The following is a 57,671-nucleotide window of genomic DNA, read 5'->3' on the forward strand; positions in this document are numbered from 1 at the left end:
GTTCATATTCAAAACAATGCAAGATAATTTTTACTCCACAATTGTGTAATACCATTAACTTGTAATAGACATCAATTACCCCTCCGTAGTTTGCCGGCCAGGGAATGTTGAATGCAATTATGTTGAGGTATTTATCCATTGTTTTTAGCAAAGGTATTGAACAATTGAATGAACTGTTTTGCCTGTTCTTTACGGGAATATTTATTTATTACGTTTTTTCTGACTGAAACGGAAGTGAACCCTTGTTCTTTCCATTGAGAATATGTTTCTAATAAGAAATCATAAACGTCTTGTTCTGTCCGGGCAGCTACCCCTGCCTGTGTTTCCTTTATTGTTGCCTCAAGACAGTCTTCGTCACTTTGTACACAGAGGATAGGCTTTTCTACCCCCAGCGATTCAAAAAACTTCGTACCCATAATGCCTTTCATCCTTGTTCCGCTTGATTTATTGCACATAATTAATAAAACAGAACTTTGGTGTAAAATATCCGGTATCTCATTTGCCGGCAGGAAGCGATGATAGTTTTGAAAATCATTGACGGAAATGAATTTAGCTGCTTCCTGACGAATTATTTTTTCTGTACTTTCATCTGTATACCAATCAACTCTACATTCTTTGGGAGTGAATATCTTGTCATCAGCCAACTTTTGTATGGCACTGAAGAGCATTCCCGGATTCCCCATAGCAAGACTCACTAACCTGCCGGTAAAAGTGATACGAAATTGTTGGGAGGGAATATGTTTAGGATAAAAAAGTTCGGGAGCAAACCCATTATATATTAGTTGGACATTAGGGTTGTATCGTTTTAGGCACTCAACATGCCAGGGGGAAACGGTAGTTATACAATTGGCAACCCGAAGTACTTTATTTCTGTTCTTTAATAATTTCCAGCGGAAGAATGATGCGAATACTTTTTCTAGTCCGAACAAATGTGGTAGTTGATGGCCGATAAATTCTTCTTTGGGATATTGTTCGATAATATCACGATTATCAACAATCAAGGGAAGATGGTATTTCTGTGATAATTTTAATGCGGCAGGCAATGGGTAAGTACGATAAGTACTGCACAAGATTAATTCAAAAGAATTTTCTTTAATGAATTTTTCGGCAGTCTTTATCATGACACGATTTTTATAATCGAATAAAAGATCGGCGATAAAAGTCTTCATCCAATTCAGCTTACTGCTCCATGTACCGTTCGTTTGATAAAAAGTAATAAAGGTCGCTTTACACTCTCCTGTCAAAAAAGCAAACATATTACCAGGCACGGTTTCGGTTACAACTATTGGTTCCCATTCACTATCCTGCAGGTATTTACATAAATACCCCATTCGTGGCGCAAATGCAGGCGGAAAAATATCACATAGAATGAGTATCTTTTTCTTATGTACGTTTGTAGCAGAACCTTTCATTTGTTCAGTTGTTAATTGTTAAGGTTTTTATTTCACGGACTATTTGAGCATATAATTCTCTGTGCCAGTTCGCTGATACGGGGCTTTTCCCGGAAAGGGAAACTGTTGAATTATGCCAGAGAAGGACCAACTCGCCATTCACTAACCTTACTTGCTCTGCAATTTGCAGACAGTAAACCAATGCTTCTTCGTATCCCATTCCCATATATTGAGGTTCACTCAGGCTGCAATCCATAATATTTAACGGATGAAGGGTGAGTGATGAAATACGTTTGTTTATCGGATTGATCCATAGAACAGGGCGGCAAGTGCCTAAACGGAAGCCGGATACATCAGCGTATCCCATAGTGAAATCATCTGTTATACCCGCTTTTTCTAACCAGTCCATATCTTCCGGCTCATGAGAACACAGATAATGATGTCTGTTATAGAGAATAGGCTGTCCTGTTACTTTCCTTAATATATCTTTTTCCTGCCGGATAAGGGAGGGAGTTATGCCTGCTTCGTAACTGCTATGCAAGCCAATTAAACAGTGTCCTGTTTTGCATAGATGCAATAACGCCTTCATATCTTTGGAGTGCAGGTTATATTTCGGTTTATCGTATTTCGTTGTTCCTCCTGCCTTGAAGAAAAACAGAGATTCGCAATGCTCTTTCCCTATAGCGTTTTTTACAGAATTGTCTTGTTCTATTAACCATGGAAATGTATAGAAAGGGTCGGAAGTCAGAGGGGCGTTATAATATTCCCATGCTTTAACCAAGCCTTCTCCTTTTACCGCTTCACGTATGAAACTTCGGAAAGTACGGCAGTAAAAAGGTGCATCCACATCGTGGGTAAGCCATATTTTGCTAATATTAGCTTCCGGTTCAGGGATCGGTATGCGGGTTTGCCGTAACCAGCGACGAAGCAATTTTCCGTATTCGTCAACGATAGGACGGTGAATAAAACCGGCTTTGTATGGTAATGATTCTTTACCGGGAAAGCGTCCGTGAATATCCCGTACATCCCGTCTGCGTATTTCTTCATAACGGGTAAGTAGAAAATAAGCACTGGCAATAATGTCCGCATGAACAACCCACGTATCTCCATACCACTCCATTTTAGGGGAACCGAAAAGTAAAGGAACGCCCTCTATTTCCCGTAAAGGTAAAGCCGGTATGGATGCGGGTGTTCCATATACATTGTCCTTAAAAAAAGGGGAGGGGATGATAACTACTTTATATCTGGAAAATTTGTTCTGATCTGAGGTATAACCAACTAAGCTACCAAACGTTTCCGCTTTGTCGCCACCTATAAGAAAGCTGATTATATATAAAACCTCAGGACTCATGCCTATATTTGTTTCATTATCATTCGTCTTGCTTTTAGCCAAGCTCTGTATAATAAACTCAATTTTCCTTTGGTTATTGTAAAGAATGGTGTTTGTATTGCTCCGAATTCCCTGAAGAACTGTTCTACACCTGGAATCATTGAACCTTCAAAATCAAACTGGCAACAAATATCTTTTAAGTATTGTATGACTTCCCATAGTACTAATGTGTGTGCTCCGGAGTTCCTTAGGGTTGGATCACCACCGGCCGCAATGCACCACGCGGAGCTTTTCTGCCATACAACAAATACTGCCGCATGTAACCTCCCTTCTTCGTCATATCCGCCCCATAAATCGCCTTGCCCCCGTTCGCGACATATGGAAATAAGGGCTTTTAATGTCTCAACCTGAGGAGGCAAAGATATTTTCTGCCTTTTAAAAGTTAAGGCATAAACCTTTAGAAAATCTTCCGTTGAAATTCCCTTACGTACAGTTATCTTACGCTTTTCCTGGGCTTTCCGTATATTCCCGCGTGCATTGGAACTCATGTTCTCCCATAGCAGGGCGGTGTTGCTTATATCTTTTAATATATAAGTGTACCGGGTTGTTTGTTTGTAACCGGCCCAATAGAAGGGAAGCCAATCGGTTACTTCATAGTTGAAATTCTGTAGGAAATGCGGGTAGGCCTGTAATGCTTTCGTAAATATCTTACATAAACTTTGGCGTCTTCCCAGTTCGGTAGTATATTTCGTATTTCCCGATACCGGAGCAAACCACGGCCCCATCGTTTGTGTATAAGGCGGCATGGATATAATGCCGCGATATGGAATATAAAAGGGCAGTGCTGCCTGCATCCGCCCCTTTTGTTCTATTAATAAGACATCCCAGTTTGCTTCACCGCAGACCGTATCCAGCCACCAATCTCTAGAGAAAATGGGAATACTTTCTTCTGTATTGCAAAGCAAACGGTATTTGTCTTTATTATTCACGTGCTGTTATTTTGTTATCCTTTCAAAGCTTCGAATATCAAGCCGGACAGTTCTTCTGCCAATTCCGGGTTGTCGGCAATACATTGCTTGGCCGCGTCGCGACCTTGTCCCAGCTTGGTATCATTGTAACTGTACCATGAGCCGCTTTTCTTGATAATATTCAGTTCTGCTCCCAAATCGATAATCTCGCCGGCTTTAGAGATTCCTTCACCAAACATAATATCGAATTCTGCTTTCCTGAATGGAGGAGCAACCTTATTTTTAACGATCTTTACACGAACCTGGTTTCCTTTGATTTCATCTCCGTCTTTCAGTTTGCCGATACCACGTATGTCCAGACGTACGGAAGCATAAAACTTCAGTGCATTACCTCCTGTTGTAGTTTCCGGATTGCCAAACATTACACCAATCTTATCACGTAATTGGTTGATGAAAATACAAGTCGTATTTGTTTTGCTGATAGCACCGGTCAGTTTACGCAATGCCTGAGACATCAAACGAGCCTGTAATCCCATTTTGCTGTCGCCCATATCTCCCTCTATTTCAGCTTTAGGGGTAAGAGCGGCAACAGAGTCGATAACGATAATATCTACGGCGGAAGACCGGATTAACTGCTCTGCTATTTCCAAAGCCTGCTCTCCGTTGTCCGGTTGAGAAATCCATAAGTTCTCAACATCTACACCTAGTTTTTCAGCATAGAAGCGGTCGAAAGCATGTTCTGCATCAATAAAGGCAGCAATGCCACCGGCCTTCTGTGCCTCTGCAATTGCATGGATCGCAAGTGTCGTTTTACCGGAAGATTCCGGACCGTATATTTCAATTACACGACCTCTGGGGTAACCGCCAACGCCCAATGCCGCATTCAAAGCAATGGAACCTGTTGGAATTACTTCTACATTTTCTATACTTTCTTCGCCCAGCTTCATGATAGAACCTTTACCAAAGTTCTTCTCTATCTTGTCCATTGCTGCGCGAAGAGCCTTTAATTTGTCTGCATTCGGTGTTGGTTTGCCTGAGGCATTAGCACCTTTCTCAAACTCAATCTGAGTTTCTTTCTCTTTTTCTTGTTCTTCTTTTGCCATTCCTTATTTACAGATTAAGGATTTGATTTGCATGGTCTTTTGTTTTAACCTCCTTTGGACCGATAATATTGGTTACCACTCCGTTTTCATTAATGATGAAGGTAGTACGTAGCGTCCCCATGTATGTACGCCCATACATTTTCTTTTCTGCCCACACTCCGAATTGTTCCTGAAGTGAAGCATCCGTATCGGCTATCAGGTGGAAAGGCAGGTTTTGTTTGGCAATGAATCCCTGATGAGACTTTGCACTGTCTTTACTTACGCCAATTACTTCGTAACCGGCATCCTGCAATTCTTTGTAGCCGTCCCGCAAGCTGCAAGCTTCTGCCGTGCAACCAGACGTGTTATCTTTGGGATAGAAGTAAAGAGCCAGTTTCTTTCCTTTAAAATCACTTAGCTTTATTTCTTTTCCACCTTGATCTGTTCCTAATATTTCGGGAGCTTTGTCGCCTATTTGTATTGCCATATCTCTATTTATTTTATAGTTAATATAGTAACATCCTGAAAGTCTAAGGGAGCTGTTTCTGTTCCCGACCAACCACCGTGGTGAATAGCCTCTGTTTTCAGTCCGTGTTTGTCCAACATTGCAGACAGATATGATTCGTCGAATGCAATGTTTGCTTCCTTTACTTTTTCATCCATCAGGCTATATCCTTCATATCGGTGACAGAAATTAAACTTAGCTTTACCTTCGCTCATCTGTCTTTCGATGTCGGGATTCAGTAAGAAGAAAGTTGCAAGACATTTACCTGCAGGTTTCATTACGCGTGCTATCTGTCCTAAATAATTGTCTACATCTTCCGGCATCATATGAGTGAATACGGAAGTCAGGACGATACAATCGAACTGCTTGTCTTCGTAAGGAAAAACAAAATGTTTTGCTTCCGCGTCCGTCTTCAAATTATATAAATCATTCTTCAAGTCGATATGTAAGAACTTGAAATTCGGATAATGTGATGATATATGTTTATTGCACCAATCAATACCCTTCTTTACTATATCGAAACCTTCGTATGACCCTTTTTCATTCAGATAGCCGGTCAGAGGTACGGCTAGCCGTCCTATACCGCAACCAATATCGAGTACTCGTCCTTCCGGGGATAGTCCGGCATGTTTAATCAACAGGTCCATTAAATGAAGGCCTTGCTTTTTAAAATCACCCGAACCGATAAACACCATGCCTTTAGGCGGTATCATATTTTCCCTTTTATGCAGAATCGTATCATACAAGTCTACCGGAAAATAATAGATACGTCTGGCCATCAGACGCATGGATGGTGTGAACGAATAGTATAATGTCCTAAGAATACTCATCCTTACAGTTCCAAATCAATATTAAACAGCTCATGCCAAGGCAAGCCCTGTTCGTTTAATTCCTTCATAAATGGGTCCGGATCGAACTCTTCAACGTTCCATACGCCCGGTTTCTTCCATACACCTTGCATGAATAGTTTTGCGCCAATCATGGCCGGTACGCCGGTTGTATAACTTACGCCCTGTGCTCCGGTTTCTTTATAGGCAGCTTCGTGGCTACAGTTATTATATACGTAATAAGTAATATCCTTTCCATCCTTTCCTATACCACGAATACGGCATCCGATGGAAGTTTGTCCCGTATAATTCTCTCCCAGGTCTCCCGGGTTGGGTAACACAGCCTTCAAGAATTGGATTGGTACAATTTCTACGCCATTATACACAATAGGTTTGATACTTGCCATACCTATATTCTGTATTACACGTAGATGAGTCAGATATTCTTGTCCGAAAGTCATCCAGAAGCGAGCGCGCTTAATAGTCGGGAAATTCTTTGTCAGGCTTTCCAGCTCTTCATGGTACATCAGATAAGATTCACGAGGACCTACCTCCGGATAGTTCAGCGGTTTATGTACAGACAACGGATCTGTTTCTTTCCATTCTCCGTCCTCATAGTATTTACCACGCTGGGTGATCTCGCGAATATTGATTTCCGGATTGAAGTTGGTTGCGAATGCTTTATGATGGTCGCCAGCATTGCAGTCTACAATATCCAGATATTGCATCTCCTTAAAATGATGCTTGGCAGCATAAGCGGTATATACACCGGTAACTCCCGGGTCAAAACCGCATCCAAGTATAGCAGTCAAACCGGCTTCTTCAAACCGTTTCTTGTAGGCCCATTGCCAGCTATATTCGTATTTAGCTTCGTCTAGTGGCTCGTAGTTTGCTGTATCCAGGTAACTTACACCATAGGCAAGGCATGCGTCCATAATGGAGAGGTCCTGGTATGGTAAAGCAAGGTTTACTACCAAATCCGGTTTGAAGGAGTTAAACAGAGCAACCAGTTCTTCTACATTATCTGCATTGACCTGTGCTGTTTGGACTTTGACGTTTTTTATGTCGGCGGCTATTTGGTCACACTTGCTTTTAGTACGGCTCGCTACCATAATATCGGTAAATACATCCGCATTCATCGCTATCTTTTTAACAGCAACAGTACTTACGCCTCCGGCACCAATAACTAATACTCTTCCCATTTACTTAAATAGAATTAATCTGATTGTTAATATATACGGTTTCAACAGTAGTAAACCGAATGACAAATATACAATATAATATTTAATATTCGGAGCTTTCCGCGCGAAAGTAAAGAGAATCTTTGTCGTCTTCTTTTTGCGGTATTTATAAAGTGTGCGTCCTTATAATAAAATGTGTTGTTTTGACCTTGAAGCAGACGAATTACCGGTCGATATCTGCAATTATACGCAGGATTGTTTTTTGAAGAACGGGAATATCTTGTTTAATACTTTCGAAAATAACTTCTGCATCAATTTCAAAATAATGGTGAGATATAATGTCTCTCATTCTCATAATGCTTCTCCAATTTACTTCGGGATATTGCACTAATAATTTTTGTCCGGTTATTTTGTCAAGATTCTTAATCATTTCGCCAATAACTTGAAGACGCATACAAACGCTGTCTAATAAATCTATACCGGAAGGTGTTTCGAGGAAATTGTTAACAGAGCTAAGGGATGATGTACGCCTTAGAATATGATTGATGGATGTGTCAATGTCTTTTAATGTGTCAAGAACCCATTCTTTATTATTGTATTGCAATTCCATCATTTTGTATTTCCTTTAGCAGTAATTTATTCATCTTTTCTCTGATCCGTACAAGATCAACAGGGCGTTCTAATAACCTTTCCAGATCGTTTTGGATTTGACCTACAGTAGATAAAGGAGGTATAATACTGGCCTCGTAGAAAATGTCCACATCACTTTCTTCCTTTTGCTCTCCGCGTGCAACAGAACCGAATATTCCCATACGTGAGATACCGTATTTATCGGCATTCTGCTGCATGTAATCTTTTAGGATGGATATGTATTCGGATGTTGTTTTCATGTTCGGAGTTATCTAATATATAGATACAAATATCCAAAATATTTTTGGATTTACCAAACAGTTCAGGCTCTTTTATATGGCCTGTACCAACGTTTCGCCGGCTTTGTATAACGGATGTCGCGGATGGGCTATGTTCTTGATTTTTCCAGCTGTGCGCAACTCCTTTAAACGTCGGTTGGCTGTGGCGGAGGTGAAGCCGCAGAGACGCTGGAATTGAATGCGGTCTAGTGTCTCATGATCGTGGAAATGCAGCAATAACAGTTTGTCTATCTCATTACCTGTCCGTTCGTTGGAGTGGGATTTGTGGCTAATGCGTTCAAACGGAGTGAAACGCAGCTTCTTTTTTAATTCAACTTCCGGACGGAAAGCTACGGATTTGAAACGGACAGATTCCGCTCTGATCTCTTTGGGTGATTCTATATCGGGGCATTCCACTGTCATTTGCAAGTATCCCAGTCCTTCTATATTGACGCGTCTACCTTCCTGTAATTCTTCTACAATTACTTCGGACAGAGAGGTGAGTACGGCACGTATATCTCCCGGAGTCAGCGTACAACGGCTGTGGATGTTGCGGATAAGGTTTTGTGTGGATACTGTTCCGTTGGTAACAATACGGGCATGATAACGTATCCCTTTCTTATTGTTTTTCGGATTTGGATTCTTGTAAAAATCATAATAAGCTGTCATATTAAGTTAGATTTAGTGATAAATTGGTCGTTTTGTCCTGAAAAACTAGTTGGATCACATCTGTGATCTATATAGATCACCTTTGTGATTTGATTGGATCACGGATGTGATCTGTATAAATCACTCTTGTGATCCAATTAGTTTCTCCCTACAAAAATACTACTTTATTTACCCGAAGTCAAATAAATAGCCTTATAAAGCAATAAAAAGATTACTTTTGTAATTGCTACGGTAGAAACAACAATTGGAATGGCATGGAATAAGATAAAAATACGGATAGAAAGCGGAGAGACGGTGGATGCAATAGCGCCTGTTATCGTTTCTGCCAGTCGGGCAACGGACATTCCGGCTTTTTATGCCGATTGGTTTTTCAACCGTTTGCAAAAGGGATATTCAGCCTGGACAAATCCTTTCAATGGCGTTCGTTCGTATGTATCTTATCAAAATGTAAGAATGATTGTATTTTGGTCGAAGAATCCGGCTCCGCTGTTGCCTTATCTGGAGGTACTCAAGCAAAGGGATATCCATTGCTATATCCAGTTTACACTGAATAATTATGAGGATGACGGGCTGGAACCGCATGTGCCGCCTTTGGATGAACGTATAGACACATTTTGCAGGTTGGTGGATGTATTGGGAAAGGGTAAGGTGATCTGGCGTTTTGACCCGCTGATATTATCCGATAAAACAGGAGTGGACGAACTGTTGGAAAAGGTACGTACCATTGGCGACCGGCTGTATGGTTATACGGAAAAACTGGTGTTTAGTTATGCGGATATTTCGGTGTATAAGAAAGTAACGGCAAATCTGGAACGTGAAGGCTTCCGCTTCCGTGAATTTACGCAGGAAGATATGCTTTGTTTTGCTAAGGGAATAAACCGTTTGAATCAAAATTGGGGTTATGAAATAACGACCTGCGCGGAAGAGATCTCTTTGGAAGATGACTATAATATTTATCCTAATAAATGTATAGATGATGATTTGATGATCCGTTACTTTTCATCCGATAAAGCATTGATGGATTATCTGGGTGTACAATATATTCCGGGAGATATGTTTCATCCCGAAGGTAAATATCAAAAAACAAAAAACAATAAAGATAAAGGACAACGCCTGTATTGCGGCTGCATTACCAGTAAAGATATCGGGGAATATAATACTTGCCCGCATCTGTGTGCTTATTGTTATGCTAACAGCTCAAAAGAAAAGGCATTGGCAAACTGGCGTTGCCATCAGAAGAATCCTGTTTCGGAAACGATTACGGGACGGTAAACGAGTAACAAGCAAAGATATGGAAGCTCAGTTGATGATAGAAGAAAATACGGCTTATGCGTATATACTGCGTGCTGTTGGCGAACCGACTTTTGAGAATGTGCGCCAGTTGTCTGTCGACTTTGTGTCCCGGCTAAAGGAAGAAGATAAAGCAGAGATCTATAAACATCTGGATAACGGACGGAGTGTGTTGGATTCGGAAGCGCTTTTGCTTTATTACCTCTATTCGTATGGTAAAATGCACTTGGCCAAATTGCGTTATATATATAGCAGCCTGCCTTCGTCTTTCTGGAATGATAAAGTGGATTTGATAGCTTGGGGATGCGGACAAGGGTTGGAGATAATGGCTTATGGCGATTATTTACGGTCGGAAGGTCTTCATTCCAATTTGTCATCCATAACATTGATTGAGCCTTCGGAACTGGCTTTGCGCCGGGCGGCGTTGCATGCCCGTCTCTTTTTTCCCGATACGGAGATTCGAACGGTCTGTAAATATGCCGGAGATTTGACAGTGGAAGATTTCCCCGAGAAGCGTGTCTCGTTCCATATCTTCTCAAATTTTCTGGATATTGAAGGGCTGGATTTGCCACGGTTAGTGGGTTTGGTTAAATCAATCCAAAGAGGAGGCGATTATTATGCGTGCGTTAGTCCCATCTATGATAGTTGCGGAGGTGGCCATGTTTGTAAGCACACATGCCGCTTGTCTCATTTCACGAAGGAACTTGGAGCCGAAATACTTAATCATTGGTGTAACCGTGAATTGAAATATGATGGAGATAAAGTGTGTACTATTAATTCTCAGTTGCTTTTCCGGCAGACGCTTTCGGAAGAGATACTCCGGCAAATAAAGAAAGCGGAAGAAGGAGATGCAGAAGCCCAATTTGCTATGGGAGCAAACTATGGGAATGGGAATGAGGTTGCTATAGATTACAGGGAGGCTGTTAAATGGTACCGGATGGCGGTGGAACAAGGACATGCCAGTGCTCAGAATAATTTGGGGATTATGTATGAATACGGCCGAAGTGTGGATGTAAATGTTGATGAGGCAGCCCGTTTATATCGTTTGTCTGCCGATCAGGGGAATTCTTATGCATGGGGGAATCTGGCTGATATGTATGAAAATGGCAAAGGTGTAAAGAAAGATATGGAGGAAGCTATACGGTTATATAAGCTTTCTGTCGCACAAGGATATACGTTTGCTCAAGATGCTTTAAAACGTTTAGGAGAGGAGCAGGAAGAATGATGTTAAGCGAAGAACAGAAACGTTTCATTTGTGAACATGCCGCGGATGATCTGTCCCGTTTGTTTTTGTCTGCTTCTAAATATGCAGTTCCCGATGTGCCGTTTCTGATAGAACAGATTGCTTCCCGAAAGCAGATACGGGAAAAACTGCCGTCATGGTATTTGAATCAAGATTTGCTTTTTCCGGCAAAGATTGCGGCAGAGCAGTGTTCGTCGGAGTTGACCGCTTCTTATAAACAGACGTTGGTTAACATTGGCGATCGTTTGTGTGATTTAACCGGAGGATTGGGTATAGATAGTTATTTCTTTTCCCGTAAAGTGAAAGGTGTGACTTATATAGAGCGTTATGCTCCTTATTGTGAAGTGGCAAAGCATAACTTTGGTATTTTAGGAGCCGACAATATAACGGTAATTAATGCGGACATAACGGAGTTCAGGTCGCAACTACCTAAGGTCGATGTCTTTTATATTGACCCTGCCCGTCGTGGAGAAGGGAACAAAAGAGTGTTTGCTTTACAGGATTGCGAACCTGATTTGCCGGACTTGCTTCCTGTTTTATTTGAACGTGCACCGAAGGTAATTGCCAAAATATCGCCTATGGCGGACATTCAGCAAACTTTGGATTTGCTTCCGGGTACAACGGAAGTGCATGTACTGTCCGTAAAGAATGAATGTAAGGAATTGTTGTTTGTGATAGAAAGAGATAAAACGGTTCTTTCCCCTCAGTTGCATTGTATTAATTTCACTGTGGACGGACGGAAGGAACTTTATTCTTTTACATTGCCGGAAGAGCGGGAGGCTTCTTTATGCTTGTCTGATAAAGTGGATTCATACATGTATGAACCGAATGCTTCGTTACTGAAAGCCGGCGCTTTTAAAAGCACTGCTTTACGTTTTGGTTTACGTAAATTGCACGTGAGTAGCCATTTTTATACATCGTCGGAGTTAGTAAGCGGTTTCCCCGGAAGAATATTTTCTGTGGAAGATGTATATCCGTTTAGCGGTAAGCTTTGTAAACAACTCTCTAAACAAGTACCACGAGCCAATATAACTGTCCGTAATTTTCCTTTGTCTGTAGATGAGCTGCGTAAGCGCACCAAAATAGCAGATGGAGGCGATGTATATCTATTTGCTACCACGTTGGCCGGTGGAGAGAAAGTGTTGGTGCAAGGGGTAAAAATATAGAAGCCGGCTGATTCAGCCGGCTTCTATGATGATTGTATAATATATAACTTACTTTAATAAGTTAGCACGCATAGCTTCGATGTCTTTCTGAGCAGCGCGGGCAGCATTCACTGAAACAACCATATCTTTTAACGGTGCTATTGTTTCTCCCAGCTGAGTCAGGTCCGGATAATATTTAGCTAGATCGGCAACAACCTGCTGTAGCGTATCTAAACGTTTAACCATGTTGTCGCTCAAGCCTGCGGTGATTGCATCTCCTTTTACCACTAATCCCGGATTAGCCAGAAGATAAGCATATTCTACAGACATACCGCCTAACAGTTCGATTTCGATGTCTGCTTTGTCATTTTCCATCATAGCATCAATCAGTTTGTCTTCCTGAGCCTTCATAAAAGCATTAACTTCTTCTTTGCTTGCGCCGGCAGGAGCAGACTCTTTCATTATGTCGATAACAAATGGAATATTTAAGTCGGTTGTTAGTTTAACCAATGCGTTTTCCACATCAGTAGTCGGTTTTTTCATTGCTTTCAGAATGTTCAGGTCTGCGAAATACATACCACAAGCACGCGCTTTCTGTGCTTGAGTGGTTAGTTCTGATATTTTGCTAACTGGTAACATAAAGTCGGTGTTGGCAACAGATACTTCAACTTCACCTGTGGCTAATTTGTAAGCCAGGTCAGATTCCGGCATGTCTTTCAGGAACTGAGTAACTTCTACCTTCAATTCTTCAGTAAGCAGGCTCTTTGAAACTTCGCCGGCTATTACGGCATCCTGCTCTGTTTTAGCTTCTGCTTCAGCTTTCTTTGCACTGCTATTACAAGAAGCCATTCCGAATAAAAATGCTGCCACGGTAAGCAGACTTACAAAACTCTTCTTCATGATGTTGTCTATTTTATAATTTTACGTATTGTCAATTTGTTATTCATTGTTTCTGTTGATGTATCTACCCGGAAACTCTGCGAAGATAGATATAATTACCAATAAACCAAAGAGTCCTAACATTAATAAATTAAATGAAAAAGTAGAAAATTGATATCCTGCTACTTTTTTCTCATGGCTATAGAATGGCGCACGTCCCCAGTTATTATCAGGGTTCATATAAATCTGACCGATTTTGGGATATATACGATGGTTTGCCACTTTATAAAACCGTGTTTCCGAAGTGCCCGACACTAATTCTTCAATAGCCGTATTATGGTGCTCTTTCTTTAAGTTGGTAAACCATTCAGAGCCGTTTTTATTGATGATATCTTTTTGTGTCTTATTAAGTAAAGCCGTGTAGTTATCTGATCTTGTGTGTAATGCTTTTTCAACTTTATTCAGATAGTCTTCATAATTTTCTCCGGAAGAGTAAGGCTCTATCTGGGCGGCATGACTTAATACAGGCAATTCGTTTTCTATTGTTTTAATTTTATCTTGTTTGTCATTATCGGATAATGCTATTTGTTGTACTAAGCTACGCACTTCCGGCAAATGAATGTTCTGATAATATTGAGCTAAGAATTTCTCTTTTTCAATGGGAAAAAGTTGTTTGTTATATGCATTATTGCAGAATTGCTCAACGGTGAGAGCCTCAAATGCCCAACGGGAAGGGATTATTTCTCCTATTAACGGGACAATATTCCGGTTTGCTGCTTGTTTGCTTAAATCGTCGAACTTGACAACCAAACCACATAACAGTATTTGCGGAATCAACAAAAGAGGAATTGTAATGTATATGGCTACGATGGAACTTAATGTCTGGGATAATAGCAATCCGGTCAGGTTGGCAAGAAAAGAGGTTGCCCATAACACAATCCACCAGATAAAGAACATTTCCCATCCAATGCCTATTATTGAATTACCTACTACTATGAAAAGCAGACTCTGTAAAGCTGATATACAGAACAAATAGAACATTTTGGAAACAAGATAACTAGGACGGCTTAACCGTAGGAAACGTTCCCTTTTCAGCAATGTCTTGTCTTTTATGATTTCTTCCGCACTTATGCTCATGCCTATAAATGTGGCAACTATGACGGACATAAATATATAGGAAACCAGGTTTTTGTTAGTAAGTAGCGAATAGCCTTCATCCGGTTCATACCGGGTAAGTAAAGCTACTATTATAGCCAGCAAAGGTGCTTCCAATAATGCGATTCCCAAATACTGCTTATTCGTCAGCTTTGTTTTGATATTCCTTTCCAGAAAGATAAGGAACTGTTTCCATACGGAGGGTTTTTGTTGGTTATTCGGAGGTAAAGGCAAAACTTGCGGTTCTTTAAACTCCGGTCGTGACGATAAATATAATTCGTGCCATTCTTTGGCCGTTAGTTTACGGATGTTTGTTTGGTTTCCCGTATCATCAATCTTCTTGGCATCTACAATGTTTAATATTAATTCCGGATTTACATTGCCGCAAGTACTGCATACGCTAATGTCTTGATCCGTGTAATTGGCTACCCGCTTGAAATAAGTGATAGCCTCTATAGGGTTACCATCGTAGATGGGAAAGCCTCCTGTGTCCAACAACCATAATCTGTCGAATAGTTTATATATTTCAGAAGAAGGCTGGTGAATGTTAACTACAACTAACCGTCCACGGTGCGTTTGTTCTTTCAATAGCATCATAACCTTTTCCGAGTCGGAAGAAGACAAGCCGGAAGTCGGCTCATCCAAATAAAGAATAGCCGGTTCACGTATTAACTCCAAGGCAATATTAAGCCGTTTCCGCTGTCCGCCGCTAATTGTTTTTCGTATGGGAGAACCAACAGCTAATGAACAAATCTTTAGTAGATCGAGATCATTGAGGATCGATTTAACCTTAGCTTCAATTTCTTTATCGCTCAGATTTGCAAAGCAGAGTTTGGCGGTGTACCAAAGATTTTGATATACTGTTAATTCTTCTATTAGGAGATCATCCTGCGGGACAAAACCTATCAACCGTTTGCATTCTTCCTCTGTAAGTGAATGTCCATTCAGGCATATAGAACCTTTCTGTGGAATTATATTGCCGTTAAGAATGCTGAGTAATGTAGATTTTCCTACTCCACTGCCGCCCATAATTGCAACCAATTGTCCGGATTCCAGGTTGAAAGAGAAGTTATGCAGTCCGCTTTCACTGTTTTTAAAATAGAAGTCAATATTACGTCCGGTCAGCAGGATACGTTCTTTATGTTTATTACGGTTGAAAGTCTCTTGTACATCGCTGTAATAAATAGGAAGAAACAACGGGCTTTTGATAACACTGCTACGTTGCCAGCTATAAAATATACCGGTAGTGAGCGGTATGTCATTCATGAATACCTGACTGGTTCCGTAATAGGTAAATATCAGCCTGTCGAAGTTCTGCAACAATAGCACGCGTATCTCTCCATCCAGTCCTTTACGTTGTATATGCTTGTCTTTATTGGATGTTTCTCCACTGATGGTAAGGATAGATGGTGAGGAACTTCCGGTTACGAAAGCCAATAATGTATCATATATATACGGCTCAATGTTGAATATTGTTGCAATCTTTTGGAAAATAGATAGATTCTCGTTAAAACCTTCACTGTTACTATGGGCGAACTCCATAAACCGGAGCAATAATAAGAGCTGTTCTTCTGTAATTAGTTTGGGCTTGAGTTGTGTGCATACGTTAATAATGACACTTTCTTTATTAATGTCGAAGTCCGGGTCATTATACATACTTTGCAGTTCCTCGTACAATTCAATGTATTCTTTGTGAGAACGGATACCGAAGTGACTGGACAGATATGTGTTTACAGCTTTACGCGCTTGTTCTGTCCCAATTCTTGCCAGAGAGGCAAAAATGGCAAACAGATTTAATAATCCATTTAGTATTGTTTCATTCATTTAAGTAGAATACTTACAATTTGTATTAAAGCGCTTACAAATATAGGCTATCTGTAAGAATAAGCGTAATAATTCAAATGTTTTTTACTAATGCCTGAATAGGATATTGTTTTTTTTCTACATAAACAACATTATAATTAATTGTGACGATATGACTCGTATAAACATAGATAAAGGATAAACCGTTGCATATGCTACCGAAGGTTCATCACCATCAACTGTTGTATTGGCATAATTGAGAGCCATCGGATTTGCCATACTTCCGCAAAGCATACCAATATTATGTGCATAGCTTACTTTGTAGATTTGTGATGCGATGAAACCTACAATTAAGACAGGGACGATTGTAAGGATAAATCCGATCCCGACCCATAAAAGCCCTTCTGCCCGGAATACGGTTTCGAAAAAATGAGCGCCGGAATCAATACCTAGTCCTGCCAGATAAATTACTATACCGAATTGACGCATCATCAGATTGGCACTTTGGGTTGTATAGGTCGTAAGGTGGAATCTTGGGCCGAAAGCTCCCATCAGGATACCTACAATGATTGGCCCGCCAGCAATTCCCAATTTTACAGGTGTGCTTATTCCGGGTATGGATATAGGCAGAGAACCAAGTAAAACTCCAAGGAAAATGCCGACAAATACGGCTATAAGATTTGGATTATCCAATCGTTTAACTTCGTCTCCTAATATTTTTCCTACGGTGTTGACCGCATTTGCTTCACCAACAATTGTCAGTTTATCACCTATTTGCAAACGCAGATTAGGAGAGGCTAATAAGTCTATACCGGCACGATTGACGCGTGTTATATTGATACCGTACAAATTACGTAACCTTAAAGAACCCAGCTTTACCCCGTTAACCCGGTTACGGCTTACTAAAATTCGCCGGGATATTAATTGGCTGTCAATTGCGTTCCAGTCAATGTCTTCCTTATTCCAGTCTACATTCTCTTGCTCTCCGAAAAGTACTTTGATGGTTTCAACATCCGATTTGACGGATATAATTAATAAATGATCGCGTTCTTTTAATTGAAAATCGGATGTCGGAATACTGACTTTTCCATTTCTCCATACGCGGGAGATTACAAAATGTTTCTCCGTGAGTCTCATTATATCCTGGATACTTTTATTATATATAGACGGATTGCATACCAGAAATTCGGCAACGTAGGTGGTTGTGTCCTTTGCTTCTTTATGACTGTTTTCTGTCTGATTGGCGAAAGCTTTACGTAAAACGATAATGGCTAATATAACGCCAATTACTCCTAAAGGGTAGGCTATGGCACATGCTAAAGCCATATCGGTGATCCCTTTCGAGTTGGATGGATCTATTTGTAATAAAGCTTGTTGGGCTGCTCCCAAAGCAGGGGTGTTTGTTACGGCTCCGGAAAGTAGTCCTACCATATTAGGAAGAGACACACCGGTAGTCCAGTGCAGTATAAGTGTTAACAATAATCCAAGGAATATAACAGCCAACCCCATCATGTTGAGTTCTATACCTCCTTTTTTCAAAGAAGAAAAGAATCCGGGACCAACCTGCAATCCGAGAGTATAAACGAATAGAATTAATCCGAAATTCTGGGCAAAAGTCAACATGTCTTTGTTGACTACAATACCCAAATGACCGGCCATGATACCTGCGAAAAAGACAAAGGTTATACCTAATGATATGCCGAAAATCTTTTGTCTTCCTAAATATAATCCAACCGCAGCTACCAGGGTAATTATTATTATCGCCTGTATCATGGTAGGCGCTAAGAAATCTTCAATTAACCAATTCATTCCTGTTCTCTGTTATTGATAGTTGCAAAGATAGATGAGTTTTCTGGATAATTACCGATTTGTCATTAACTTTGTCAACTCAGTAAGGATATTGTAGCATAAATCAACCGGATATGGCATTAAAACTTATACATACAGCCGACTGGCATTTAGGACAGACCTTTTTTGGATTTGATCGTGATAATGAACATGATGCTTTTCTTTCTTGGCTTATAGATACATTAGAAGAACAACAGACAGATGTGCTACTTATAGCTGGCGATGTTTTTGATGTGGCCAATCCTTCAGCTGTAGCACAGCGTCGTTTTTTTCATTTCTTGAAAGAGGCAAATAGCAGGAATCCCGGATTGCAGATTGTAATTATAGCGGGCAATCATGATTCTGCCGCTCGTTTAGAAGCTCCAGTTCCTTTACTGGAAGAGTTGAAGACCTCTATAACGGGAATTATAAAACGAAAGGATGACGGAACAATCGACTTTGATTCGTTAATTATACCATTATGTAATAGAGAAGGGGAGAGACAAGCCTTTTGTTTGGCTGTTCCTTTTCTTCGACAAGGTGATTATCCTTCTTCGGAAGAGGAACATAATACGTATGTTGCCGGAATATACCGTATGTATAAACAATTATATGCTTATGCCGAATCGAAGAAATTGCAGGATGAGGCTATTGTTGCTATGGGACATTTACATGCAACCGGGGCTGAATTATCGGATGACGATCGGAGCGAACGCATTATTATGGGTGGTTTGGAATCCGTATCTGTAGATGCGTTTGATGCCGGACTTGCCTACACCGCTTTAGGGCATATCCATAAAGCTCAACGTGTAGGAGGTAGGGATTCGGTGAGGTATGCCGGAAGCCCTTTACCTATGTCATTTTCTGAAACGAACTACTTGCATCAGGTCGTTGCTGTTACTATTGATGATGAACATGCGGTTTCTATCGAATCATTGCCGGTGCCGGTAACTACCCGATTAATAAAGATTCCGCTTACTCCGGCGCCTCCCGACGAGGTGTTGGCTTTGCTTGCTGAATTACCGGATGTAAATGATACGGATATTAATGTAAACCCTTTCCTGGAAGTGCGTGTTTTGCAGACCGAGCCGGATCCCGGATTTCGTCATCGGGTAGAACAGTCTTTAGAAGGCAAGGCTGTTCGTCTTACTTCTATTGTTCCATCTTATCCGAAACGGGAAGATGATGAAAATAGCCGCCCCCTTTCATATAACGATTTACAGAAAATTGATCCATTGGATATGTTGAAACATGCTTTTACTGCAAAATATGGAGGTGAACTGCCGGAAGAGACAGAACAATTGTTTAGAGATGTAATGAGGGAGGCTGCTTTATGAAAATATTAGCAATACGTGGTCGTAATCTTGCTTCGCTGGAAGGTGAGTTTGCTATAGATTTTACGGTAGAACCTTTATTGTCTGCCGGAATATTTGCCATATCCGGTCCTACCGGTGCCGGTAAATCTACGTTGCTGGATGCTATGTGTCTGGCTCTTTTCTCCCGTACACCGAGGACAGATCAGGCGAAAGAGAATAATGTAAGGCTTAAAGATGTTAATGATGATGCTTTATTGCAGGGCGACCCTCGTTTCTTGTTACGGAGGGGGACTGCTTCCGGCTATGCCGAAGTGGACTTTGTCGCTTTGAACGGGCATCGTTATCGTTCCCAATGGTATGTCGGACGTGCTCGTGATAAAGAGAACGGACGTTTGCAAAACCCTAAGATAACCCTGTTTAATTTGGACAATGAGACGGAGGAACAAGGGACACGATCGGATCTTCAAGCTCGTATTGTTGAGTTGATAGGTTTGACGTTTGAACAGTTTACCCGTTCTGTTTTATTAGCTCAGAATGATTTTTCAACTTTCCTGAAGGCAGAGCAAGGTGAGAAAGCTTCTTTGCTGGAAAAACTGACTGGAACAGAGCAATATTCAATCATTTCCCGTCTTATTTTTACGAAAAATGCCGAAGCAAAGGAGGCTTATGATAAGGTATTATCATTAATGCAAGGCGTTGAGATACTTTCGGAAGAAGAAGAGCAGACATTTCGGAAACGTTTATCTGACGTAGAAACTGTATTATCCCGTTTGGAAAAGATGAAAGAAGAACAGCAACGTCTTATTGATGCTGTCAGGTCGGCGGAACAACAGATTGTATCCAAACAATCTCAGCAAAAAGAGGTGGCTGATAAATATGCCCGTTCTTTGGAGTTGCTGACGAAAGCACGTACGGAGTATAATTCGGAACAAGAAAAACTGCAACAATTAGAGGCGTATTATAAGATATTGCAACCGGAATTGCAATATGCCCGTAAATTAGATATCCAAATAGAAACGGCAGAAGGGCTTTTATCTAAGGCGGAAACACGTTTTAAAGAAGCCGGTCAGAGTAAAAAAGAGGCGGAAGAGAAGCTCAATCTTTTACAAAATCAGGAACAACAGGGATTGGACGAAATAGAACAATTACGGAAGTGGCGGGAGAAATATCATAATAAAGAAGGTGTTGCGATGCAACTTAGTACGTTGCTGTTGCATTTGGATGCGGCATTTTCTGCTCGTCAATCTATAGAGAATTTCTGGCAGTCTATCCTGAATAATAAACAAAAGTTAGTTCAATCGGGCAATCAGTTAGCAAAACTTTTGGCAACAATTAATACTTATCAGACCTCTTCGCAAAAGTTGGAGACTGAATTAAAACAAATTGAATCCCGGTTAAAGACGACAGACTTACTGGCAATTGAAGAAGAAATTGTTTCTTGTCGTTCCAAGCGAGAGCATTTATTGATAGAACAGGCACAATTTGTTACGACCGGAGATATTAAAGCTTTACGAGATAAATTGTCGGAAGGGATTCCTTGTCCGGTATGTGGGAGTATGGAGCATCCTTACGCTTCCCATGAAGTAAACGAGAGGTTATTGGCTTTGACAAAAGGTATTTCAGACAGGACCTTTCGCCTGCAACAATTGGAGAAGCAACTGGAAATTTATACGGCTGATCAGAAGAAACAAACGGATTTGCAACAACAGCAGCTTCAATTGCATAAATTGATAACAGAAAGTGAAAACGCACGTATGGATTTGCAAAATCAGCAGAAGCTTGTAGACAAGCAAATCCAACATGAAGAAGCGCAATGTGCGGAACAGCAAGAGATACTGAATCGTTCGTTGGCTGCTGCCGATATGTTGTTTGGTAACGATAGCTGGCAGAGTGCCTGGCAACAAAATCCGGAGGTTTTTCGTAAAACATTGATCGATTTTACAAATCAATGGCGTGGAAATGAAGAACGTTTGTTGCAGTTGGAGCGGCAGCAAGGTGTGTGGAAAGCCACACGTGAATCTCACGAGTCGTTTTTATCGAAGCTAATCAGTCAGTGGAAAGAGTTCGGGATGATTTTCCAAAATCATCGGGATGATTTGAAAAAACATCGGGATGATCGCGTTCGTTTATTATCGGGCAAATCTGTTGATGAAACGGAACAAGAATATAATCGTCAATTTGAAGGACTGAAAGAAAATTTGCAGAAATTACAAACGGTACAAGTAGAACAGTCTGGAATCGTTGAACAGTACAAAGGTGTAACAGAACAGCTTTTAAAGGATTTGGCAGAACTCTCTGCTACATTAGCCGAACGCAAGTCTGCATTAGAAAAATGGATTGTCCAATATAATGAGTCTTCCGACGGTATTTCTTTGGAAGAAGCTTTGTCGCAGGCCACAAAAGAGAAAACAGAATATTCATTCCGTGTACGGAAACAAGATGAGAATAAGAAGAAAATAGCCGGTTTACAGGAGGATTTAAATGCTCGTGCTATTGTCAGTGAACGTTGGGCTAAGCTAAATGAACTGGCAGGCTCGTCGGATGGGGCTAAATTCCGTCGCATAGCGCAAGGCTATACATTAGATATATTATTGGATTATGCAAATATCCAGTTGCGGGAACTGACAAAGCGGTATCGTTTGGAACGTGTGCCGGATACACTGGCTTTACAGGTAATAGATCAGGATATGTGCGATGAAGTGAGGACTGTGCATAGTTTGTCGGGAGGAGAATCATTTCTGGTTTCGTTGGCTTTGGCTTTGGGATTGTCTTCTCTTTCTTCCAATCGTATGAAAGTAGAAAGTCTTTTTATTGATGAAGGTTTTGGTTCATTAGATGCCGAAACTTTATGTGTTGCAATGGATGCATTAGAAAGTTTACGTACGCAAGGCCGTAAAATAGGAGTTATATCCCATGTGCAAGAAATGACCGAACGTATTCCTGTCCAAATAAGAGTAAATCGTGCCGGAAACGGACGGAGTTTTCTGGAGATAGTGTAAGTTCTTTTTCTTATTTACTCAATATGAGAGTAGATGGCATTTTTTGTAATGCTTCTTTACGGTGTTCGGAGATATCGTTCCATGTAGAATAACTAACTAGCATAAAATTATATCCGTTGAATAAATCAGCGCTTAAATCTTTGTTTGGCAAAAGAGTAGCCTGCTTGATGGTTTTTGTAAACTCATTTAGTGATTTGAGAATTTTATCTATTCCCGGAGTTGTATTATTTGTTCTGTTTATGATACTTACAGTACCTAAGGTTGTCTTTAATAACGTACGGGTGTAGTCGAGTAAGAATAAATCATCTTCGGAATTGATGATAACTATTACATTTGTTGCTTTTACAAAACCACGGTTTACAAATACACCTACCGGACAATAACTTTGCTCGATAAACATTTTTGTCTTATCCTTTAATAAAGCTCCCGGATAGAACCATGATTCGGGAGCTTTAAACCGTTTGAAAAAGCGGTTGTAGAATGACGTACGATACCGGTTGGCGTCAATGTCGGTTGGTAAGTCGCTCATGGATATACCGGCGCCAACTAACAGAAAGTCGTATCCTTCATTATTCACGATGTCGCAAATGTCTTGCCCTGCATTATTCGATACTTCATAACGGGTCTGAATAGGAATACCTAGTTTCTGGGCTCCGTACAGGATTGGGCCAAAGCTGACTTCTTCAAAGTTATCAGTATGTAACGGATTCACATCCGAACCAACAGTCAGGTGAAGTGCTGTGATCTCCAATTTATTTTTTCTGTGTGAGAACATCTGGTGAGCTACATCCAGCATGATTTGTCCGTTGCTGGCACGACCGAAAGACAGCAATACTTTGAAGATACCGGATACCGGTTCAATATGTTTTTGTTCAATTATTTTATCTCTTGTTTTATAGCAGAACTTGATGAACGATACTAGTGGAGTAGTCATAAAGGTTGTTACCAATGTCATAAGCACTAGCATTACAAAAATTGTAGGAGGAAGTATATTCATTTCGTATCCTATGGTAAGTACTACTAACTCCATTAATCCCCGGGTATTCATTAATGCTCCGATATATAAACTGTCTTTCCAGCTTTCACCAACGAATCGGGCAGAGAAAAGAGCTCCTCCGAATTTACCGGCAATGGCTACAAGGATAAAGATTCCGCACATCCACCATAATTCCGGGCTGTTAAGTAGTCCTATTTCCGTGCGAAGTCCTGTAGATACAAAGAACAACGGAAGAAATAGAGCCAGGGAAACGTCTTCTACCTTCTCCGTCATAATCTTACGGAATTTAATGTTACCAGGCATTACAACGCCGGCAATAAATGCTCCAAATAAAGCGTGCAGTCCCAATATCTCTGTCAGATAAGAAGAAATAATAAGTAGCAGGAAGATGAAAGCAATCAATCCTTTATCTATAACTTCTTTATTGTGGTAAATATGTCCTATCATACGCAAAAAAGGACGTACGGCAAGGAACATAATGACTATGTAAATAATAGAAAATGCAATGTTATAAATTGCACTGAGCATTGTTCCTGCCTGTGCTATTGCTACTACAACTGCCAAAAGACACCAAGCTGTAATATCTCCATTAGCAGCGCTGGCCAAAGAAATTGTGCCTAAGTGGGTTTTTGTAAGTCCCTTTTCTTGTATAATGCGGGCTAATACCGGAAAGGCCGTGATGCTCATGGCAATTCCTATAAATAAAGCAAAAGAGAGAAATGGCGTTCCTTTGTCGGCATAAGCCTCATATACAAAATAAGCAGTTAACATTCCAAAAAAGAATGGAACGATAGTACTTGTATGGCTTATAAGGATTGTTTCTTTTAATTTTTTTCTTACTTCCGTTATATCCAATTCCATACCAATGGCAAACATAAATAGAATCAGACCAAACTGGCTTAATATATTGATGTTAGCCAGAGATTCAGAAGGAAAAAGGAAACCTGAAACATCAGGCAATAAGTGTCCCAATATGGAAGGACCGAGAATAATTCCTGCTACAATTTCGCCAATAACAGTCGGTTGTCCTATTTTAAGGAATATCCAGCCGAATAGCCGGCAGGTAAGAAGTATAGTAATGATTTGAAGAAGTAAAATGCCAATGGGCGATTCTACGTGATGTATCAGTAATTTGATAAATAAACCGAATCCTTCGCCCAAGTTCTGAGGAGCGTCATATACGGACATAATAGCATCTTCCAGTTGCTGACTTTCTCCTTTTTTTGCAACTAAGTACATCAACGAACCGAAAACAATAATCATCAAAAAGTAGAACGCTATGCTTTTTGCCCCTTTACTCATCGGCGAAACGGTTTGCTGCAAATATAAGAAATATCCGAATATTATCTCAAATAGTATGCTTTTTTCTTTTATCTTTGCCCAAAACCAAATAATTATAATATGGAGTCACTAAATCTGATAAAAAATGACCCGTGGCTGGCCCCTTATGAGGCAGCTATCGAAGGACGTTATCAATATGTCCTTGAGAAGGAGAGAGGCCTGACGAATAATGGTAAGCTAACTTTATCGGAGTTGGCTTCTGGTTATCTTTACTTCGGGTTACACAAAACCACAAAAGGATGGATTTTCCGCGAATGGGCTCCTAATGCAACCGCTATCTATCTGATAGGGACTTTTAACGGATGGCAGAAGGATGATAAATATAAGATGAACCGTATCGACAACGGCATTTGGGAGATAGTGTTGGAAGAAGATGCACTTCATCATGAAGATTTATTCAAATTACTGGTAGAATGGAATGGAGGAAGTGGTGAACGTATTCCTGCCTGGATTCGCCGGGTTGTACAAGATGAACAAACTAAGATATTCAGTGCTCAGGTTTGGAATCCTGAGAATGTTTATCAATTTAAGATTAAAAAATTCAAACCCAATACAGCGCCCTTACTTATTTATGAATGTCATATAGGTATGGCGACCAATGAAGAAAAGGTTGGCTCTTATACGGAATTTCGCGAAAAGGTATTGCCCCGTGTTTTAAAGGATGGCTATAATGCGATTCAGATTATGGCTATTCAAGAACATCCTTACTATGGATCGTTCGGTTATCATGTGAGTAGTTTCTTTGCAGCTTCTTCCCGTTTCGGTACACCAGAAGAACTGAAAGAACTGATTGATGAGGCTCATAGTATGGGTATTGCTGTTATTATGGATATTGTTCATAGTCATGCCGTAAAGAATGAAGTTGAAGGTTTGGGGCGTTTCGATGGTTCGTATAATCAATATTTCCTTAGTGGAGACCGTCGTGAGCATCCTGCCTGGGATTCGCTTTGTTTTGATTATGGAAAAAATGAGGTCCTTCATTTTTTGCTTTCTAATTGTAAGTTCTGGCTGGAAGAATATAAATTTGACGGATTTCGTTTCGACGGTGTAACTTCTATGTTATATTATAGCCATGGATTGGGAGAGGCATTCTGTAATTATGGAGACTATTTTAACGGTCATCAGGATGGAGATGCTATTGCTTATCTTACTTTGGCAAATAAATTGATACATGAAGTAAATAAGAATGCTATTTCTATTGCTGAAGAAGTTAGTGGAATGCCGGGTTTAGCTGCTAAGTTTGAAGATGGCGGCTATGGTTTCGACTATCGTATGGCAATGAATATACCGGATTATTGGATTAAAACAATTAAGGAAAAAAAGGACGAAGACTGGCATCCTTCTTCTATCTGGTGGGAAACAACTAACCGTCGTGCCGATGAAAAGACAATCAGTTATGCAGAAAGTCACGATCAGGCATTGGTTGGAGATAAAACGATTATCTTCCGGCTGATTGATGCTGAGATGTATTGGCATATGCAGAAAGATGACCGTAACTTTATAGTAGATAGAGGTATTGCTCTTCATAAAATGATACGTCTGTCAACAGCGTCTACCATTAACGGCGGTTATTTGAATTTTATGGGAAATGAGTTTGGACATCCGGAATGGATAGATTTTCCTCGTGATGGCAATGGCTGGTCATATAAATATGCTCGCCGCCAATGGGATCTAGTAGACAATCTGGATTTGAAATATCATTATCTGGGAGACTTTGACAGAGAAATGCTAGAGTTGATAGGTAGTGTGAAGAACTTTCAGGACACTCCTATACAGAAAGTCTGGGATAATGACGGAGATCAAATACTGGCTTATATGCGTAAAGACTTAGTGTTTGTATTCAACTATAGTCCGACAACATCATTTACAGATTATGGCTTTCTTGTTCCGCAGGGAGAATATGAAGTTTTACTAAATACGGATGCTACCCGCTTTGGCGGTTTTGGGCTAGCAGACGATAGTGTGCATCATTTTACCCAATTCGATCCTTTATATAAGAAAGAAAAGAAAGAATGGCTTAAACTTTATATTCCGGCACGTTCGGCTGTTGTACTCCGTAAGGTAAAAACCGGATCGTCGGAGATAAAGGAAAAAGTATCAGATATAAAGAAAACAACAGCAAAGGCTACGACAGCCAAAGCTAGAACAACAAATAGTAAAACTAAAAAATAAAAACACAGTTTATGTTGTATCCGTTTACATTTGAACCGATTCTCAAGAAGATTATCTGGGGCGGTTCTGATATATGTCCGTTTAAAGGCATTACTCCGGTACAAGATGGTATCGGTGAAAGTTGGGAACTTTCCCATGTGGAAGGAAACTATTCAATTGTCGCTAATGGCGAATTAAAAGGCCGCTCCTTAGATGAATTGATCCGTATCTATGGAAAGCAACTGCTTGGCGAAAAAGTGATAGAACAATTTGGTTCTACGTTTCCATTGCTTATTAAGTTTATTGATGCGCGAGATAATCTGTCAATACAAGTTCATCCGGATGATGAGTTGGCAAAGAAACGTCATAATTCGTTTGGTAAAACAGAAATGTGGTATGTTATCAATGCAGCCACGGGGGCAGCATTGTATTCCGGATTCTCTAAACAAATTGATGCAGATGAGTATGTGAAGAGAGTTGAAGATAATACAATCATGGATGTATTACAACGTTATGAAGTTAGTGCCGGAGATGTGTTTTTCTTGCCAGCTGGTCGTGTGCATGCTATTGGTGCCGGTTGTTTTATTGCAGAAATACAACAGACTAGCAACATTACTTATCGTATTTATGATTATAATCGTAAAGATGCAAACGGAAAAGGACGGGAGTTACATACGGAATTAGCTAAAGATGCGATTGACTATACATTTTATCCTGATTATCGTACACATTACAAAGCGCATACAAATGCAACGGTAGAACTAGCTAACTGTAAATACTTTACTACAAATCTGTTAGAATTGGATACTATAATGGTTCGCGATTTTTCGGAATTGGATTCATTTGTTGTCTATATCTGTATGGGGGGCAAAGCAACCATTCGAGATAATAAAGGTAACGATATTACTATTCATCAGGGACAGACTGTTTTGATTCCTGCTGATACGGAAGTGATAACTATCTCGCCGGCTCCTGGTGCAAAGTTCATGGAGACATATATTGGATAATAGAATCCTTTTTAAGTATTGTAAAATAGCTATAGAAAAGACGCGTTCTCAAAGAGATTGCGTCTTTTTTCGTATATAATGAAGCTAAAAGTATATATACAGCGTTAGAATCGTTGCATGTTATAACTCTATATGTATGATTGGGGCAAAAAAGCAATGTTTAGTTTTGTGCTACCTTATAATCGCCGGGGGCTATTCCTGTAATCTTCTTAAAGATGCGGCTAAATTGTTGTACATTTGGATAGCCTAGCTTCTCGGCTACTGTGCCAGCTGTATATCCTTGTTTCAATAGCATTGTTTTGGATGCTTCCAATCGTTTGAACTGGAAATATTCGTGGATGTTCTGTCCTGTCTCAAAGTATAATAAGTCACTGAAATAGTGGGTAGACAGATGAAGTTTGCCGGCACAGTATTCGGTAGAAGGTAAAACTCCTTTCTTCAACTTTCCGGATTGGATGTACTCGTCCAGCAATAGATTGGTCTGGCGGATGATAGATTTATTCGCCTCACAGCGTGTAATGAACTGACGCTCATAGAAACGGGTGCAATAATCGAGCATGAGTTCGATATGCTTTGTAATCAGTTTTTTGCTGTGGTAGTCTATAGAGTGTTCCAATTCATCTCCGATGTTGTGCAAGCAGTCCATAATTTTACTTTTTTCGCGTAAGGACAAGTGAAGGGCTTCTTCCAGTTTGTAGAAAAAAAATGTATAATCTCCTATATGCCCACCCAGCGGGGTATGGCAGAGTAAATCGGGATGGAATGCAAGCAACCAGCCTTTCCGGCGGAGCAGCTTGTGATGGCTTATTTTGATGGACTTGCCCGGAGTGAGGAACAGGAGCGACGCATTGGAGTAATCGTAATATTTACGCCCATACAGGAAGTCTTCAACGTCGCTTTCCATCATAATGACGGTGTAGAAATCAAATTTGATGGTACATTGCTCCAAATTGGCTTTTGACAAATCAATAACACTGACAAGAGGATGAAGCGTCTTGCAGCCCAAACAACAGTTGAATTCGTATACAGTTTCGATATTTAATATGTTTTTTTTCATATTATGCATTCATCTTCTTGTACTCATTGGGTGAACACCCCACATTCTTCTTGAATAAGCGAGAGAAATGTTGTGTATACTGAAATCCTAGTTCGTAGGCTATTTCGGATACAGACCGGTTGGAATTTATAATCCGATCTTTGGCGAGGCTTATGAGCTTGGATAATATATACTGTTGGGCTGTCTGTCCGGTTTCCTTTTTAATGAGGTCACCAAAGTAGTTGGGAGAAAGGAAGACCTTGTCGGCAAAATACTTGACGGTTGGGTAACCCTTGTTTTCTGCATTCTCCCCTTGAAAATAATTATCCAACAGAGACTCAAACTGCATAAGGATATCTTTGTTTACTTTACTGCGGGTATTGAACTGCCGTTCATAAAAACGCATACAGTAATCGAGTAGTAATTCGATGTTTTTGGCTATTAGTGTTTTACTGTGCTTATCTATAGCGTGGTTCAATTCTATCCGGACTTTATTAAGGCAATCAATGATGATTTGTTTTTCCTCTTCGGACACGTGAAGTGCCTCATTTACTTCATAAGAAAAGAAAGAATACTTTTTGATATTCTCTCCGAGCGATGTACCCCGTATCAAATCAGGATGGAAGACAATGCCAACTGAAGAGGGGCGGGCATCTTCCTTCAATTCAATCCCGATTACCTGCCCGGGAGCGAAACTGACAATTGTTCCTTCCTGATAATCGTATAGCTTTTTTCCGTACTTCAAGTCGCCGCATATGGTCTGCTTCAAAAAAAGCGAATAAATTCCCATATTCATACGGACATGGTTGGGGAAGGTAGTCGCTTTTGTCAAATCCACTACTGCGACCAATGGGTGTATGGTTTCCAGCCCATACAGTTTGTTGTACTTGTCTATAGTATCTATTTTTATTATTTCATCCATATTTATAGTGCATTATATAAGATTATTCCAAGTTATTGCATGACTTATCCGCATTGTAGTTTGTATTTGTAAACGTAAATATTTGAATTAAAACAAAGATAGAAATAAAAATTACAAGGATTTCAGACGATGCGTGAAATCTGTAATTGAGGTTATACTATCTGTAATCGGGGTACGATTATTTCAGTTTGTCATATTCTGCATCGGTCACCGGTTCCAGCCATTCGGCACTTGCCCCTTCGGCGGGAACACCGATGGCGATGTGCTGAAACCAACTGTCGGCTGCGGCGCCATGCCAATGTTTCACTTCGGCAGGAATATCAACCACGTCACCGGAATGCAGTTTCCGGGCGGGCTTGCCCCATTCCTGATACCAGCCTCTGCCACCTACACAGATCAGGATCTGTCCGCCACGGTGATGAATGTGCCAGTTGTTACGGCAGCGCGGCTCGAAGGTGACGTTTGATACCGGCAATTTCCCCTCACCGGTTGCCAGCGGAGCCAAGTAACTGTTCCCTATAAAATAAGGGGCATAGGAGGTATTCGGTTCACCCTTCGGGAATACACTGTTCTCTATGGGTTCGCCTTCTTTCAGTTCTTCACCATAGACTTCGGCGATGGCTTTCTCCGCACGATAAGCCTCGGTCTCGCCTACTTTTTGCAGCAGTACGCCGGGGATGGAATGTATTTCCGCATCCGTCAGTCCCATGTTCTTTGCTCCACGCACATGCGATTTCAGTTGAGGCTCCACACCTTTGATGCCGGACAGGGCGCTGACGGTCACTAGCTCACGTTCCGGGAAAGTCAAATTGTTTCGTGCGAAAATATCGCCGAAAAGATGCGCTTTCAAATAATAATCGGTAGCTGGGGCAAACGTATAATTGAAGGGAGTGCCGCTAAGGCGGGTCTGCACAGCCGTGCCTTCTTTCAAGGCATCAAAATCTTGGGGCAATGCATCGGCATCTTTGCCTTCCTTATCTATAATGCCCTTTGCCTTGCGCTCCTCCAATATTTGCCGGAGGACTCCCAAGGCATTAAGGCTGCGGGGAAAGCCGGTGTAGGCATAGAGATGTGAGAGTGCTTCTTTTATTTCACTGATTGTCAGGCCTTCGTCCAAACCTGTATGGATGGCTTCCGAAAGATTTTCCAAATCACCCTTTGCCTCAAGGCACGCGATGGCAACCATATTCCGTTGCCGTTCATTCAATACATTTTCCATATTCTGTTGTGCATTAATGGGATGGCAGACGGCTACGGTCAGTAGCGCTGCTGCTATCAGTTTGTTAATCATTCTCATATAAATTGTTTTTTCACTATTTCATATTGAGTTGCTGCGACAAAGATACGTTCCATTCAGTAAATGGCTTGTGCATAAATTACTGATTATCCAACCATTATTACTGTTTTAAGCAGGCTATCCCCGTCACCGGTTTATCCAAGAACGGCAGAAAGGCAACATTTCCGTAATTCGGGTCATGTTATCCGTAATTTATCTACAAAGTACCTCCCTGTAACAATGTATTTTTGCAACATGAAAAATAACCAATTAAAACAACATACAATTATGAGTAAGAAAGTACTTATACTATCATCCAGTCCGCGACGCGGAGGAAACTCCGATACCCTTTGCGATGAATTTATGCGCGGAGCAGTAGAAGCCGGGAATGAAGTGGAAAAGGTTTTCCTGGGAGACAAAACAATCAACTATTGCACAGGGTGCAGCGTATGTAGCCAATACAGAAAACCATGCCCTCAAAAAGACGATGCTGCCGAGATTATCGGCAAGATGTTGGCTGCCGATGTCATTGTACTGGCAACCCCTGTTTATTTCTATGCGATGAGCGCGCAACTGAAAACAATGCTGGACCGTTGCTGTGGTCCTTACACCGAAATGACAAACAAGGAGTTCTATTTTCTAGCCGCCGCTGCCGAAGGAGACGGGGGGCGCCCCCTTTTGGAGCACGTTTTTGATAATCTGATGGGCTTCATTGATTGCCTGGAAAACCCGGTAGTAAAAGGAAAGTTACTTGCAACCGGAGTGTGGCACGCAGGAGAGATAAAAGGTAATCCTGCCCTGCAAGAAGCATACGGGATGGGAAAGCAAATATAATAGTACTGATTTAGCACACTGGTCATTATGAGAAAATATTTATTGAAATGAAATAACTGATAAAAAGATGGATACTTTAGAATTAACAAAAGAGTGGGATAAAGTCTTCCCGAAAAGTGACAAAGTAAATCACAGTAAAGTGACATTCCGTAACCGTTATGGCATTACGTTAGCGGCAGATATGTACACTCCGAAGAACGCTGAAGGAAAATTGGCAGCTATTGCCGTATGTGGACCTTTCGGTGCCGTAAAGGAGCAATCATCAGGCCTTTATGCCCAGACGATGGCTGAACGCGGCTTCCTGAGCATTGCTTTCGATCCGTCATACACCGGTGAGAGCAGCGGCGAACCTCGCTATGTAGCTTCACCGGACATCAATACCGAAGATTTTTGTGCTGCCGTGGATTTCCTCTCTATATGTGATAATGTAGACTCAGAACGCATCGGGATCATAGGTATTTGCGGCTGGGGCAGTATGGCTATAAATGCAGCGGCAATAGACACCCGAATCAAAGCGACAGTAGCTTCTACAATGTACGATATGAGCCGGGTGAACGCTAACGGCTATTTCGATTCAATGGATGCCGGCCAGCGTTATGAACTCCGCAAACAACTCAATGCCCAGCGCACGATTGATGCAAAGAATGGATCGTATGAACTTGGAGGCGGAGTGGCTGACCCGTTGCCGGAGGATGCACCTTGGTTCGTGAAAGAATATTACGGCTATTACAAGACGGCACGTGGATACCATAAACGCTCCCTCAATTCTAATGGAGGATGGAACAAGACTTCGGCTCTTTCCTTTATCAATATGCCCTTACTTTCTTATAGCGATGAAATACGCAGTGCAGTACTTTTGATTCATGGAGAGAAAGCACATTCCCGCTATTTCAGTGAAGATGCATTCAAAAAGTTGAGAGGTGACAATAAGGAGCTTATGATTATTCCCGGTGCAACCCATGTGGATCTCTATGACAATAAGGCTAACATGATTCCCTATGATAGAATAGAATACTTCTTTCGTGAGAATCTGAAAAAAGACAAAGAATGAATCTATGTAGTGGATAACAATAACGATAATTAAAAATGGAAATAGTAAAATTAAACAATGGCGTCGAAATGCCGATATTGGGCTACGGCGTTTATCAAGTGACACCTGAAGAATGTGAACGTTGCGTAGCAGATGCCTTAAGCGTAGGTTACCGTTCCATTGATACCGCGCAAGCTTATTACAACGAAGAAAGCGTGGGACGTGCCGTGAAGAAAAGCGGTATTGCCCGTGATGAGATTTTCATCACCACCAAAGTATGGATTTCCAATGCGGGTTATGAACAAGCGAAGGCATCCATTGACGAATCTTTGCGCAAATTACAAAGCGACTATGTGGATTTGTTATTAATTCATCAGCCCTTCAACGACTATTACGGCACTTATCGTGCTATGGAAGAAGCCTACAAGACCGGCAAGGCGCGTGCCATCGGCGTAAGTAATTTCTATCCCGACCGTTTCGTGGACTTGGCGGAGTTCTGTGAAATAAAGCCAATGGTCAACCAAGTGGAAACACACGTATTCAACCAACAGGTGGAACCGCAGAAAATCATGGAACGTTACGGTACGCACGTCATGTCATGGGGGCCGTTTGCCGAGGGACGGAATGAGTTCTTTACGAACACTATTCTGAAAACTATCGGTGAAAAATACGGCAAGTCGGTAGCGCAGACAGCGTTGCGTTTCCTTATCCAACGAGGTGTAATTGTTATTCCAAAGTCCGCTCGTAAAGAGCGAATGATTGAAAACTTCAATGTATTCGACTTTGCATTGACGAATGAAGATATGCAGGAAATAGGCGGGCTTGACCAGAAAAAAAGTTTGTTCTTCTCGCACTATGACCTGGAAATGGTGCAATGGTTAGTTGGCTATAAATAGGTTAAATAAAATATAGGGTAATATGAAATACTATTTAATGATTGCTTTCATGGCATTATCCTTATCAGTAAACCTGACAGCATGCAACCCGGATGAGCACATCGAGGAAATAGAGCAACCGATAGCTCCTGATGAACCGGATGATAATAATGGCAATATAAACAATCCTATGAGTAATAATCTTAAAATATCTATCGGTTCAGCCTCTTTCACGGTTACGCTTGTCGATAACGAAACATCACAGGCATTTAAGGCATCACTGCCAATGACTGTGACGATGAATGAGATGAACGGCAACGAGAAATTCTACTATCTTTCAAATAACCTGCCGACAAATCCTTACCAACCGGGTACGATACAGGAAGGCGATCTGTTGCTTTACGGTTCTAACTGCTTGGTGCTGTTCTATGAAACCTTTTCAAGCGCATACAGCTATACACGAATAGGTAGAATCGACAATCCGTCAGGTTTGTCAGCAGTACTCGGAGCAGGTAATGTAAGTATAACTTTTGAGATACGGGATAAAGACTAAATTAAGAATGACAAGATGAAAACAATATGCTCAAAACGATTATTGTGAAACATCTGAAAATAGAGTACATTATGAATATAAAGACAATTATTGCAGCCGGACTGTCAGTTATAGGTACAACAGCCGTTGCACAAACAATTAAAACAACAGATGTGAATATGGAAAAATTGGAATTGACACAGGAATGGGACAAGACATTCCCGCAAAGCGACAAAGTGTCGCATAGTAAGGTAACCTTCCGTAACCGTTATGGCATCACGCTTGCCGCAGATATGTATGTCCCCAAGAATGCAGAGGGCGAACTTGCAGCCATTGCCGTGAGTGGTCCGTTCGGTGCTGTGAAAGAGCAGTCGTCAGGGCTTTATGCACAAGCACTTGCCGAACGCGGCTTCCTGACTATTGCTTTCGACCCCTCGTTTACCGGCGAGAGCGGAGGGCAGCCTCGCAACATTGCCTCACCCGACCTCAACACGGAAGATTTCAGTGCTGCTGTGGACTATCTTGCGGCACGCAATGATGTGGATGCAGAACGTATCGGCATACTTGGCATTTGCGGTTGGGGCGGCTTTGCTATCAATGCTGCTGCCAATGACACACGCATAAAGGCCACCATAGCATCTACAATGTACGACATCAGCCGATGCACCGCCAACGGTTATTATGATAAGATGACAGCCGATGAACGATACAGGGTGCGGCAGCAACTGAATGCCCAGCGCACCATTGACGCCAAAAACGGCACTTATCAACGCAATGTCATGAACCCCGAACCCGCCGATGATGCGCCGCAGTTTATGAAAGACTATTATGATTATTACAAGACAAAGCGTGGCTATCATCCTCGCTCTATCAACTCGGGGCTTGGCTGGAATATGACATCAACTTTGGCATTCCTCAACGCTCCCATTCTTGCTTACAGTGATGAGATACGTAGCGCCATAATGGTCATTCACGGTGAGAAAGCACATTCGCGTTATATGGGTGAAGATGCTTTCAAAAAGCTGAAAGGTGATAACAAGCATTTGCTTATCATCCCCGGTGCAGTCCATACCGACCTTTATGACAAGACAGACATCATTCCTTTTGACAAGATTGAACTTTTTTATAAGGAATATTTAAAGTAGGATTACCGATTTATCTATAAATGAGTTTGGTATTATAATTGAAGCAACTAATTAAATCAATGGAAATAATAAAGAACAAAGAATACGAAGGTGAACGCCCTTTGTTTGCGACACACGACTTGCAGCTGGAAAATGTAACCATTCACACCGGTGAATCTGCCCTGAAAGAATGTAGTAATATTATTGCAGTAAATTGCCGTTTCGAAGGCAAATACCCTTTCTGGCATAATAACGGCTTTATCGTAAAGGACTGCTTCTTTACAGAAGGAGCACGCGCTGCCCTGTGGTACTCACAAAATCTGCAAATGACGGACACGGTAGTAGAAGCCCCGAAGATGTTCCGCGAAATGGACGGAATTAAGCTGGAGAACGTACAACTCCCCAATGCATTGGAAACCCTATGGCATTGCCGCAACGTGGAATTGAAAAATGTACAGATAGACAAAGCCGATTACCTGTTTATGCACGGTGAGAATATCCGTATTGATAATTACAGCCAAAATGGTAACTACTCCTTTCAATACTGCAAGAATGTAGAAATACGCAACGCCATCATCAACTCAAAGGATGCCTTTTGGAACACCGAAAATGTAACGGTATATGATTCAGAACTGAATGGCGAATACCTGGGTTGGCATTCCCATAACCTGCGTCTGGTGAACTGCAAGATTTCAGGCACTCAGCCCCTTTGCTATACCCACGATCTGGTAATGGAGAATTGCACGATGGCCGACGACTGCGACCTTGCTTTTGAATACGCCAGCGTGCAGGCAACCATCAACAGCCCTATACATAGTGTAAAGAATCCGCGTACCGGAAGCATCATTGCCGAAAGTTACGGTGCTATTATCATTGACAAAAACATCAAAGCTCCGGCAGACTGCGAACTGAATTTGTGGGATAACCTAACTTGCTTTAACCAATGAAATATAATTTTGATGAGATAGTTCCCCGACGTGGAACCAATTCCTATAAATGGGATTCCGCGCAGGCGGAAGATGTTCTGCCCATGTGGGTAGCCGATATGGATTTCCGTACGGCTCCCCCTGTGGTGGAGGCATTGCGCAAACGGGTGGAACATGGAATCTTCGGTTACACCAAAGTTCCTTCCGCTTACTACGAAGCAGTAATAAACTGGTTTGCCCGGCGACACGGATGGAAGATAGAAAAGGACTGGATGATCTACACATCGGGCGTAGTTCCGGCTCTGTCTGCCGTTATCAAGGCTCTGACCGTTCCGGGAGACAGGGTACTGGTGCAGACACCGGTCTATAATTGTTTCTTTTCTTCCATCCGTAATAATGGATGCGAATTTGTTTCCAGTCCGCTTATTCGTGTGGGCAATACTTACTACATGGATTTCGATGATTTGGAACAAAAGGTTGCTGACCCGAAGGTGCAACTTTTACTTCTATGTAATCCGCATAATCCGGTAGGACGCGTATGGACTCGGGAAGAACTGATACGTATAGGTGAAATTTGCATCCGTCATAATGTGTTAGTGATATCGGATGAAATACATTGTGAATTGACGTTTCCCGGACATGTTTACATACCTTTTGCTTCTATTTCCGATAAATTTCAGCACCATTCTGTTACTTGCGTATCGCCCAGCAAAGCCTTCAATCTGGCAGGGCTTCAAATAGCTAATATCATTGTTTCGGATAAGGAAAGACGGAAAAAGATTGATAAAGCAATTAATGTCAATGAAGTATGCGATGTAAATCCTTTTGGTGTGGAAGCATTGATGGCTGCTTATAACGAGGGAGAGAAATGGCTTGATGATTTGAAAGCTTATCTTTTTGAGAATTATTGTTGCATGAAGGATTTTTGCAAAGCATATCTTCCACAATTCCCAATAATGAAACCGGAAGGAACTTATCTGGTATGGATGGATTGCTCGGCATTGGGTAAGACTTCATCAGAATTAGAACATTTGCTGAAAGAAAAAGCCCAATTGTGGTTAAATGCTGGAACTATTTACGGAGAAGAAGGAGAGGGTTTTATGCGATGGAATATCGCCTGCCCCCGCTCTGTCTTGATTATGGGGCTGAAACGTTTCCTGGATTTTGTAGAATTGTAAAAAGAAAGAATAGTATAATAAAGGAACTGCTGATAATCATACTAGCGGTAATAGATACAAGGGATAATGCCAAAAAGTCAGGCTACTAAGTACAGTCCATATTCATCCGAATATTGCTGACAATCGAAAATCTTTTCTTATCTTTGTCAATGCTCAAAACAAAAAGAATATAGCATGAAGCACAAATCCATATTGGCGCTCTCCTTACTGGCTATTATAGCTTGTACGCCTGAGAAGAAACAGGAGACAGATTATGCTCAGTATGTAAATCCTTTTATCGGTACGGATTTTACCGGTAATACATATCCGGGAGCACAGGTTCCTTTCGGAATGGTACAGTTAAGCCCGGATAACGGTCTGCCGGGGTGGGATCGTATTTCAGGCTATTTCTATCCCGATTCAACCATAGCAGGCTTTAGCCATACGCATCTTTCCGGTACAGGAGCGGGCGATTTATATGATATATCATTTATGCCGGTAACACGTCCGTATAAAGAAGCTCCTGCTCCACTAGGCATATATTCCACTTTTTCTCATAACGATGAAGCCGCTTCTGCCGGTTATTATCGCGTATTACTACAGGATTATAATATTAATGTAGAACTTACGGCTACGGACCGTTGTGGTATTCAACGCTACACATTCCCTAAAGCAGATGCTTCTGTCTTTCTTAATCTGAAAAAGGCAATGAATTGGGATTTTACGTTGGATTCGTATATAGAAGTGCTCGATTCGGTTACTATCCGTGGATATCGTTTCTCTCAAGGTTGGTCTCCTAATCAGCATATTTATTTTCAGACACGTTTCTCTAAGCCATTTGTGGCATATCAGATGGACACTACATCTGTTGTGACGAAAGAGAAAGGATGGATTGGTACTGCTTATGTAGCACGTTTTGATTTTAATACGGAGAAAGACGAACAGATACTTGTCAATACAGGTATTTCAGGTGTTAGTATGGAAGGAGCTGCAAAGAATCTGCAAGCAGAAGTTACGGAAAATGATTTTGATCGTTATCATGCTCAAGCTGTACAAAAATGGAATAAAGAACTTTCCAAGATAGAGGTGAAAGGCAATAACACGGATGATAAAGTGAAATTCTATACTGCGTTATATCATGCAATGATTGCTCCTACGTTATATAGCGATGTAGACGGATCTTATTATGGTCCCGACAATCAGATACATAAAACGAATGGATGGGATAATTATTCTACTTTTTCTTTATGGGATACATATCGTGCAACTCATCCGCTGTACACTTATCTTCAGCCGGAGCGAACAGGTGATATGGTTCAATCTTTCCTGAATTTCTATGAACAGAGTGGAGCATTGCCGTTATGGAATTTATACGGACATGAAACAAATATGATGATAGGTTATCATGCTGTTCCTGTAATTGTAGATGCTTATTTGAAAGGAATTGGCAATTTTGATCCTGAAAAAGCTTTGCAAGCCTGTATCGAAACGGCCAACAGAGATGATTATAGAGGAATTGGGCTATATAAGAAGAAGGGATATGTTCCTGCGTTTAGTGATCCTAAGAAATGGGAAAACTGGTCGCTCTCCAAGACTATGGAATATGCTTTTGATGATTATTGTATTGCATTAATGGCTGAAAAGATGGGTAAAAAAGAGATTGCGGATGAATTTTTCAAACGTTCTCTTAATTACAAGAATCTTTATAATCCTGTAACCTCTTTCATGCAGCCGCGTGATGAGAACGGACATTTTAATCCATCTTTTAGCCCAGACGACTATACGGAAGATATTTGTGAAAGCAATGGTTGGCAATATTTTTGGTATGTACCGCAGGATTTAGATGGTTTGATAGGTTTAGTTGGAGGGAAAGAACGCTTTACCCAGAAGTTGGACAGTATGTTTACATATGCTCCTACTAGTGAAGAACTTCCCATTTTCAGTACAGGTATGATCGGACAGTATGCGCATGGAAATGAACCTAGCCACCATGTTATTTATTTATATAATAAAGTGGATCAACCGTGGAAGACACAAAAGTATGTGGCGCAGGTATTGCATGATCTGTATTTGAATGCTCCTGATGGTATTTGCGGTAATGAAGATTGCGGGCAGATGTCTGCTTGGTTTGTATTTAGTGCAATGGGATTTTATCCTGTAAATCCGGCTAATCAACAGTATGAAATAGGGACGCCTTTATTCCCGGAAGTGAAGATGAATTTAGCAAATGGTAAAACATTTACAATATCAGCTCCTGCTGTAAGTTCAGAGAATATATATATTCAATCTGTCAAAGTAAATGGCAAGTTGTATGATAAAAGCTATATCACGCATGATCTTATTATGAGTGGCGCTACATTGGAGTTTGAAATGGGAAATAAACCAGGTCCTGTTTGGTATAAATAAAGAATAAAATAATAGTATCTGTGAATTTTCTTCCCTCCGATTATAACATAATATAACCGGAGGGAAATTTTATGTAGAGACAGATGGAAATACGTTTTTCAGGAAGATATATTATCTTTGAAGCATAATAACAAATATAATCTAATACTGTATATTCAATGAAAAAGAAGATTAGTGTCTTATTAATTATTTTGTTAGCCATAGGCGGCTATGTACATGCTCAGAATTATCCTTTTAATGGTTTGGATATGAATATGGGAACGCTTTCCCGCCTGTCTGATGCCAAGACTCGTTCAATTAGTCCTGAAAATTATACGGGTGAACAGGGGAAAGGTGGTATGGCTGATCCTGTAAAGGACAAAGATGTTAGGAATAAAGCTAACGCATGGGCGGCAGCCAAAGATTTAGGTAAAGGTTGGAAAGTGAATCCTTATATTATTATTAAACCTGGCGAAACGATTACTATTGCAGAAATCGATGGTCCGGGAGCTATTCAACAGATTTGGATGACGCCAACTGGTAACTGGCGTTTCTCAATCATTCGTATGTACTGGGATGAGGAGAAAGAACCTTCTGTGGAATGTCCGATCGGGGATTTTTTCTGTAGTGCATATAATGAATATGCCCAGCTCTCTTCATTGGCTGTTTGTGTGAATCCAGGCAGTGCTTTTAATTGTTATTGGAAAATGCCATTCCGTAAAAAGGCAAGGATTACAGTAGAAAATATCAATGACCGTGAAGAGATGCGTCTATATTATCAGATAAATTATACATTGACAAATGTTCCTGATGATGAAGGTTATTTTCATGCTCAATTCCGTCGTTCCAATCCGACAAAAGGTTCTTTGCATACGCTTGTTGATGGAATTAAGGGGAAAGGACAATATGTAGGAACTTATTTGGCATGGCGTGTAAACGATAATTGTTGGTGGGGAGAAGGTGAAATTAAATTCTATATGGATGGTGATAAAGAATATCCGACAATTTGCGGAACAGGCACCGAAGATTATTTCTGTGGTTCTTATAACTTTGAAAATTCAAAAACTCATCAATATCAGGAATTCACTACTCCTTATGCTGGTATGCATCAAGTAATTCGTCCGGATGGCTTATACCGTGCAGTAACAGCATTCGGTTTGTATCGTTGGCATATATTAGACCCGGTTCGTTTTGATAAGTATTTAAAGGTTACGATTCAAGATTTGGGTTGGCGTCATGATTTTCGTTATAATAATCAGAAGTCGGATATTGCATCTACAGTTTTCTGGTATCAGACAGAACCACATGCCAAATTTCCTGCATTGCTAAGCAAAGACGACTTGGAAATTCCAAGATGGTAACTAAAAATAAAATGATTATGAATATATATAAAGTCATAGTGCTTTCTGTGTGCGCCTTATTTATCTCTTTTTCATGTATAGAGAAAAAAGTGGCGCAAGAGACAACATATTATCAGAATCCTATTATCGAAAATGGAGCTGATCCCTGGATTATCAAAAAAGATGATATTTATTATTATTGTGCATCAACCAAAGATCACACTATTTCTGTCGGGAAATCTGCTTTGTTACATATTCCCGGAGATTTGAAACCTGTTTGGAAAGCACCAAATGTAGGTTGGAACTCGGATTGTATCTGGGCTCCGGAGTTACATTATTTGAATGGACGTTGGTATATTTACTATGCTGCAGGAGAAAGCGGACCTCCGTTTATTCATCAATGTGCCGGAGTTTTGGAATCGGTAACAGATGATCCTCAGGGCGAATATATTGATAAAGGCATGTTATATACAGGTGACAGCATCGGTAATTGGGATTCTAACCGCTGGGCTATTGATATGACTGTGTTTGGACTGAACAATAAGTTATATGCTGTGTGGTCCGGATGGAAAAATCAGGAAAATACGGACCATACATCGCAAATGTTGTATATTGCAGAAATGGAGAACCCATGGACAATTTCTTCTAATCGGCAGTTGATTTCTATGCCTGATAAACCTTATGAAGTGGGAGGTGATTTGGACTTGAATGAAGGACCGGAAGTGTTGGTACATAATGGGGATGTGTTTATTATTTATTCTTGTTGCCAATCATGGTTGCCTACTTATAAATTAGCCTCATTACGTTTAACTGCCTCTGATGCTGATCCGATGAATCCGGATAATTGGATAAAAAGCGAACAACCTGTTTTTCAGGGGACGGATGATGTGTATGGAGTTGGTCATGCCTCATTTACAACATCTCCGGATGGAACTGAGTTTTATATAGTATACCATTCAAAGAAAGATACAATACCTGGCTGGAATCGTGACGTACGTTTGCAGAAGTTTACATGGGATACAGACGGAACGCCTAATTTTGGTATACCACATTCTTTGTCTGAACCACAACCTGTTCCTTCCGGCTCAAAAATAAAAGATAAAGTTACATTAACGTATTCTAATCCTTTGTCTGTACAATTCGGCGATCCTTATATTTTATTGGCTTCAGACGGACGTTATTATATGTATGGAACAGGGGCTGGCGCTGTAGATGGTTTTTGTGTTTATTCATCGGATGATCTGATAAGCTGGAAGTCCGAAGGGCAAGTATATCAGGGTAATACTCCTCAGTCATGGGCCGTGGCTAACTTCTGGGCTCCGGAAGTGTATGAGAAAGATGGAAAGTTTTATATGTTTTATAGTGCAGACTGGCGTTATAATCCGACGAATGAAGAGGAAAATTTCCGTATTGGTGTAGCTGTAGCAGATAAACCGACCGGACCATTTGTAGAGCTCCGGGATAAACCTTTGTTTGACCCTGGTTATCCGGTAATAGACGGCAATATATTACAAGATGAGAATGGCAAATGTTTTTTATATTATTCCCGTTGTTGCTATAAGCATCCGGTAGAAAGTGAAATTGCAGAAGAAGCGAAGAGGAAGGGTTTGTTTAATGAAGTGGAAGAAAGTTGGATATATGGTGTTGAAATATCTCCTGACTTTACACAAGTAATAGGTGAACCTGTTCTTTTGTTGCGTCCTCCTGTTTCATTGACAGATAAACAGAGTGAGTGGGAGAGTCGTTCTGTAACATCGGGAGAAGTAAATAGACGTTGGACGGAAGGTTCATTTATTTTTAAACATAATGACTTGTATTATATGATGTATTCCGCCAACTTCTTTGGAGGAGAAAATTATGCTGTGGGTTATGCTGTCTCGGAAAGCCCGTTAGGTCCTTTTAAAAAAGCTGATAATAATCCTGTATTGGAGAAAAATACGGCAAAAGGTGGTATTGTAACTGGAACGGGTCATAATAGTATTACTTGGTCTAAAGATCGGAAACAGATGTATTGTGTTTATCATGGACGTACACAAAAAACAGGTGAAGAACGTGTTGTTTTTATTGATAAAATGCACATAACTCCGGAAGGTGTCTTGGTTGTAGACGGTCCTACAACAGATATACAGACGATAGAATAGTTTTTGTACCTTTACTGCAAAATATATAAGCATGGCAAAGACTAAAACAGTATATGTTTGTTCTAACTGTGGGGCAGATTCTCCTAAATGGCTTGGTAAATGTCCTAACTGTGGCGAATGGAATACCTATGTGGAAGAGGTGATAGCGAAGGACGTTTCTTCAAGACATTCGATTCCCGGTATTTCGGATAATACGAAAGTCCGTCCGGTACTGTTAAGAGATATTACTTCTGAAGAAGAAACTCGTATAGATTTGAAGGATGCAGAATTAAACCGTGTATTAGGCGGTGGTTTGGTAAAAGGTTCGTTAGTCCTAATTGGTGGTGAACCAGGTATTGGTAAATCTACATTAGTTTTGCAAACAGTGCTGGGACTACAAGGTCTAAAGACTTTATATGTATCTGGAGAGGAAAGCAGTAAACAGCTTAAATTGCGTGCAGACCGTTTGAATTATGATAATTCGGATTGTTTTATTTTATGTGAAACAAGTCTGGAACAAATATTTGTACAGGCAAAAAATGTACAACCGGATTTGCTAATTATAGATTCCATACAAACAATATTTACTGAGATGGTGGAATCTTCGCCGGGTAGTATATCTCAGGTACGCGAATGTAGTGCTGCAATTTTGAAATATGCGAAAGAAAGCGGTGTACCTGTCTTATTGATTGGGCATATTAATAAGGAAGGTAGTATTGCCGGTCCTAAGGTGTTGGAACATATTGTTGATACGGTTCTCCAATTTGAAGGAGACCAACATTATATGTATCGTATTCTACGCAGTATAAAAAATCGTTTTGGAAGTACTGCAGAATTAGGAATTTACGAAATGCGGCAGAATGGGCTTCGGGAGGTAAGTAATCCTTCTGAGTTACTTCTTACGCAAAACCATGAAGGATTGAGTGGTGTGGCTATTGCAGCAGCAATAGAAGGCGTTCGTCCATTTCTTATAGAGACACAAGCATTAGTAAGTTCGGCAGTATATGGAACTCCTCAGAGAAGTGCAACCGGATTTGATTTACGCCGTATGAATATGTTGCTGGCAGTATTGGAAAAGCGTGCAGGTTTTAAATTAATACAAAAAGATGTGTTCCTGAATATTGCCGGAGGTTTGAAAGTGAATGATCCGGCTATAGATTTGGCGGTAATCAGTTCCGTTTTGTCTTCCAGTTTGGATATTAGCATAGAGCCGGGGATTTGTATGGCGGGAGAAGTTGGTTTGTCCGGAGAGATTCGTCCGGTTAACCGTATTGAACAACGGATATTGGAAGCTGAAAAATTGGGCTTTTCCCGGATTATTATTCCACATAATAATTTGAAAGGTTTCGATATAAATAAATGTAAAATCCAGATTGTACAAGTCAAAAAAGTGGAAGAGGCTTTCAGGCAATTGTTCGGGTAGTTATTTTTGTTTCATTCGGAAGAAAATTTATTTTCTCTCGGAAGAAATCAAAATTCCTTCCGAATGGGCGTTTTTTTAGAATAGAATATGATAACAGAATTACAACTTCGTATATTACCGGAAGAGGCAGCTAATGAACAAGCCTTAAAATATGTTGTTGCGCGGGAAACAGGAGAAACAGTGGACAACATTCAGGCAGTGCGTATTTTAAAACGTTCAATAGATGCTCGCCAACGTATTATCTATATTAACGTAAAACTCCGGGCTTTTATTAATGAAATGCCTGAAACTCCCGAATATCAATCGGTGGAGTATCAGGATGTCTCTAACTGTAAATCTGTCGTCGTCGTTGGTGCCGGACCTGGTGGATTGTTTGCTGCACTTCGCTTGATAGAATTAGGTTTACGGCCTATCATTGTTGAACGTGGTAAAGATGTACGTGAACGTAAGAAAGATATAGTCTTGATTAGCCGTGAACACAAAGTGAACGGTGAATCAAATTATAGTTTTGGTGAAGGTGGAGCAGGAGCTTATTCGGATGGCAAGCTGTATACACGCAGTAAAAAACGAGGATCGGTAGAAAAAATACTGAATGTATTTTGTCAGCATGGAGCAAGTCCTTCTATTTTAGCAGATGCGCATCCGCATATCGGTACTGATAAATTGCCTCGCGTAATAGAAAATATCCGTGAACAGATAAAGAAATGTGGAGGAGAGGTTCATTTTGAAACCCGGATGGATGCGTTTATCATGAAAGATAATGAAGTGATCGGTATCGAAACGAATACAGGAAAATCTTTTTATGGTCCTGTAATTCTGGCAACCGGACATTCTGCACGTGACGTTTATTATTATTTACACGAACAAGCAATTCCGATAGAAGCAAAAGGTATTGCTGTTGGTGTTCGCCTGGAACATCCACAAGAACTGATAGATCAGATTCAGTATCATAGAAAAGAAGGACGCGGAAAATATCTACCTGCTGCTGAATATAGTTTTGTAACGCAGGTAAAGGAGCGAGGTGTATATTCGTTTTGTATGTGTCCCGGAGGTTTTGTAGTTCCGGCGGCAAGTGGTCCTAAGCAAGTGGTTGTTAATGGAATGTCTCCATCGAATAGAGGATCGCGTTGGGCTAATTCGGGAATGGTTGTAGAGATTCACCCGGAAGATTTCCCGGAATTTGCTCCTTATAAGGAATTAGCATTGATGAAGTTTCAAGAACAACTTGAAGAACATTGTTGGTTGAATGGAGGTATGAAGCAAGTTGCTCCGGCGCAGCGTATGGTAGATTTTGTCCAGAAGAAAAATTCGTTTGATTTACCGGTTTCGTCTTATACTCCGGGTTTATTGGCCTCACCACTGCATTTTTGGATGCCGGAATTTGTAACAACGCGGTTACGTGAAGGTCTGCGGCATTTTGGTAAAATATCAAATGGCTTTATGACAAATGAGGCCATTATGATAGGAGTAGAGACAAGAACGTCTTCTCCCGTTCGTATCATCCGTGATCGTGAAAGTTATCAGCATGTAACGGTCAAAGGTCTTTTCCCTTGTGGTGAAGGTGCCGGATATGCAGGTGGAATAATCTCGGCTGCTATTGATGGAGAACGATGTGCAGAAGGAGTTGCAGCATTATTGGAATAATCTATTTATTTAATTGCTGTTTAATATTATCCAATAGTTCTACTCTTTCGAGGGAAAATGTCGTGTCATGTTGCTGTATATATTGCAGAAGTTCTTGTGCTTTGTGGAGTAAGGCTGGCTTACGTTTAGGGTCCAGATAGCTTTCTTCCAGCAATGTTTTAGCTGCAAGTTCCATTCGGTATAATCCGGCACCATCTTCACAATCCAGAAAATGCAGGATATCTTCTAAAGCAGTTGTCATTAAATAATCATTGCTCACTTTTAAGCTGTTGTACACAACGTTGATCAGTTCCTGATTTTTTCGAGTAGCTCCGCTGTTTCGATTGGTAATGATTTGAACGATGACTTTGCTAAGCTCTTCAATTTGCACCATAATAAAATCTCTTTTTAGCATCTTCTTTCGTGGCGTTTATATTATTCAATTCTTATACTAATAATTCGTATATCTTTTTTAGGCCGGTCGTATTGGTCTTTGGGTTGGGAGGCAATTTGATCTATAATATCTAATCCCTCTGTTATTTCACCATAAATAGTATATATTCCGTCTAAGTGATGGCATCCTCCGATCGTTGTGTATGCTTTACGTTGTTCATCTGTGAATATCAAGTGTCCGGGAGTTGCCTGAATAACTGAATCTATTTTTGCATTGATGGCTGCTATCTGTTTATTATATTCACGAGGATTATCATGCTTAAGCATTTGAAGATTTAAGCGAACAGGTTGATAATATTCTTTCAAAGCCTTTTTGCGGATATTTTGATTCTTTATTCTTTCCAAAGTGTCTAATTCTCCGTTTCGATAAACTTTGCCTTGAACAATGAAAAACTGAGACATATCGGATTTCTTTTGAGGATTGATGTCATCATTCTGCCTGGGAGCGGCTAAAGCTCCTTTTTTATGGAAATATTTGGAGTTTAGTTCCGGTAATATTTCGGCGGAAGGATCACCAAAACCACAACGCGCTCCAGCCGGTGCATTTTTTGAGTCCGGAGATCCACCCTGGATCATGAAGTCTTTAATAACCCGCGTAAACAATGTACCGTTATAATCACCATGTTTTGCTCTTTCTATAAATGTACGTACATGATTTGGTACATCATCATATAAAATAGCCTTCATTGTCCCTTCACTAGTATTAAAAATTACAGTCCTTTCCTGCGCTTGTATTTGGAAAGAGACTAAACATATCAGTAAACCTAAAAAAATACTATATCTCTTTTTCATTTATTTTATTTTGTCGGGTAAAGATAATGTTTATGTTGTAAAACACAAAGCAATTGTCTACCTTTGCACCTTTATTAATAGGTAATAAGACTAGTAAATATATAGATATGGATTGGATCAATGATTTATTATGGGGAGAAGGTATAGGGCATTCTATTTTATTGTTATCTATTGTCATTGCTATAGGTATCCAATTGGGTAAAATTAAAGTATTCGGTGTATCGTTAGGTATTACACTTGTATTATTTGTCGGTATTATATTAGGACATTTTGGTTTTACAATAAATCATAATGTAATACATTTCTTTAAAGAATTCGGATTGATTTTATTTGTGTACTCTGTGGGTATGCAGGTAGGACCAGGATTTTTCTCTTCTTTCAAAAAAGGAGGAATCACATTGAATATGTTAGCTTGTGGTATTGTCTTTTTGGGAGTTGTTATTGCGATAATTATTCATTATATTACAGGTATATCTATGCCTACGATGGTAGGTATTCTTTCTGGCGCTGTAACAAATACTCCGGGATTGGGGGCTGCTCAGCAAGCTTATTCGGACATGTATGGAGTTGGCGATAAAACAATTGCTTTGGGATATGCTGTTGCTTATCCGTTAGGTGTAATTGGTATTATTTTGTCTACTATATTTATTCGTTATATATTTCGTGTAAGCTTTGAGAAGGAAACCGAGATGCTGAATAACGAAGATGATAAACATATTAATGAAGCTAAGCCAATTTCTTTGGTTGTGAAGAATCCTGCAATCTTTGGAAAAAGTGTAGGTGAGTTATCCAATCTGTTAGAGCATAGAGATTTTGTTATTTCCCGCGTATGGCGTAATGATAATAAAAAAATAGAAATCGCTTCCGCAGCAACAATACTTCAGGAAGATGATAAGATTTTTGTTATTACTACAGAGCAAGATGCAGAAACAATCAAAACGTTTGTAGGTGAAGAGATAGATATGGAACGTAAACAGTGGATACGAATGGAAAGCCAATTTATCAATCGCCGTATCTTGATTACGAAACCCGAACTTAATGGTAAACATTTGGGGCAGCTTCAATTACGTAAATTATATGGTATCAACATTACTCGTATCAATCGAGCAGGGATGGACTTAGTTGCAATGCCGGGACTTACGTTGCAAGTAGGAGACCGTGTAAATGTTGTCGGCACAGAAACTGCGATTTCTAATGTAGAAAAGATCTTAGGTAATTCTATGAAGCGCTTGAATGAACCGAATCTGATTACTATTTTCTTTGGTATTGCGCTAGGTATTATATTAGGTAGCATACCTATTACGTTTCCGGGTATTCCTCAACCTGTAAAATTAGGATTGGCTGGAGGGCCGTTGGTTGTCGCCATTTTAATAAGTCGTTTTGGTTATCATTATAAACTCATTACTTACACAACGCAGAGTGCAAACTTCATGTTACGTGAAATTGGTATAACTCTGTTTCTTGCGTGTGTTGGTTTAAGTGCGGGTGATGGTTTTGTAGATACTATTGTGAATAATGGAGGCTTGGCCTGGATTGGGTACGGATTTATTATTACAACTGTTCCTTTGCTGATAATCGGATGTATCGGACGTTATTTCTATAAAATAAATTATTTTACATTGATGGGATTAATTGCAGGAAGTACAACTGATCCTCCTGCATTAGCATACGCTAATACGACAGCAGGAAATGATGCTCCTTCTGTAGGATATGCGACAGTTTATCCGTTGACTATGTTTTTACGCGTATTAACTGCTCAATTGCTGATTTTATTTTTTGCTTAATATCTTTTTTGAGATAAATATGTAAAATATACCGGACTTTCAATAAAAAGAAGGCCCGGTATATTTTTACGGAAGAAATGAATATATTTGTTAGCTCAAGTAAAATTTAATATCATGGGAAAAGGAAATTCTAATATTGGCGTAGATCTGGGCGGCACAAATATGCGTGCAGGTCGTATTATGGATGGCATACTGGTTGCAAAAAACACAATTCCTACACCGAAACAAGCGAAAAGCTGCGAAGAAACCCTGAGTGCTTTAATCAATGTAATCCGTTCAGTATGGGATGATGGGGTAAAAGCTATAGGTATTGGCGTTCCTAGTGTTGTAGATCGTAAGTCAGGCATTGTTTACAATGTAGTTAATATTCCTCATTGGGAAAAAGTTCATTTGAAAGAAATATTGGAAAAAGAATTCTCTGTGCCCGTTCATATTGATAATGATGCGAACTGTTTTGCTTTAGGTGAACGTATTTTTGGCGATGGACAGGATGTTGAGAATTTCGTGGGGCTTACGCTGGGAACTGGTTTGGGAGGTGGAATTATCCAACAAGGCCGATTGTTAGCTGATGCAAATTGTGGTTCCGGAGAGTTTGGAATGTTACCTTATAAAGATAAAATACTGGAGTATTATTGTAGCGGTTCTTATTTTATGAATGTATGGGGCGTGAATGGAAAAGACATGTATACTCGTGCTGTGAAAGGAGATGAAGAAGCTTTGGAAGCATATCGTCAGTTAGGTATTCATGTTGCCGCGGCAATTAAGATTGTAGTTTTGACAGTTGACCCCGAAATGATTATATTCGGCGGTTCGGTGGCGGCAACTCATGAATTGTTTGAAGAAAGTATGCGTGAGAACTTGAAAGATTTCGATTATCCGAATTCTATTAAAAAGTTGCAAATACGTTATTCAACGATGGAAGACCCTGGAATTATTGGTGCTGCTTCGTTGTGTTATTAGTATATTAAGGCCTTAACGGGCCTTAGTCTTTTTGACGATGGGAATGCAAATCTGTTTTTCTGCTCAATTAGAAACAGCGTATATATCCTAATGAATACCTGTCATATAAATCGTCTTTCATTCCATGTCTGTACCGGAAAGATATGATATTCTTTTTTATCTCATAATTGAGTTTTGTCCGGATTGCCATCGGGCGGTCACCATTATTTTTATATCCTTTTATGCCGGAAAGATCAGCTGTGAGGGTGAAATTGCGGTAAATGCCGGTTAATCCGCCTCCGTATGATACGGCATCATTCTGGCGGTGGACCATATTGTTTGTCATCCAGCAATAAAAACCTATCATGGCTTGAACACGTAAAGACATCTTTTCGTCTGCTGATTTTAATAATGTTCTTCCTGCTGTGGCATCAAACCAATATGTTGCTGCGTCTGTGAAGCGGGCATCACACAAGCGACCTCCACTGGCCGTTTTCAGATTTAAACTTACCATAACGTCTGCCCATTTTTCACTTCGGACTACTTGTACGTAGGTAGTGGCAATCAAGTCTCCGAAACATTTAATAGGAGGGGTCAGTTCTACGGCAAAACGTTCGTCACGCGTTTCCGGGCTCATTGTGTAATCTTCAATAATAACACCGCTTATCTCTATACCTGCACGTCCTTTTGCTATAGGAATAAACAGACGGGCATATAAGTCTTTTGTTTTGTCCCCCTTATAATAATCGTATTCACCTCGTAACTCAACTTCCCAGCGTTTCCCGACGCTGCCACTTTGTAATTCGGGCATGGGAAAGCCGTTCGGACCAAAATAACGTGGAGAATATATTACTTTTTCCATTTGATCTCTCCAGTCTTCGGCATAAACGGATATGGAAGATAGTAGTGAAATAAAGCCGCAAATTATTAATAACTTAGTAGAGCGTGCCATATGATTTCTCGTATTTATTCTAATATTGTCATTTTGACCGACAAATGTACAATTTTCAATTTATTCTACCGGTCGTATATAACGAATATATCCATCTTCTAAAAAGAAATGTTCGTCATGTTCGGCTAAATAACGAATAGCAATAATGCTTTTTTCAATAGGAAAAGGAAGCTGTTTGGTTATTTCTTGGATATGTATAGGCTGTTCAGGCAATGTGTTTTGTAATGCTTCTCGTATATCATTAAACATCTTGTTACTTAATCCCGAATCATTTTTAGCCAGACATATGTCGCAACTTCCGCAATCCTTAGATTTTTTTTCTCCGAAATAGGTTAATAGTAAACGACTTCGACAGACTGAATCTTCATTGATATATTCAAGGACTTTGTTTATACGGTTTTCAAACCGTTCTTTACGTTCATCGTATGCCTGACGGGGAATAGATAGATATTTTTGCTCTTCACGTGTCTTTGTGTATATGATAAGCGGAGTTTTTTTGTGCGGTATATAGTTTACTATCCGATATTTAGACAAACCAATCAGTATATCATAAATTTCTTGTTGGCTCACTCCGGTTCGTGTAGCAATAATAGCTTCGTCTATATAGGCGTAATCTGCAAATAAACCGGTGTAGGATCGCAGGATAGTTTGTATTACGTCATCTGTTTTTTTATCTTGGTGTAAATATTTATATAGTTCATCTCTTGTTGCTGTGAACATCAGGCGTGAAGCATTATCTATTTCTTCTGTATATTCTATATAGCCGGATAGTTCCAGTATCTTCAACGCATGATGTGTTTGAATAAGTGGAAACTTGAATGCAGAACAAAAATCAGATAGTGAGAAATCGTGTACGGTATCCAAACCATATCCTACGGCAATTTGGTAATAGTTCCCTAATGCTTCATATACGCGGTAAATAAATTCCTTGTCAGGAAATTCATCCGATAATCTTTTTTTGAGTTTGGCGTTATCCGTTCCGGAACATAATGCAACGGCATAAGCTTTTAGTTCGTCTCGACCGGCGCGTCCCGCTTCTTGATAATACTCTTCTAATGATCCCGGCATATCCATATGTACTACTAAACGTACATCCGGTTTGTCTATACCCATGCCAAAAGCGTTGGTGGATACGATAACCCGGCATTCATTGTTTTTCCAGCGGTTTTGACGAATTGTTTTTTCTTCCCGGTTTAATCCTGCATGGTAAAAATCGGCAGAAATGTTGGCTTGTTTCAATAAGGTGGCTATTTCTTTAGTTCGCTTTCTGTTTCGTACATAAACTATAGCACTTCCCTGTATTTTTCCTAGTATATAAATAAGAGTATTGAGTTTGTCTTCTGTCTTCCTTACGATATATGATAAATTGGCTCGGGAAAAGCTTTTTTTGAAAACGTTCCTTTCCTTGAAATGTAATCGATCTTGTATGTCATTGATTACATCCGGAGTAGCAGTTGCGGTAAGAGCCAGAACCGGAACATCAGCTGGAAGTTCGGTACGAATGTTGGCTATATTTAAATATGAAGGACGAAAATCGTATCCCCACTGGGAAATACAATGGCTTTCATCAATGACTAATAGACATACCTTCATCGCTTGCAACTTGACACGGAATATTTCTGTTCCAAGTCGCTCAGGAGAAACATACAAGAATTTGTAATCTCCAAAAATACAGTTTTCTAATTGGGTAATAATCTCTTGCCTACTCATGCCTGAATATACGGCAGTAGCTTTGATACCGACATGACGCAGATTGTCTACCTGATCTTTCATCAAGGCTATCAGGGGAGTTACAACAATACATATTCCCTCCATTGCCAGTGCAGGAACTTGGAAAGTCAGAGATTTACCTCCTCCTGTTGGCATTAGCCCTAGAGTATCTTTCCCTGCACAAACAGAGAGGATAATGTCTTCTTGTAAAGGACGAAAAGCATGGAATCCCCAATACTTTTCCAGTATCTCATGATAGATATTCACCGGAACTCTTCATGTGTTATACGGCTTAATATCTTTGATCATCAATTGTAGAGAGGTATTCCCGTTGTAGGTGTTTTCCTCTACAGTATAACAGATGTCGAAAGGTTTCATGCCTTTGATATGTTCGCTATGTTGATGCATTCCAAATGCAATGCCATGTATAGGTGAATTTGAGTTGCTGTCTATAAGCTCCAGCTTTATATGTTCTAATTCTTTACCTACTAGCTTACTGGTCCCATAATCTTTAACGCCTAAAGAACAAAATACAGGCTTTTGGTTATCCGGACCAAAAGGACTCATTTTCTTTAAATCGTTCATAAACTTATTGTTTATGTCTTTCAAGTCCAAGATGGCATCTATATCTATTTGAGGGGTCATTTGTTCCGGAATAATCTCGTCAGCGGCAAGTTGTAGAAAACGCTCGGTAAAGGCCTCTAAATTTTCTTCTCTTAAAGATAATCCGGCTGCATATGTGTGTCCACCAAAATTTTCCAATAGATTACGGCAGTTTTCTATTGCTTTGTATATGTCAAATCCGGTAACAGACCGGGCTGAACCTGTGATTAATTCGGATGACTTGGTTAATACAACTGCCGGACGATAATATTTTTCAGTTAGACGTGAAGCAACAATGCCAATGACTCCTTTATGCCATCCCGCATTATATACAACAATGGCTTTACGGTCTTCCATATTTTGAAATTCATCAATAATGGCATTGGCTTCATCCGTTATTTTTTTATCTAATTCACGGCGTTCCTCGTTGTATTGATTGATGTTTTCACTTTTCTCGCGAGCAGACTCACTGTCTTTAGCAAGTAGGAGTTCTACAGCCTCTTTTCCGTTCATCATACGTCCAGAAGCATTGATACGAGGACCTATTTTGAATACGATGTCACTGATTGTTATATCTTTTCCTGTTAATCCGCAAATATCAATAATACCTTTTAAGCCTAAGCTGGGATTGCTATTTAGCTGTTTTAAACCATAGTAGGCAAGTATCCGATTTTCTCCGGTAATAGGAACTATGTCTGAAGCAATGCTGACGGCTGTTAATTCTAATAACTTCTCTAAATCGGAAAAAGGGAAATTATTGCTTTTAGCAAAAGCTTGCATGAACTTAAAACCTACGCCACAGCCAGACAGATGCTCATAAGGATAAATAGAATCATTGCGTTTAGCGTCTAGAACGGCTACTGCATCAGGTAAAATATCATCTGGCATATGATGGTCGCAGATAATGAAATCTATACCTTTTTGCTTTGCATATTCTATTTTTTCAATAGCCTTTATTCCACAATCCAGAGAAATAACTAAAGAGACACCATTTTCTGCGGCATAATCTATTCCTTTATATGAAATACCATATCCTTCGTCATATCGATCTGGAATATAGAAATCTAAAGAAGATGAGTAAGGACGTAAATACTTGTATACTAAAGATACAGCAGTAGTTCCGTCTACATCATAATCTCCGTATACCAAAATCTTTTCTTTATTACCCAACGCTTTATTCAGCCTTTTAACGGCTTTATCCATATCCGGCATAAGGAATGGATCATGGAGGTCATTCAAGCTGGGCTTAAAGAATTTTTTTACTTCTTCGACAGAAGTAATCCCTCGTTGAACAAGTAAAAGACAAATAACCGGACTGATGCCCAGTTCGGTGGCTAGTTTGTCTCTTTTATGTAATTCTTCTTCTGTTGGGGTTTGAAAATTCCATCTGTTAATCATTATATATTATTTTTTCTTTTTTCTAGCAGGTATTGCGATTGTCATGAGACTATTTGCGCAATATATTTCAACCTGTAAAGGTAGAAATTAAATGTTGTATAATAGCAATCCTTAATGAAAATAGTTTTTTTCTTATTATTTTTTTGAAGTCCAAGAAACCTTTGTACTTTTGTCCAAACAATATATAAACAATGGATGAGGATATAAAAAAGGCTTGTGATGTGTTGCAGGCGGGAGGATTAATTCTTTACCCTACAGATACTATTTGGGGTATAGGTTGTGATGCAACAAATGAGAAAGCTGTGCAACGAATCTATGAATTGAAACAACGTACAGACAATAAGGCTATGCTGGTACTGACAGATAGCTCCGCCAAACTGGAGATGTATGTATCGGAAGTTCCCAGTGTAGCTTGGAATCTTATCGAAGTTGCAGATAAGCCTCTTACCATTATTTATCCAAAAGCAAAAAACTTGGCATTAAACTTATTAGCAGAAGATGGTAGTGTAGGTATCCGTATTACAAATGAAGAATTTTCACGGAAATTATGCGAGCGTTTTCGTAAACCGTTGGTTTCCACTTCAGCAAATGTAAGTGGTGAAAAATCTCCTGCAAACTTTAGTGAAGTGTCTGATGTCATTAAAAATGGAGTTGACTATATTGTAAAGTGCCGTCAGGATGATATGAGTAAAGCTCAACCTTCCAATATCATTAAACTAGGACTTGGCGGACTGTTTCAGGTAATCAGATAAGAATGAAGAAAAGTTGGCAAGCACAAAAATACATTATTTCAGATTTCCTAACAGCAACTGTTGCGTGGTTGTTGTTTAATCTGCTCCGTTATAGAGAAGTAGCTGTTTATGGAGGGTTTAGTGCATTGCCTGATTATTTATTGTTTAAACCTGTATTAGAAGGGCAGATTCTAATTCCTTTTTTCTGGCTTACTTTGTATTATTTCTCAGGATACTATAATAAACCATTTGGAAAGTCGCGTATAGGAGAACTTTTTACAACGTTTGTAACTATTCTTATAGGTGTTACATTTGCTTTTTTTGTATTTGTGTTGAATGATTTACCGCGCTCGTTTCATATTTATTACAAATTATTTTTCTCTTTATTCGGATTACAATTTTTCTTGACTTATATTCCCCGATTGCTGATAACGCAAGATGGCTTACGAAGAATAAAACAGCGGGAGTGGGCTTTGAATATCTTGATGATAGGAGCGGGGGACAAGGCTTTACGTATTGCGAAAGACCTTTATAAATTAGGATATAATATTCTCGGATTTGTTTCGGAAGGTAAAGATATACCTGTAAAAGTAGATTCTGAGCAAATGCTGGGAGAACTGGATGATTTACCGTCTCTGATGGAAAAAATATCTGTAGACGAACTGGTCGTAACCTTGGAAGATCCGAATAACCAGCGATTGCTGAATATATTATATTCTTTATATCACTATAAATGCCGAATAAAAATACTTGCTGATAAATCGAATATGTTATCACGGGTAAAGATTAAAACCATATATGGAGTTCCTTTGGTAAATGTAACGGATAATAATCTTTCAGAAGTAGAGAAAAATATAAAGCTTTTTATGGATAAGTTTTTGTCTGCATTTGTATTGATTATTTTATCACCGTTTTACTTATACATCGCATGGAAAGTGAAGAAAGATTCTCCGGGTCCTGTTTTTTATAAACAGGAACGTATCGGTTATATGGGACAGCCTTTTATGATGTACAAATTTCGGACAATGTATGTAGGTTCAGAAGAAAAGGGACCATTGCTGTCTTCGGAGAATGATCAACGCATAACACATTTTGGACGTTTCATGAGAAAGTATAGATTAGATGAACTTCCTCAGTTCTGGAATGTATTGAAAGGCGATATGTCTATTGTGGGACCTCGTCCCGAACGTAAATACTTTATTGACCAGATTGTAAAAAAAGCTCCGTTTTATTATTTGTTACATAACGTTCGTCCGGGAATTACATCATGGGGCATGGTAAAGTATGGATATGCCGGTAGTGTAGATGAAATGATAAAACGTTTGGAATATGACATTTTATATTATGAAAATATGTCACTGGCTTTGGATATAACCATTCTGATATATACGATAAAAACAGTTATTACAGGAAAAGGTATTTAAAATGGCAAAAGAAGGATTATTCTATAAATTCTTGCTGTGGCGGGAAAGAAACATTAAGGAAAAGCATTTTATTTTAATTATTAGCTTTTTAGTGGGCATATGTACCGCTGCTTCGGCAATTATATTAAAACAGTTGATTCATTTGATACAACATTTGCTGACGGGAAACTTCGCGGTTGAAGGGGTTAACTATTTGTTATTACTTTATCCTGTTATTGGAATTTTGCTGGCAGGCTTGTTTGTGAAATACGTAGTTAGAGATGATATC

General features: G+C 40.0%; 47 protein-coding genes and 1 pseudogene (2 of these 48 only partly in view). 25 read left to right on the forward strand and 23 right to left on the reverse strand.

Features of this window, described 5'->3' with window-relative positions:
* The 11 genes from C1721_RS10550 to C1721_RS10600 all read right to left on the reverse strand — a co-directional run.
* Positions 1–139, reverse strand: partial view of a mannosyltransferase gene (locus C1721_RS10550; protein WP_102408309.1) — the 5' portion only. Its footprint begins 989 nt before the window's first position; 139 of the gene's 1,128 nt are visible here — the first part of the coding sequence; its start codon is at positions 137–139; its stop codon lies off the left edge, out of view.
* The gene (locus tag C1721_RS10555) at positions 132–1,412 is read right to left on the reverse strand and encodes a glycosyltransferase family protein (RefSeq protein WP_102408310.1); all 1,281 of its coding nucleotides are present in this window, start codon (positions 1,410–1,412) and stop codon (positions 132–134) included. The genes C1721_RS10550 and C1721_RS10555 overlap by 8 nt, the downstream gene beginning before the upstream one ends.
* Positions 1,413–1,416: 4 nt before the next feature.
* Positions 1,417–2,742: a UDP-2,3-diacetamido-2,3-dideoxy-alpha-D-glucuronate deacetylase VimE gene (gene vimE / locus C1721_RS10560; RefSeq protein WP_102409407.1), complete on the reverse strand. Its 1,326-nt coding sequence runs from the start codon at positions 2,740–2,742 to the stop codon at positions 1,417–1,419.
* A gap of 2 nt (positions 2,743–2,744) precedes the next feature.
* Positions 2,745–3,710 carry a GNAT family N-acetyltransferase gene (locus C1721_RS10565; RefSeq protein WP_102408311.1) on the reverse strand — a complete coding sequence of 322 codons (966 nt, stop codon included), beginning with the start codon at positions 3,708–3,710 and terminating at the stop codon, positions 2,745–2,747.
* 14 nt (positions 3,711–3,724) lie between these two features.
* Positions 3,725–4,792: a recombinase RecA gene (gene recA / locus C1721_RS10570; RefSeq protein WP_262497550.1), complete on the reverse strand. Its 1,068-nt coding sequence runs from the start codon at positions 4,790–4,792 to the stop codon at positions 3,725–3,727.
* Between the two features lie 7 nt (positions 4,793–4,799).
* Positions 4,800–5,258, reverse strand: coding sequence for a thioredoxin-dependent thiol peroxidase (gene bcp, locus C1721_RS10575; RefSeq protein WP_102408312.1), 459 nt, complete (start codon positions 5,256–5,258; stop codon positions 4,800–4,802).
* Between the two features lie 8 nt (positions 5,259–5,266).
* Positions 5,267–6,106 (reverse strand): class I SAM-dependent methyltransferase, encoded by an 840-nt coding sequence (locus tag C1721_RS10580; protein WP_102408313.1) that lies wholly within the window; start codon positions 6,104–6,106, stop codon positions 5,267–5,269.
* A 2-nt stretch (positions 6,107–6,108) separates the two neighbouring features.
* A complete protein-coding gene (locus C1721_RS10585; RefSeq protein ID WP_102408314.1) occupies positions 6,109–7,305 on the reverse strand; it encodes a saccharopine dehydrogenase family protein in 1,197 nt (398 codons plus the stop codon).
* Positions 7,306–7,507: 202 nt separating this feature from the next.
* Positions 7,508–7,897: a HepT-like ribonuclease domain-containing protein gene (locus tag C1721_RS10590; RefSeq protein WP_234347413.1), complete on the reverse strand. Its 390-nt coding sequence runs from the start codon at positions 7,895–7,897 to the stop codon at positions 7,508–7,510.
* Positions 7,875–8,174: a nucleotidyltransferase family protein gene (locus C1721_RS10595; protein WP_102408316.1), complete on the reverse strand. Its 300-nt coding sequence runs from the start codon at positions 8,172–8,174 to the stop codon at positions 7,875–7,877. The genes C1721_RS10590 and C1721_RS10595 overlap by 23 nt, the downstream gene beginning before the upstream one ends.
* 72 nt (positions 8,175–8,246) lie before the next feature.
* The gene (locus C1721_RS10600; RefSeq protein WP_102408317.1) at positions 8,247–8,861 is read right to left on the reverse strand and encodes an HU family DNA-binding protein; all 615 of its coding nucleotides are present in this window, start codon (positions 8,859–8,861) and stop codon (positions 8,247–8,249) included.
* 249 nt (positions 8,862–9,110) lie between these two features.
* Here C1721_RS10600 and C1721_RS10605 point away from each other — a divergent pair, with 249 nt between their 5' ends.
* From C1721_RS10605 to C1721_RS10615, 3 genes are read left to right on the forward strand one after another with little or no spacing between them, the layout of a single operon-like run.
* Positions 9,111–10,133, forward strand: coding sequence for a DUF1848 domain-containing protein (locus C1721_RS10605; RefSeq protein ID WP_102408318.1), 1,023 nt, complete (start codon positions 9,111–9,113; stop codon positions 10,131–10,133).
* Between the two features lie 19 nt (positions 10,134–10,152).
* A complete protein-coding gene (locus tag C1721_RS10610) occupies positions 10,153–11,376 on the forward strand; it encodes a tetratricopeptide repeat protein (RefSeq protein ID WP_159063575.1) in 1,224 nt (407 codons plus the stop codon).
* Positions 11,373–12,560, forward strand: a complete 1,188-nt coding sequence (locus C1721_RS10615) for a THUMP-like domain-containing protein (RefSeq protein ID WP_102408320.1) — start codon at positions 11,373–11,375, stop codon at positions 12,558–12,560. Before C1721_RS10610 ends, C1721_RS10615 begins: the two co-directional genes overlap by 4 nt.
* Positions 12,561–12,608: 48 nt before the next feature.
* Here C1721_RS10615 and C1721_RS10620 read toward each other — a convergent pair whose 3' ends face one another.
* The 3 genes from C1721_RS10620 to C1721_RS10630 all read right to left on the reverse strand — a co-directional run bounded on the left by C1721_RS10620 (position 12,609) and on the right by C1721_RS10630 (position 18,185).
* Positions 12,609–13,439, reverse strand: coding sequence for a hypothetical protein (locus C1721_RS10620; protein WP_102408321.1), 831 nt, complete (start codon positions 13,437–13,439; stop codon positions 12,609–12,611).
* A gap of 39 nt (positions 13,440–13,478) precedes the next feature.
* Positions 13,479–16,397 (reverse strand): ATP-binding cassette domain-containing protein, encoded by a 2,919-nt coding sequence (locus C1721_RS10625; RefSeq protein WP_102408322.1) that lies wholly within the window; start codon positions 16,395–16,397, stop codon positions 13,479–13,481.
* A gap of 117 nt (positions 16,398–16,514) precedes the next feature.
* Complete coding sequence (locus C1721_RS10630) at positions 16,515–18,185, reverse strand: putative transporter (RefSeq protein WP_102408323.1); 1,671 nt, start codon at positions 18,183–18,185, stop codon at positions 16,515–16,517.
* A 113-nt stretch (positions 18,186–18,298) separates the two neighbouring features.
* Here C1721_RS10630 and C1721_RS10635 point away from each other — a divergent pair, with 113 nt between their 5' ends.
* A complete protein-coding gene (locus C1721_RS10635; protein WP_102408324.1) occupies positions 18,299–19,540 on the forward strand; it encodes an exonuclease SbcCD subunit D in 1,242 nt (413 codons plus the stop codon).
* Positions 19,537–22,518 carry an AAA family ATPase gene (locus C1721_RS10640; protein WP_102408325.1) on the forward strand — a complete coding sequence of 994 codons (2,982 nt, stop codon included), beginning with the start codon at positions 19,537–19,539 and terminating at the stop codon, positions 22,516–22,518. The genes C1721_RS10635 and C1721_RS10640 overlap by 4 nt, the downstream gene beginning before the upstream one ends.
* Positions 22,519–22,528: 10 nt before the next feature.
* Here C1721_RS10640 and C1721_RS10645 read toward each other — a convergent pair whose 3' ends face one another.
* Positions 22,529–24,817: a cation:proton antiporter gene (locus C1721_RS10645; protein WP_102408326.1), complete on the reverse strand. Its 2,289-nt coding sequence runs from the start codon at positions 24,815–24,817 to the stop codon at positions 22,529–22,531.
* 99 nt (positions 24,818–24,916) lie between these two features.
* On the opposite strand from C1721_RS10645, the gene C1721_RS10650 reads away from it, so the two are divergent.
* Together C1721_RS10650 and C1721_RS10655 are read left to right on the forward strand one after the other, a co-directional pair.
* Positions 24,917–27,028, forward strand: a complete 2,112-nt coding sequence (locus tag C1721_RS10650; RefSeq protein ID WP_234347418.1) for an alpha amylase C-terminal domain-containing protein — start codon at positions 24,917–24,919, stop codon at positions 27,026–27,028.
* Between the two features lie 11 nt (positions 27,029–27,039).
* Positions 27,040–28,014, forward strand: a complete 975-nt coding sequence (locus C1721_RS10655) for a type I phosphomannose isomerase catalytic subunit (RefSeq protein ID WP_102408327.1) — start codon at positions 27,040–27,042, stop codon at positions 28,012–28,014.
* A 160-nt stretch (positions 28,015–28,174) separates the two neighbouring features.
* Here C1721_RS10655 and C1721_RS10660 read toward each other — a convergent pair whose 3' ends face one another.
* The 3 genes from C1721_RS10660 to C1721_RS10670 all read right to left on the reverse strand — a co-directional run bounded on the left by C1721_RS10660 (position 28,175) and on the right by C1721_RS10670 (position 31,269).
* The gene (locus C1721_RS10660; protein ID WP_102409411.1) at positions 28,175–29,071 is read right to left on the reverse strand and encodes a helix-turn-helix domain-containing protein; all 897 of its coding nucleotides are present in this window, start codon (positions 29,069–29,071) and stop codon (positions 28,175–28,177) included.
* A 1-nt stretch (position 29,072) separates the two neighbouring features.
* Entirely contained in the window at positions 29,073–29,972 is a 900-nt protein-coding gene (locus tag C1721_RS10665; protein ID WP_102408328.1) for a helix-turn-helix domain-containing protein, read from the reverse strand.
* Positions 29,973–30,150: 178 nt separating this feature from the next.
* Positions 30,151–31,269, reverse strand: a complete 1,119-nt coding sequence (locus tag C1721_RS10670) for a carboxymuconolactone decarboxylase family protein (RefSeq protein WP_102408329.1) — start codon at positions 31,267–31,269, stop codon at positions 30,151–30,153.
* 267 nt (positions 31,270–31,536) lie between these two features.
* On the opposite strand from C1721_RS10670, the gene C1721_RS10675 reads away from it, so the two are divergent.
* The 13 genes and pseudogenes from C1721_RS10675 (at position 31,537) to C1721_RS10730 (ending at position 46,638) form a co-directional block, all read left to right on the forward strand.
* Positions 31,537–32,082 carry a flavodoxin family protein gene (locus C1721_RS10675; protein ID WP_102409413.1) on the forward strand — a complete coding sequence of 182 codons (546 nt, stop codon included), beginning with the start codon at positions 31,537–31,539 and terminating at the stop codon, positions 32,080–32,082.
* Positions 32,083–32,149: 67 nt separating this feature from the next.
* On the forward strand, positions 32,150–33,133 hold the full coding sequence (locus C1721_RS10680; protein ID WP_102408330.1) for an alpha/beta hydrolase: 984 nt from the start codon (positions 32,150–32,152) through the stop codon (positions 33,131–33,133).
* Between the two features lie 35 nt (positions 33,134–33,168).
* Positions 33,169–34,008 (forward strand): aldo/keto reductase, encoded by an 840-nt coding sequence (locus tag C1721_RS10685; protein ID WP_102408331.1) that lies wholly within the window; start codon positions 33,169–33,171, stop codon positions 34,006–34,008.
* A 22-nt stretch (positions 34,009–34,030) separates the two neighbouring features.
* The gene (locus C1721_RS10690) at positions 34,031–34,540 is read left to right on the forward strand and encodes a cyclophilin-like fold protein (RefSeq protein WP_102408332.1); all 510 of its coding nucleotides are present in this window, start codon (positions 34,031–34,033) and stop codon (positions 34,538–34,540) included.
* 158 nt (positions 34,541–34,698) lie between these two features.
* Positions 34,699–35,664 carry an alpha/beta hydrolase gene (locus tag C1721_RS10695; RefSeq protein ID WP_420872733.1) on the forward strand — a complete coding sequence of 322 codons (966 nt, stop codon included), beginning with the start codon at positions 34,699–34,701 and terminating at the stop codon, positions 35,662–35,664.
* Positions 35,665–35,723: 59 nt separating this feature from the next.
* Positions 35,724–36,590 carry a DUF3737 family protein gene (locus tag C1721_RS10700; protein ID WP_102408334.1) on the forward strand — a complete coding sequence of 289 codons (867 nt, stop codon included), beginning with the start codon at positions 35,724–35,726 and terminating at the stop codon, positions 36,588–36,590.
* Complete coding sequence (locus tag C1721_RS10705) at positions 36,587–37,747, forward strand: MalY/PatB family protein (RefSeq protein ID WP_102408335.1); 1,161 nt, start codon at positions 36,587–36,589, stop codon at positions 37,745–37,747. The genes C1721_RS10700 and C1721_RS10705 overlap by 4 nt, the downstream gene beginning before the upstream one ends.
* Before the next feature lie 174 nt (positions 37,748–37,921).
* A complete protein-coding gene (locus C1721_RS10710; RefSeq protein WP_102408336.1) occupies positions 37,922–40,132 on the forward strand; it encodes a GH92 family glycosyl hydrolase in 2,211 nt (736 codons plus the stop codon).
* Between the two features lie 158 nt (positions 40,133–40,290).
* Entirely contained in the window at positions 40,291–41,472 is a 1,182-nt protein-coding gene (locus C1721_RS10715; RefSeq protein WP_102408337.1) for a glycoside hydrolase family 172 protein, read from the forward strand.
* 17 nt (positions 41,473–41,489) lie between these two features.
* Positions 41,490–42,473, forward strand: a pseudogene (locus tag C1721_RS16315) (glycoside hydrolase family 43 protein); the annotation flags it as partial.
* A gap of 69 nt (positions 42,474–42,542) precedes the next feature.
* Entirely contained in the window at positions 42,543–43,592 is a 1,050-nt protein-coding gene (locus C1721_RS16180) for a glycoside hydrolase family 43 protein (RefSeq protein ID WP_420872734.1), read from the forward strand.
* A 31-nt stretch (positions 43,593–43,623) separates the two neighbouring features.
* A complete protein-coding gene (gene radA, locus C1721_RS10725; protein WP_102408339.1) occupies positions 43,624–44,994 on the forward strand; it encodes a DNA repair protein RadA in 1,371 nt (456 codons plus the stop codon).
* Between the two features lie 87 nt (positions 44,995–45,081).
* Positions 45,082–46,638: an NAD(P)/FAD-dependent oxidoreductase gene (locus C1721_RS10730; protein WP_102408340.1), complete on the forward strand. Its 1,557-nt coding sequence runs from the start codon at positions 45,082–45,084 to the stop codon at positions 46,636–46,638.
* A gap of 1 nt (position 46,639) precedes the next feature.
* On the opposite strand, the gene C1721_RS10735 is transcribed toward C1721_RS10730, so the two are convergent.
* Both C1721_RS10735 and C1721_RS10740 read right to left on the reverse strand, forming a co-directional pair.
* Entirely contained in the window at positions 46,640–47,011 is a 372-nt protein-coding gene (locus tag C1721_RS10735) for a hypothetical protein (protein WP_234347420.1), read from the reverse strand.
* A 41-nt stretch (positions 47,012–47,052) separates the two neighbouring features.
* Positions 47,053–47,862, reverse strand: coding sequence for a peptidylprolyl isomerase (locus tag C1721_RS10740; protein WP_102408342.1), 810 nt, complete (start codon positions 47,860–47,862; stop codon positions 47,053–47,055).
* A gap of 107 nt (positions 47,863–47,969) precedes the next feature.
* On the opposite strand from C1721_RS10740, the gene C1721_RS10745 reads away from it, so the two are divergent.
* Positions 47,970–49,646 carry a putative transporter gene (locus C1721_RS10745; RefSeq protein ID WP_102408343.1) on the forward strand — a complete coding sequence of 559 codons (1,677 nt, stop codon included), beginning with the start codon at positions 47,970–47,972 and terminating at the stop codon, positions 49,644–49,646.
* A gap of 114 nt (positions 49,647–49,760) precedes the next feature.
* Positions 49,761–50,606 carry an ROK family protein gene (locus C1721_RS10750; RefSeq protein WP_102408344.1) on the forward strand — a complete coding sequence of 282 codons (846 nt, stop codon included), beginning with the start codon at positions 49,761–49,763 and terminating at the stop codon, positions 50,604–50,606.
* Positions 50,607–50,673: 67 nt separating this feature from the next.
* On the opposite strand, the gene C1721_RS10755 is transcribed toward C1721_RS10750, so the two are convergent.
* Genes C1721_RS10755 through recJ form a run of 3 tightly spaced genes read right to left on the reverse strand, consistent with a single transcriptional unit; the run spans position 50,674 to position 55,248 of the window.
* Positions 50,674–51,537 carry a hypothetical protein gene (locus C1721_RS10755; protein WP_102408345.1) on the reverse strand — a complete coding sequence of 288 codons (864 nt, stop codon included), beginning with the start codon at positions 51,535–51,537 and terminating at the stop codon, positions 50,674–50,676.
* Positions 51,538–51,597: 60 nt separating this feature from the next.
* Positions 51,598–53,514, reverse strand: a complete 1,917-nt coding sequence (locus C1721_RS10760; protein WP_102408346.1) for a RecQ family ATP-dependent DNA helicase — start codon at positions 53,512–53,514, stop codon at positions 51,598–51,600.
* A gap of 9 nt (positions 53,515–53,523) precedes the next feature.
* Complete coding sequence (gene recJ / locus C1721_RS10765; RefSeq protein ID WP_102408347.1) at positions 53,524–55,248, reverse strand: single-stranded-DNA-specific exonuclease RecJ; 1,725 nt, start codon at positions 55,246–55,248, stop codon at positions 53,524–53,526.
* Positions 55,249–55,439: 191 nt separating this feature from the next.
* Here recJ and C1721_RS10770 point away from each other — a divergent pair, with 191 nt between their 5' ends.
* The 3 genes in view from C1721_RS10770 to C1721_RS10780 are tightly spaced (at most 2 nt apart) and all read left to right on the forward strand, a layout consistent with a single transcriptional unit that may run on beyond the window.
* Positions 55,440–56,000 (forward strand): L-threonylcarbamoyladenylate synthase, encoded by a 561-nt coding sequence (locus C1721_RS10770; RefSeq protein WP_102408348.1) that lies wholly within the window; start codon positions 55,440–55,442, stop codon positions 55,998–56,000.
* 2 nt (positions 56,001–56,002) lie between these two features.
* Positions 56,003–57,403: a sugar transferase gene (locus C1721_RS10775; protein WP_102408349.1), complete on the forward strand. Its 1,401-nt coding sequence runs from the start codon at positions 56,003–56,005 to the stop codon at positions 57,401–57,403.
* 1 nt (position 57,404) lies between these two features.
* On the forward strand, positions 57,405–57,671 hold the start of the coding sequence (locus C1721_RS10780) for a chloride channel protein (protein WP_102408350.1). The gene runs 1,518 nt beyond the window's last position; 267 of the gene's 1,785 nt are visible here — the first part of the coding sequence; its start codon is at positions 57,405–57,407; its stop codon lies off the right edge, out of view.

The sequence above is a fragment of the Parabacteroides bouchesdurhonensis genome (assembly GCF_900186615.1).
GTDB classification, from domain to species: Bacteria; Bacteroidota; Bacteroidia; order Bacteroidales; family Tannerellaceae; genus Parabacteroides; species Parabacteroides bouchesdurhonensis.

Coding starts and splice junctions, on each gene's coding strand:
- C1721_RS10555 (WP_102408310.1), bottom strand. CDS start 1,412: ATGAAAGGTTCTGCTACAAACGTACATAAGAAAAAGATACTCATTCTA.
- vimE (WP_102409407.1), bottom strand. CDS start 2,742: ATGAGTCCTGAGGTTTTATATATAATCAGCTTTCTTATAGGTGGCGAC.
- recA (WP_262497550.1), bottom strand. CDS start 4,792: ATGGCAAAAGAAGAACAAGAAAAAGAGAAAGAAACTCAGATTGAGTTT.
- bcp (WP_102408312.1), bottom strand. CDS start 5,258: ATGGCAATACAAATAGGCGACAAAGCTCCCGAAATATTAGGAACAGAT.
- C1721_RS10580 (WP_102408313.1), bottom strand. CDS start 6,106: ATGAGTATTCTTAGGACATTATACTATTCGTTCACACCATCCATGCGT.
- C1721_RS10585 (WP_102408314.1), bottom strand. CDS start 7,305: ATGGGAAGAGTATTAGTTATTGGTGCCGGAGGCGTAAGTACTGTTGCT.
- C1721_RS10590 (WP_234347413.1), bottom strand. CDS start 7,897: ATGATGGAATTGCAATACAATAATAAAGAATGGGTTCTTGACACATTA.
- C1721_RS10595 (WP_102408316.1), bottom strand. CDS start 8,174: ATGAAAACAACATCCGAATACATATCCATCCTAAAAGATTACATGCAG.
- C1721_RS10600 (WP_102408317.1), bottom strand. CDS start 8,861: ATGACAGCTTATTATGATTTTTACAAGAATCCAAATCCGAAAAACAAT.
- C1721_RS10605 (WP_102408318.1), top strand. CDS start 9,111: ATGGCATGGAATAAGATAAAAATACGGATAGAAAGCGGAGAGACGGTG.
- C1721_RS10610 (WP_159063575.1), top strand. CDS start 10,153: ATGGAAGCTCAGTTGATGATAGAAGAAAATACGGCTTATGCGTATATA.
- C1721_RS10615 (WP_102408320.1), top strand. CDS start 11,373: ATGATGTTAAGCGAAGAACAGAAACGTTTCATTTGTGAACATGCCGCG.
- C1721_RS10620 (WP_102408321.1), bottom strand. CDS start 13,439: ATGAAGAAGAGTTTTGTAAGTCTGCTTACCGTGGCAGCATTTTTATTC.
- C1721_RS10625 (WP_102408322.1), bottom strand. CDS start 16,397: ATGAATGAAACAATACTAAATGGATTATTAAATCTGTTTGCCATTTTT.
- C1721_RS10630 (WP_102408323.1), bottom strand. CDS start 18,185: ATGAATTGGTTAATTGAAGATTTCTTAGCGCCTACCATGATACAGGCG.
- C1721_RS10635 (WP_102408324.1), top strand. CDS start 18,299: ATGGCATTAAAACTTATACATACAGCCGACTGGCATTTAGGACAGACC.
- C1721_RS10640 (WP_102408325.1), top strand. CDS start 19,537: ATGAAAATATTAGCAATACGTGGTCGTAATCTTGCTTCGCTGGAAGGT.
- C1721_RS10645 (WP_102408326.1), bottom strand. CDS start 24,817: ATGAGTAAAGGGGCAAAAAGCATAGCGTTCTACTTTTTGATGATTATT.
- C1721_RS10650 (WP_234347418.1), top strand. CDS start 24,917: ATGGAGTCACTAAATCTGATAAAAAATGACCCGTGGCTGGCCCCTTAT.
- C1721_RS10655 (WP_102408327.1), top strand. CDS start 27,040: ATGTTGTATCCGTTTACATTTGAACCGATTCTCAAGAAGATTATCTGG.
- C1721_RS10660 (WP_102409411.1), bottom strand. CDS start 29,071: ATGAAAAAAAACATATTAAATATCGAAACTGTATACGAATTCAACTGT.
- C1721_RS10665 (WP_102408328.1), bottom strand. CDS start 29,972: ATGGATGAAATAATAAAAATAGATACTATAGACAAGTACAACAAACTG.
- C1721_RS10670 (WP_102408329.1), bottom strand. CDS start 31,269: ATGAGAATGATTAACAAACTGATAGCAGCAGCGCTACTGACCGTAGCC.
- C1721_RS10675 (WP_102409413.1), top strand. CDS start 31,537: ATGAGTAAGAAAGTACTTATACTATCATCCAGTCCGCGACGCGGAGGA.
- C1721_RS10680 (WP_102408330.1), top strand. CDS start 32,150: ATGGATACTTTAGAATTAACAAAAGAGTGGGATAAAGTCTTCCCGAAA.
- C1721_RS10685 (WP_102408331.1), top strand. CDS start 33,169: ATGGAAATAGTAAAATTAAACAATGGCGTCGAAATGCCGATATTGGGC.
- C1721_RS10690 (WP_102408332.1), top strand. CDS start 34,031: ATGAAATACTATTTAATGATTGCTTTCATGGCATTATCCTTATCAGTA.
- C1721_RS10695 (WP_420872733.1), top strand. CDS start 34,699: ATGGAAAAATTGGAATTGACACAGGAATGGGACAAGACATTCCCGCAA.
- C1721_RS10700 (WP_102408334.1), top strand. CDS start 35,724: ATGGAAATAATAAAGAACAAAGAATACGAAGGTGAACGCCCTTTGTTT.
- C1721_RS10705 (WP_102408335.1), top strand. CDS start 36,587: ATGAAATATAATTTTGATGAGATAGTTCCCCGACGTGGAACCAATTCC.
- C1721_RS10710 (WP_102408336.1), top strand. CDS start 37,922: ATGAAGCACAAATCCATATTGGCGCTCTCCTTACTGGCTATTATAGCT.
- C1721_RS10715 (WP_102408337.1), top strand. CDS start 40,291: ATGAAAAAGAAGATTAGTGTCTTATTAATTATTTTGTTAGCCATAGGC.
- radA (WP_102408339.1), top strand. CDS start 43,624: ATGGCAAAGACTAAAACAGTATATGTTTGTTCTAACTGTGGGGCAGAT.
- C1721_RS10730 (WP_102408340.1), top strand. CDS start 45,082: ATGATAACAGAATTACAACTTCGTATATTACCGGAAGAGGCAGCTAAT.
- C1721_RS10735 (WP_234347420.1), bottom strand. CDS start 47,011: ATGGTGCAAATTGAAGAGCTTAGCAAAGTCATCGTTCAAATCATTACC.
- C1721_RS10740 (WP_102408342.1), bottom strand. CDS start 47,862: ATGAAAAAGAGATATAGTATTTTTTTAGGTTTACTGATATGTTTAGTC.
- C1721_RS10745 (WP_102408343.1), top strand. CDS start 47,970: ATGGATTGGATCAATGATTTATTATGGGGAGAAGGTATAGGGCATTCT.
- C1721_RS10750 (WP_102408344.1), top strand. CDS start 49,761: ATGGGAAAAGGAAATTCTAATATTGGCGTAGATCTGGGCGGCACAAAT.
- C1721_RS10755 (WP_102408345.1), bottom strand. CDS start 51,537: ATGGCACGCTCTACTAAGTTATTAATAATTTGCGGCTTTATTTCACTA.
- recJ (WP_102408347.1), bottom strand. CDS start 55,248: ATGATTAACAGATGGAATTTTCAAACCCCAACAGAAGAAGAATTACAT.
- C1721_RS10770 (WP_102408348.1), top strand. CDS start 55,440: ATGGATGAGGATATAAAAAAGGCTTGTGATGTGTTGCAGGCGGGAGGA.
- C1721_RS10775 (WP_102408349.1), top strand. CDS start 56,003: ATGAAGAAAAGTTGGCAAGCACAAAAATACATTATTTCAGATTTCCTA.